Source organism: Aequorivita xiaoshiensis (assembly GCF_022008395.1).
In the GTDB taxonomy this organism is placed as follows: Bacteria; Bacteroidota; Bacteroidia; order Flavobacteriales; family Flavobacteriaceae; genus Aequorivita; species Aequorivita xiaoshiensis.
On record NZ_JAIRBB010000002.1, the window covers coordinates 403,699 to 461,369 of the forward strand.

A 57,671-nucleotide genomic window follows, 5' to 3' on the forward strand; every position below is an offset into this window, starting at 1 on the left:
CCTTAAGAACGTCCTTTAAAAATTCATAGCGGTTTAAAGTGGGAATTACCACACTCACTAAAGGTTTTTTAGATACTAATTCAGAATCAAAGGAAATCCAATCATTATAAACTATAGGTTGCTTTAAATAATTACTTCTTACTGTATTATTAGACTTTTTAAAAGCTGAAATTTCATTTATCGGATTATTTAAAGAAAACAACCGCATCAGCAGCACATAAAAAGCCCAAGCGGGATGAAAATATTTGCGAATAAATCGGTATTCATCTTCTAAAGGCAACTTTTTAAACGACGTGTAAGTTTCGGTATCTCCAATATATCCTTTATTTATGGCTTGCCAACTAAGATCGTAAGCTCTGGCTTGCTCACTCTTATAGCCAGAATCAGGGGCTAACGTTTTGAGAACTTCATTAGGCAGTTTATCGGGAATAGGGAAAACAGAGCTACCATCCTTTTTACAAAGTTGAAAATAATGCGTTGGATGCAGGTATTTTAAATTATAGAATACAGACATTACCAGTTATTATCCTTTGAATAATTCAATTGCATCAACTCTTTACTCGCTATTTTTTTAAACAATGCTTTCTGAAATATGTTCCATTTATACCATTTACCAGTAAATTTGAAATTTTTTTTATTTTCTATAGGTTCCCAATTCGGTTTTACCATTCCTTTATCACTAATCCCAAAAGAACTACCCACTACAGGCGCACTTACACATTTCTTTACAATTTCAGGGTCTGTTCTTAACTTATAGAAATTGAGCAATTCTTCAATTCCTTTTGTTGAATTATTTAGATCCTCATACCTAATTTTTTTCAATTTAGAAGTTTCAGAAATCTTGTGGTATATATTGGCAGTTTTTTTCCAATCTACAGAATGAGCGTAAAAAGATCTACCAGAATAATAGTTGAAAATCTTTTTAAACCTAATGAAATTTGTGTGCCATGTACGCCTATCATTTGAAGCTTTAATTGATGAAATAACATTATCACGACCATCTCTACTCAGAATAGCAATTTGACTATTCGGAAAAGCTAATTTCCACAATTCAACATTCTCTATATAAGGAGATTTTATAAATACAACCTTATCACGAGGTAAGTTATATTTTTTGACTAAAAAACTTATCCATAACTCACCATAATATTGCATAAAATCTGGAAAATCCTCATCCGCCAGACATACTCCAAAACTCTTAGATACCTTATCAAAAATTTGTGTTTTTATTGAGGAGTCTTTGAATAAATTCATCTCGCCTAAAGAAGTATTTAGTGGCACACAAACTACATCTGGATGCTGTTTAAGGGTTGTACCAATAAAATTTGTACCACTTCTAACACGTTGCCCTAAGAGTATTATCAATTCCATTATAAGATTATTGTGCATTTAAAAAATTTAGAAACTCTCTAAAAAAACCTCCTAAGGTCAGCTTCTCTTCCCAAAGTTTCCTATTTGAATATTGTAAATTTACGAAGTCCAATGCAGATAGATTATTATGAAAATCCAATACTTTTTGCACTACCAAGTGACGATCTTTATACTCTACCCATACTAGATGCTTCTTCCAATCTATACTATCATTAAAAGGAAGAGAACAGTCAGTATTTATAAATACAGGTATTCGCCCCATGGCTAAAGCTTCATAAAATCGCACGGAAAAATTACCAGCTCCTCTTACGCAAACTATATAATCGGAGTTTTTTAAATTATTGTAAAATTCTATCGTAGTTAAATGAGTGTCTTTATTTTTTGTTACGCCTGCTCGGTATTTTTCTCTAAAAATAAAATTTGAAACAATATTATTAGATTCTTGAAAAGTGTTTAAAACCGACGCTCTTAAAAATGAGGTGGAAAGAATTTGTTGAGGCTCAAAAAGCGTCAATCCCGTGTAGAATTTTAAGTTCCGCAAAACTGTATTAAATATCTCCTTTTTAGCGTTCACAAGTGAGTGATTTGCCTGACCACAAAAACCTATAATAGGTATTGGGTTATAAGAATTAAGAGGTACTTTTGAAGTATTGAAGTACTTTTGTAGAGGGTCATCAATAAAACTTGAAAGTGAATATTCATTATTCTTAAACTTTGATTTATATCCACTCCTACGCAGTATAATTGAATTTTTATAATAGGGTATTCTTATGCCAAAATCTGACAGATTCCAGATTATAATTTTTTTTCCAAAGCTTTCAGCTTTTTTCACCTGTGAGACTGCAAGATTAGTATTGTTCGTGTTTACATAATAATTCCACGCCATAGTCAGAATAACCAAATCCGCCTCTTCCATTTTATCAGTGAACTCAAAATCTTTTTCTGAAACCCCATAGACTTGTATTCGCTGTGCATCGGTAAAATCATCTCCTTTAATAAATGGTTTTAATAAGGGGAATAACTGTCCTCTTGAAGATTTATCATAATGAGCTTTTGGGTAATATAATTTCATTTTTCGATTCTCTATTAGGATTGTCGGCTTATTGTTTCTCACAGAGGCCGCTTAGTTTTACGCAGAAATCGCGGTATTATTCACAAAAATTTAATTATTCTTAACGGACTACGTTTAAATCTTTCTACGATAAAACTCCAAAAACTCCCTTTTTTGTTTCTGCACATTAAACTCTTCTCTCACTCGCTTCACAGCATTTTGAGTTATTTTTGATTTTTCATGATCTGCCATTAAAAGTACTTTCTTAATTCGTTCTGCCAAAAGATATGGCGAATATTTAGGTACTACCCACCCCGTTTGCCCATGCATAATATTTTCCGTCAACCCCTCTGCATTACTAACAATACAAAGCTTCCCCATGGCCTGGGCTTCTAATACAGCATTGCAAAACCCTTCTTGAATACTGTATTGAAGATAAATATTAGCCTTCTCCAATTCTGTCTTCACTTCAGCATGTGGCAATTTCCCTAAAAACTGAACGCAATCTTTAAGCCCAAGTTGATAGGCTGCAAAAGCTATACGTTCATATTCTTTTCCTTCGCCTATTATCTTGTAAGTAAAATCTGTTCCTTCATTTTTTAGGATGGCTAAAGCTTCTAGAGTTGATTGATATCCCTTAATCCAATGCAGGCGCCCTGTGGTCACTAGAACAGGCTTCTCTAATGATGAATAATTTGATGAATTAGATTGAAACAAGTCGATATCAATCGCCGGAGTTATTTTTTCAAAGGGAGTGTTTTTTGGCATTCCATGTTTTATGGCGAGATTTAGTAGATAATTAGAAATGGTATGTACTTTATCTATGTGCTTCCACAGCACATTATAACAGCCAGGATTTTTAACTGGGTAAACAACCATATCAAACCCGCGAAAACTAACTGCCATTTTAGCGCCTATCGCCTTAGCTACAGTTTCGCTCCCAAGCGCCATAGTTGTAAAGCCAAAGTGCAACCAATCTAATTTTGATTTAAGTAAGTGAGCGTTGAGATAAATCTTTTTGAAAACTTGCATCCATCCCGTTCTTTCAGCCCGTTCCAGGTTCACATAACGTAGTAACGTTGATAAATAGGGCAACAGCAGCACAAATTCTTTTATAAAAAACCACAATTGCAGGAATGGGTTTTTACTCACCCTCGGACTAATAACAACTGGACAAAGTTTAAATTCATTGTTATTATTCTGACAAAACAAATGAACTTCTACCCCATTCTCCTGAAGCCCTCGAATTTTTGATCGAAAGAAAGTTTCGGAATAAGCAGGAGGTTGGGAAAGTACAATTCCAATTCGCATAACTAAGCTCGAATTCGTGGGTATAAATTACAGTTAAAAATATCTAGCAAAGTATTTATTTCATTCAATTCTTCTACTGTAAACTTTAAATTATTTTTTTCCTTACTTATAACTGCGCTTTCTGGGTGTGTTTTTGACGAAGGACGCTGGTACTCTTTCTCTATGTTAGGTAAAGGTTCTATATTAAATTCATTACATAACTCAAGAAACAGATTTAAATCATTCCGTAAATCTTCGTGTTTTACTATCCGATGTTTATATTGATAAGGCTCCAATATTTGTAAGGGCAATACATTCTCAAGACACCATCGCACCGTAAGTATTTCTAAAGGCGTAAAAGATTTAGCATCTTCAATAAGGTCGAATTTAAAATTATTTTTTACCAATTCCACTAAATCTGATTGTTGCTTAAAGTGCTCTAAATTATATAACCATGGAAAATTAACCCGTTGTTGCGAAGCAAGAACATCGTAAGGATTCCTAATGATATGTATAAGGGGCACCTTAAAGTTTTCATTTAAGTATTTAGCCGAAAGATTAGCTCGTACAAATTTGATAATGTATTTTTTAGGAAGAAACGGCCACAAATGCATTTTGTATTTCCTATTACTTATCTGCCCTATCCAATCACTATCTACTTGGTTCTTTAATACTTTTTTTAAATAACGATTCGCTTCAGCAGAATTTGCTTCAGTCCGAAGCCATTTATCGCAAATTAACTTTCCTTTCTTAGTATTAAATTCATGCTCTGGTTCAAAAAGTATTCTATAACGAAACTGCCGAGCGATTACTTCACTCAACCAACTAGTGCCACTTCTAGCGGAACCAACTATAATAATATGTTTGTTGAACCTACTCACTATTACTTTGTATTTTTTAAATATACTTTTTCATAAGACGATATTTCATTCTGTACTGAAAAATTTGCATTTATATTTTTGATTCCTTCTATAGAAAGTCTTTTGATTTCTTCTTTATTGGTAGCTATCCTCCTAAGTTTATCCGCCAAGCTATTAGGATTATCTAAATTAAATATATACCCACCACCTTTTGATAGAATATATCTTGCCCCACCTCCAGAGTCTGAGGATAGCACTGGCAAGCCACATGCTAATGCTTCTAGAATAGACACAGGTAACCCTTCTTGATATGACGCCAATACAAACAAATCCATCGCTCTATAAACTTCAGGTATTGTCATATTTTCTATAAATCCATGAAAATGAACCCGCTTTTTTATATTGTTCAACGCTATAAAATCATTCAGTTTTTTTCTATATTCTTTATCTTCCTTACCATATAAATGCAATACTATATTATGAGGTAAATTTTTTAGTGCTTTTATTATAAATAGCTGATTCTTATTATCTCCAATATTTCCAACACACACAACATTAAAGGTAGTATGATCAATTGGTTTAAATGGTTTAAATACATTTGTATCAACCCCATGTGGAATGAAAGAAATTTTATGTCTTAAAAGGAATGAGTTAAAAAATCGAGCTTTCATTTCTGGGTTATCATAAGCAATATGGCTAGACAACCAACTTTTTAACAACCAACGCTTTGACCAAGCATTATTCTTTTTGGTATATAGATATTTAACTCCGGCTAACCTACATGCAAGCGCTTCCGTATAATTAGATTTATAGTCCCATGAATGTAAAATATCAATATTGTGTTTCTTTAAAACAGCTCTAAAATTAAGCACATCATGCCGCTTCTTACCTGACCAATTAAAAAGAATAACTTCATTTTCAAAAATATCTTCTGGAACTGACTCTGGAAATTTTTCTATACAGATGAAAGGCTCAAAAATATCTCTATCGATATTCCTAAACAAAGACAACAAGACATACTGACTTCCAGCCGTCTTAAAGTTCGGAATAGTATATAGAATCTTGGTTTTCGACATTTTGTTTATTAGCTATCTGTAATTTTCTATTGTGTATGTATGTTTCTCGCAGTAACCGCAGAGAACAACGAAGAGTTTTAAAATACTCAGCGTACTCCATGCGTTTCACCCCCCACTTCGTACTTCCAACTTCCAACTTCGTACTTCCAACTTCGCACTTCTAACCTCGCACTTCATTATCATACCAAACCGCCAATGTAAGCAACATACTCAGTGGATGCGAATATTTCACCATATCATCAGTTTTAAACTTATTATAAAATCGCGTTATCAATTCTTTTGGTAGGAAAGGATGCAGGTTTTCACCAAAGATACGTTCCTGTAGCTTTTCATCATTTTCCATTCCCAAAAATTGTAGCTCCCAATTACGTTGAATATACGGTTTTCCCAACTTGGCATTAATTACTCGTTTGGCTTTATCCATTATGCGATAAGGTAAATTATGAGGAGATTCATTTTTATGATAATCGTAGAGGTTATAGGGTCTTTGAGCTTGCCACGTAATCTTCGCCACATCAGGGCTTTGGTTCTTTAAATAGGCGATTTGTATTTTCCTATCAGCCAAGTACTCTTCTGGCACCCCACAGATAAATTCCGCCATCCTATCGTCATAATAAGGTGCTTCTATAGGATTCGTGGCTTTAAATATAGCAAAGCCTAAATTAGTCCATCGCACGGCGCGGGTACTGCTATAATAGGCTCGAGCTTTGGCGCCTACATCATCTATTTTAAGTCCGCTCCATATCTCCTTGGTGCGTTGCCTAAGATATTCCATAAACTCTCCTTCCAATTCCCATTCTTTCCATAGAGCCTCTGCCAACTCTTGCCCACCCTTTACTATAATCTTTTTTAATATCCATTCCTCTGCATCTTCCTCGGCTAGATCATTAGGTGCTACGGAATTAAATAGAACATCACCCCAATGTCCTAAAGTAAAAACACCTTCCATTTTTCTAAACTCATCTATAACCGCCATTTGTCGTGGATGGGTGAATTCGGTGCCGTAATTTAATAGTTTAGCCAATTCATCGACCTTGTTCCATAAATAACCTGGTTTGATGGTCATATCTCTATATTCATAACCGAGTTCATTTGCAATTTGTCTAGCAATTGCTCCCTCTTTATAACCGTTGTGAAACGAATAGCTATAGGAAGTCACGGGATTGTTTAGCTTGGAGTAAGCAACTGCCTGCGTCCTGCTATCCAAACCTCCTGAAAGAGGAAGTAATACATTTCTATTCCCTGCTTGTTCTTTGCATATGGCGTGAAATAGTTCTGTGAATTCTGAAACTGCTTGGTCAAACGATATGTCTCTAGGTTTGTAATACCATTCAAACCAAGGCTTGCTATCAACCCAGTATCCTTCATGGTCAATGGTGTTGATTGTTCCCGAAGGGAGTACTTTTTCATCTTTCCAATAGGTGTCTGTGCCGAGGAAATAACTGGTGGCTGCAAAAATGCAAATAGCCTTTTTATCTAATTCGTGTGGCGCACGGACTTTTACGTGTTGAGGATGAGTGGGAAGAATGGGGGTTTTTATAGTCGGCAAAATTATTCGAGATTAGAGGTGTGAGGTTAGAAATACGAGGTTAGAAATACGAGGTTAGAAGTACGAAGTTAGATGTACGAAGTTAGATGTACGAAGTTAGATATACGAAGTTAGAGTTACGAGGTTTGAGGTTTGATTTGACTTATTTGGTTTTTTGGTTTCTACGAGCGGTTTTAATAGAGGCGACAACAATTGATAAAATTTCATTCCCTTCTTTATGCAATATCTGAATTTCATTGGTAAGTGCTGGGTTAATTTCGGATAATAATTCTAAAAAGTACAACGTCTCATCCGCTTCTTCTTCCACAATCTTAAGCTTATTAATAAAATCTGCAGTAGATTTTGCTCGTTGCGACGCACGATAGTTTGCTCCCACAGAACTTGAACATCTAATTAGCTGGTTAACGTATGCATTATATTCTCTAGTCTTAGGCATTTTAGCGCAAAACCTCCAAACATTAACTGCATATCTCTGAGTCCGCTTTATAATCGTATTCTCCATTATAAGCTCATTTATTCTAAACAATCAAATTTAATGTTTAAAGCTCAAAACTTCAAACTTCCCACTTCAAACTTCGTACTTCACACTTCGTACTTCCTAATTCGTACTTCCTAATTCGTACTTCGAACTTGAAAATACAACTCCTCCATTCCCTCAACCATCCTCTCCTCATTATGTTGCCGCTCCACCTTTTCACGAGCTGCTACTCTCACCGCCCCAATTTTCTTTAAAGATAACGCTCTGAAATTCATTACCGCTACCGCCATAGCTTCAGGATTACGAGTTGGAACTACCCATCCATTTACTCCATTCGTTATCAACTCAGAAATACCACCGCAATCGGTGCTAATTACAGGCAAACCAATTGCCATAGCTTCTACCACTACATTTGGAATACCTTCTTCTAAGCTAGGCATTAGCAATAAAGAGGATGAGCGCATTACATCGAAGACTTCACTTTGAGAAGCAGACGCTGCTAAGCTTACATAACCTTTCAAACCTAAATCGGCAATTAAAAATTGTAATTCCTCATTTCCCGCACCTCCGATTATAGTATAATGAAATGAAATATTTTGATCTTTTAATCGCTTACAAGTCTGTAGCGCATAATCATAACCTTTTATCCAATGAGGCCTCCCCACGGATAGCAATTGTAACGAATTTAAAATGTAATATTTTTCAAGAAAAGGGGTGATTTCTAGCGGTAACCCTGTATACACTACTTTATCAATCTTATAAGTGTCATTCCAAATCTTATCTCCATTACGTGAAATAGCCTTTGAAACTGAATGAAAACCTGCCATTTTAGAATACCAACGTTGTAAATAGCTAAAATTTTTATCGTTAACAAAAGGACGAACATTAACATGGAAACCCAATTGACTTAATACAACTGGGGTAGTTTGAGAAGAAAGCACTTCTTCAAACCAAGGTATTACCGAAAGCCACTGCAAATGAATTACATCGGGCCCTATTTTTTGTAGAACAAATTTTAGATTCTGTTTGTGAAGTTCCTTACGACGTCCTAAAGCTATTTTTTTTAAAGTATTATAAACAAGCTTTATAGAGCCCGCTTGTAAAGCATATTGTAGTGTTGTTTTTACAAATCGAATTTTGCTTTGATTACTTCCAAGGGGTATATAATTTACTTTTTCTAACCTATTGGGAAGGGTTTCATTAAAACCTAAAATATAAACTTGATGTCTCTCCGTTAATCCTTGCGCTAAACGATTGATAAACGACCTTGTTTTAAAACTGCCATCGAAAATAATTATTTTTAAAGGTTTTATCAATTCGTTCTATTTAATGGTGTATTTGTTTAAACGTAGATTTGACGGATTCTACTAACTTTATAGGCTTTGGAGTTAATTTTATAAAAAAATATTTTCTCCCCTTTTTAAATTTCTTCACCTGCTTTTCGGTAAACATTAAATTCTCCTTAAAATAATTTTCTAGTTCCTGTCGGTTCATTCCGGAATTGTTTACAACATCTCGCAGTAATAATTTTAAATCTTCAACTTTATTGCCTGATAAAAACACATCAGGACGATCGCTGAAGTTGGTAAATTTTTTTATAAAATCCTCCGCGTCATAGGCATGATAATGTAAGACATTGCCTTTAACAACTCGTTTTGCAGAGGTGCCATCAATATGTCTATATCGATGTACATTATGAGGAATTAGATTGGCAGCTACACGTATAGCCGATTTTCCCATGGTATGTCCGTACCACCATGGAAATTTCTGTTTTGATTTCGAAAAGGGATTTTTTATTGGCAAGTAAAATACTTGTTTATTTACTTTAAAATTAGATTCCTCCGCAAAAACATTAGTATAATTCTCCTTTTGCTGAAGAACTTCTAAAGTTGTAAAATCAACTAATTCGGTATCCTTAGGAATAGTATTAAAAAACGATTTTAAATCTGATTGCTTTTTAAAATCTGTACAAATCAACTCATCGGCATCAATAGAAATAAGCCAGTCGATCCCTTCTTCTTTACATTTTTGCTGGGCATCATAAGTGTTTAAGCATTGTCGTGCCGTATGATGTTCTGCCGCCTGCGAGGTGAATTTTTTTAAGTAAGGTAAAGATACATAGGTATCTGAAGAAACAGAGTTTGAAACATTTACAAAGTCTAAATCGGCAATACTTTCTCTTCCATTATCAGTAGTGTTGTCAAAATATACGAAAACTTTATCTACCCCGATTACCTTATGATAAAGCAGATTGTTTCGCAATAAACGAACTTCATTTTTAACGGTAATGACCAAAGCTATTTTCACCAGAGTTATAGTTTTTTTATTTGGCTAGTAAATATATAAGTTATAAAATACTATTAAAATTAACTTGCAAAAAATTATAGCCCGTTCCCGTAACCCTATACACGATGCCAAACAGCAGTAACCTTAATATCATAATTTTATAATTCTTAAATGCTTTTAAAAACAAAAATTTAAAACTATAGCTTAATCCATTCTTTATATCCTTATTCTTAAACGAATTACTTAATTGTCTCAATCCCATCTTAACCAATCGATCATTAGATATTCTATTCAGTTTTAAAGATTTATCTGTTAACAGACTATACGCAATTTTTAATTTATAACGCGACTTGTTTTTTAATTCATTTAGTCTATTATTGTGAATTTTTAATTGCACTAAAATATCCTTATTCACATAAGGAATCATACCTTTATTTAAAGCTTTAATATGAAAAATATAATCATCTCCGGTTATTAATTTTTCATCGAAATGCAGGTTGTGTTCAATTAAACATTCTTTTTTCCAAAGAGGTGAATTAACGCCCCACCCAATTTTTTTTATAATAAAATCATTAATTGGATCATCACTCCATAATTCGTTATTCCAGAACTTTTTAGTTGGGCTCCCTCCTTCTTTAAAAAATTGCGATTGTGAAATAGTAAAGTCATAACTACCAGACTGAATATTTATTAAATCAACTTCTAATTTTTGAGGATGCATTAAATCATCACTATCAAAAAAATTGATGTATTCACCCTTGCTTCGTTCAACACCGTAATTTCTAGCTGCCGAAGGCCCTTTAAGCAAATGAGAAGGCTTTTTAAAGTATTGGATGCGGTTATCAGCTTTACAAAATTCATTTATAACTTCTTCTGTATTATCTGTACTCCTATCATCCACGACAATACACTCCCAGTTTTGATAGGTTTGATTTTGAATAGACATAAGAGTTTCACCGATAAGGTTGGCTCGATTATAGGTTGGGATAATAATACTGATTAATGGATTATTCATTAAATTTTTAAGTTAATATCATTCAAACTTTATTGAATCCCGAGCTATATAATGACCTTAAATACATTATTTTGATTTTTTAAAAATCTATACGTTGCATCTTTTAAAAAGGAATAATTTATAATCTTAATTCTTAATTTAACAAGTCTTGAGGTCTCTGAGTAGAGTTTATGTTTTAGACATCGTTTTATATACAATTTTATATAATTGAATAAATATTTTCTAACTTCAAAATCCTTAGAAGTATCATTAATTGGTTTTTCACTATATAAATCAACAATTTTGGAAATTGCAATTGCTTTATTTACAAGTTTAAACTTTGTTGTTTTACTTCTCTTACCGTCGGCTTCATTTCTGTACAGGTAGAGTACTATATTAATTATACCTACCTTTGGACTCGAAATTAACAGACGAGAAAAAAATTCCCATTCTTGACTAATCCTTAATTCTTCGTCAAATAAGGCCGTTTTAATTAAATATTGTTTATTGAATAAAGGTCCATTAGTTCCATAAACTAAATTTCCTTTTATATGTTCCAAAAGTGCACTATCAGTTTCAAATAGTTTCCATTTTTTCACATATGACAGGTTTTTCTTATCCGTAATTTCAGCACCTTCACATACAACAAAATCTACTTTTTTATCAAGAAGCCAATTAATTTTTAATTCAATTTTCTCCGGCATCATCAAATCATCACTATCAAACCATTGTATATACTCCCCTTTACTCATTTCAAACCCATAATTCCGTGCTGCATTGCCACCGGGCAATCGATCTTTAGGCCTATGGTGGTATTGAAAACGAGCATCCTTAGCCATATAATCAGCCATTAGCTCATCTGTACCATCCGTACTCCCATCATCCACCACAATACACTCCCAATTTTGGTAGGTTTGAGCCAATACCGAGTCTAGCGTTTCACCAATAAGATGCGCGCGGTTGTAGGTTGGAATAATAACAGAAACTAAAGGACTGGAACTTGACAATGTTTAAAACTGTTTATTATCAAAAATAAGAAAAAGGTTAAGCTAAGCAACAAAATAAAAGCCTCAAATACTAAAACATTTGTTTTATAACTTGAGGCTTAAATTTTATTCTAAATTTGAAGGTGGTTATCCCTCAAATGCATTAACTATATCCATAAAGCTATCTACTTTTAAGGCTGCACCTCCAATTAGTCCGCCATCAACATCAGTTTGAGAGAAAATTTCAACAGCATTGTTAGGTTTTACACTACCTCCATATAAAATTGAAACTTTATCGGCGATAGCTTTTGAGTACTTTTCTTCTATCGTTTTTCGAATAAACAAATGCATTTCTTGTGCCTGCTCGGGACTAGCAGTTTCTCCAGTACCAATAGCCCAAACTGGTTCATAAGCTATAATAATATGCTCCCAAGCTTCACTAGAAACATGGAAGAGACCTTCCGTAAGTTGGGTTTTTATTAAGTTAAAATGATTTTCGCTTTTTCTATCTTCAAGCTCCTCCCCAATACAGAAAATTATAGTCAATTCATTTTTTAAAGCTGTATTTACTTTTTCTGCTAGCAACTGGCTATCTTCATTAAAATAAGCACGACGTTCACTATGACCTAATATAACAGTATTTACTCCAACGCTTTTAAGCATTTTTGCCGACACCTCCCCTGTAAAAGCACCTTCATCATTCTGATGCATATTTTGAGCAGCAATCGATACAGGATGTTCGCGCATAGAAGTAAATGCGTGACTTAAATTGGTAAAAGGAGGGGCTATCATTACCACTACATCTTCTGGAAAAACTTGTTTTTTAAAATCTACTAAAAATGTTTCAGTCTGTGCTAAGTCATTATTCATTTTCCAATTCCCAGCTACTATTTTCTTTCTCATAATCGTATATGTTTGGTGTTTCGTGTTTTCTTATGGTAAAACTATTTTTAAAGTTTAATTCAAATTCCTAAATTCATCATTCTGCATTCATAATTCATAATTCATAATTAACTACTGTCTACTAATCTTTGGGTCTAGCCAACCGTAAATTATATCTACAAAAATATTGATTAATATAAACAATGTTGCAATTACTAATACTGCGCCCATTATTACAGGTAAATCTAAAGTATTTAAAGCGTTTACAATTTCTTTTCCTAACCCGTTCCAACCAAAGATGTATTCTACAAAAACAGCTCCTGCAAGCATAGAAGCAAACCAACCAGAAATAGCCGTAACTACCGGGTTTAGCGAATTTTTTAAAGCGTGGCGTTTAATGATTTGATAAAACGAAAGTCCTTTGGCTTTTGCAGTACGTATGTAATCTTGATTTAAAACTTCCAACAAGGAGTTTCGCATTAACTGACTAACAACTGCAAGTGGGCGAATACCTAAAACTACGGCAGGTAAAATCAAATTTTTCCACTGAATGTATTTACCATTCCCAAAATCATCAACTTCATATAGGCTTCCTGTCATATTTAAGTTTGTGTATTTGTGTAGTACAAATCCGAAAACCCAAGCGAATATAATCGCACTAAAAAACGAAGGAACACTCATTCCTAAGGTGCTTACCAATTGAATCATCTTATCGACAAATCCATCTTTGAACAACACTGAAATGATGCCCAAAAGCACTCCGATAAAAATTGCAATTACAATGGCTGAAACTGCAAGAATAAAGGTATTTGGTAAGGTTTCGGCTATTACCTGACTCACTTCTTTTCCGTTTTTTTGAAATGATTCGCGCAAATAAGGCGTTTTAATTACAACATTTGTATTTCCTAGATTGAACAAATGAGTAGCATTGTACTTTCCTTCTTTTAAATAAGTATAATCTTCAGGATTATTACTGTGAAAGGAAATGGGTGATAAATCGTTTAAATACCGTACATATTGAACAGAAACAGGTTGATCGTAACCGTATTTCTTTTTAACGATTGCAACTTGTTCGGCGGTTTCATTTTGACCCAACATCATTCTTGCTGGATCTCCAGGAAGTATTGTAAAAAGGAGGAATATAACAGTAACAACCCCAAATAGTGTCAATACAGCGTAACCCAATTTTTGAAGAATATACTTTACCACTAACCTTGATTTATTTGGTCCATCGTTTTAACCTCATAGATAAAGTCGTCTCCAAAAAGAATTTTTGCATACTCTTTTATCGTTTCGGTAAAACCAGCTTCTTTTCTTCGTTTATTAACAGTTTCAGGCTTATCGATAGGCCAAATAAAAGAACCTCTTGCATCGTCATAGCTCATTCCCTGCGTACCGTAAACTTGTGGTTTTCCTTCAAGCATTAAATACCTGTCTTCCATCATAGCCGCGGCGGTCTTTGGAATTTCACCTGCATCGGCTGCTTTTTTTACAAGCGGTAAATAATTTGGGATTTTATCAGGATTATGCTGAAGTACATTCCAAGCAACTAAACTTGACTCCTCTCCCACTACTGATTTACCTGGATAGCCATTTTCAATAAAGTATTTCTCTACAAAAATCATATTAATACTATCCAAAACCTTTTGCATTTCTGAAAGATCGCCGCTGTATTCGGCTTCACTCAATCCCATACTTTCACCAAGTTGCTTTCTTTCTTCAAAGGATCTAGTTTGCATTAGGCGTCTGTATTTTTGATCTAAGTTTCCTATGCTATCAAGACGTTGTTTTAGTGATAAATCCAATTTAGGTTTTGAAGTTTCTACTTCAGGTAACGCTAGCTTATGAGCATCATTCCAATGAAGTTTTTGCTTTATCGTTCCCTTATCCAACTCCAAGATTCCCGGATTACTTCTTACAATAGTCTTTAAAGTAGTTTCATCACAGAAGTAAAACTTAAAGTTAAGTTTATAGGTTTCCGTTAAGCTTTCAGTCATTTCTTGTGAAGAAGCAGATAGTCCAATTACATTATAACCGTTTTTAATAGCTCTATTTGTAATTTCTTTTACAGATATATAACCGTCCTTTTCAGTGTTGGTCAAGCTATAAGCTACAATCACAATAAGATTTTCTTCATTTAAAAACTGATCAGTATAGTCTTCGCCATTTCTTTCCATGGTAAAATCGTGAATTGGCGGTACATAACCTTCTTGAATCATTTTAGTTTCGGTATTCACTAATTCTCCATCAACCTGTGGATATTCTCCATTTGTTACGATAGTTTTTTCTTCACCATTAATATTAAATGTCCATTTGTATTCGTAAATCGGACCTGGAGCACCTTCAGGAACAGTCATACCATCCTTAATATTTGCACCAATTTTATAAGGTCTAAAGTCTATTATGGGAAGGTGTTGTAATACGTGATACGTAATGGCCATACACCCTACAAATGTTGCGAAAATGATAATGCTACGGGTGCCTTCTGCAAAAAATGGTTTGATGTATTTACGCCCTATAAAAAGAATTATAATTAGGACTAAAAGAATAATGTCTTTGTAAAACGATTCCCAAGGAGTTAAAGGAATTGCATCTCCAAAACATCCACAATCTGTCACTTTATTGAAATAAGCCGAATAAAAGGTAAGAAAAGTGAAAAACACTATCATTAGCATTAATGACCAGAGCGTAAACTTTTTTAAATACCCTAAGAGAAGTGCAACACCTACTAGCACCTCAAAAATTACAACGAAAATTGCAATAAGTAATGAATAAGGCACCAAAAACCCAAGGTCTAAAACGTCTGGGGCAAAGTAATCTTGTAGTTTAAAAGCAAACCCTATAGGGTCGTTGAGTTTCACCAAGCCGCTTATAATAAACAAGGCCCCAACCAATATTCTAGATATTCCAACTAATATTTTCATTTACTTTATTTTACTTAAATTAACTTTAGATATATATAAATTTTACTTTCTTAATTACTGGTATTATATCTTAAACCACAAAAATTTAAAATTTCAAGCACCAAATTCCAAAACTAAATTATATTAAAATTTTTGCTTAAGATTAAATTTATCTCTACTCAAACTTTTTAATTATTCTAGATAATATTTTTGTTATTTCTTCAGATTCATTAATTAACTATTTAATTTCCATAATACCTGAATTCGCTTCCTTTAATAATAATAATAATAACCAATATCTAGATTCTTTAGTTTCCTTTATAGCTATCTTTAATCTAAATACAAAATCTCTATCACCTAGTTTTTCATTTGCTTCAATATAATTAGCTCCAACAGAACCCGACGATTTAATCAATTGTTTACCATCTTCAACATTTGCGGTTGTATACTTTATAGATTGAACGAGTATACGACATTCATTTGCAAATTGAAAAGCTCTTTCTTCTAAATCATATTATGCACTCACTTTTTGGAATTTAAATTTTTAGTTTTTGGAATTTAAATTATGTAATTTTTGCTAATTTTCATTTAAATGAATAAGCGCAAAAATTGCATAATTTATCATATCCTGATAATTGGCGTCAATCCCTTCAGACACCAATGTTTTCCCGCTATTATTTTCAATTTGTTTTACGCGAAGTAGTTTTTGAAGAATCAAATCTGTTAACGAACTCACCCTCATATCCCGCCAAGCTTCTCCGTAATCGTGATTTTTATCCATCATGAGTTGTTTGGTTTGGGCTATGTGTTTGTCGTATAATTCTACCGCCTCATCAACCAAAAGATCGGGCTGCTCCACAACACCTTTTTCCAATTGAATAAGCGCCATAATTGAGTAATTTACAATTCCGATAAACTCACTCGTTTGACCTTCGGCAATTTTTTGTTCTTTATTTTCTTGTAATCCGCGAATACGTTGTGCTTTAATAAAAATTTGATCGGTTAGTGAAGGAAGTCGAAGAATTCGCCACGCACTTCCGTAGTCGTGCATTTTATTGATAAACAGCTCCCTACATTTTTCTACTTGTTCGCTGTATTGTTTTGATGTCTTTGCCATTCGTAAATTGTAAGATTTTGCGTAAATTTCGGGTAAATAAATCAATTTAGAAAATTGCAGACCCTTAATTGCCGCGGCAAGCTCATAGACCTTAGCATCCCAAAAGTAATGGGAATTATAAACGTTACTACCGATTCGTTTTATGACGGTGGAAAAACGACTACTAAAAACAATATCTTAAGTCAGGCCGAAAATATGCTTTTGGATGGCGCAACATTTTTAGACATAGGTGGTTACAGCACCCGACCTGGTGCAAATGAAGTTTCAGAAACAGAAGAAGTTAAAAGAGTTACCGAAGCAATAGCCCTTATTCTTAAGAAGTTTCCTGAAGCAATAATTTCAGTGGATACTTTCCGAAGTGCAGTAGCAAAAAAAGCCGTTGAAGCAGGAGCCGCAATAGTAAACGACGTTTCTGGTGGAACTTTAGATTCAGAAATGTACACTACTGTAGGAAAATTAAAAGTGCCTTATATTTTAATGCATATGCGGGGTACTCCTGAAACAATGAGTACACTTACCGATTATGAAAATGTAACTATTGAAGTTATAAAAGACCTTGCGTCAAAAATTGCCTTAGCCCGTGCAGAAGGTATAAACGATGTAATTTCCGACCCTGGATTTGGTTTTGCAAAAACACGAGAGCAGAATTTTGAAGTCTTAAACAACCTTGAGCTATTTCAAAACCTCGAGATTCCACTATTATCTGGAGTTTCTAGAAAATCCTTCATTTACAAAACGCTAGACACCACTCCAGAACATGCTTTAAACGGGACTACTTTTGTAAATACCGTTTCACTTATGAAAGGAGCATCTATTTTACGAGTTCACGATGTAAATGAAGCTGTAGAATGCGTAAAGCTTTGGAGTGCAGTTAATGGAGTTAAACATTACTGATAATTAGACAAAATTATCTAGATTTTCTGTAACGAAGTATTATAAATTTTCTAACTTTCAAAATGTACTTAAGACTGAAACATAAAATCAATTTTTAAAGTACTTTTACAAAAAATACAGCCCTTTGGATTTTCTGGATATTCGAATTTTAGACATCGTAGATATAGTACTAGTTGCAGTGCTATTATACTATATCTATAACCTAGTAAAAGGTACTGTTGCCATCAATATCTTGGTGGGTATAATTATAATTTATACCATTTATGTTGTAACTCAACTTTTAGAAATGGAGTTACTCAGCCAAATATTAGGAGGATTCTTAGGTGTTGGGATGTTCGCCTTGGTAGTTGTTTTCCAACCTGAAATTAGGAAGTTTCTTTTAATGCTTGGCTCTACAAATTTTAAAGCCCGTCGGAAGTTCTTCCAACGTTTTAATTTTTCTTCTGCCGATTCTGGCCCCTTTATAGATATCGATGCTATTGTAAATGCTTGTAAAAAAATGGCAACCACCAATACGGGAGCTTTAATTGTAATACAGCGTAACAACAGTTTAGATTTTGTAAAAGACACAGGAGATAAAATGAATGTAGAGGTGAATCAACCCATTATAGAAAGCATCTTCTACAAGAACAGCCCTTTACACGATGGTGCCATGATAATAGAAGAGAATAGAATTACGGCAACCCGAATAATTTTACCTGTTTCCAACGATAGAAGTATTCCTCTACGATTTGGTTTGCGGCATCGTGCAGCGGTTGGCATTACCGAAAAAACGGATGCTGTTTGTTTGGTTGTTTCGGAGGAAAACGGAAAAATTTCTTATCTAAAAGACGGTGACTTCGTACTTTACGAAAACACCGATGAATTGAAAAAACTGTTGAAAAAAGATTTAAGCTAAAAACCTAAATCTAAGTATAAATAAAAAAGCAGGCCTATAAGCCGGGTTCTGTTACTACTTCAATTTCATCAAAATAGCACCTTATCATTTATCTAGACGTGTCGTTACCGAGACGCTCAATCTGTCTACCCTCCTGCATCGGGCGGGTACCCTTATCCGAAAACGGAACGCAAGTTTACGTGACATTTCACCGCATAGAGTTTACCTGGTTTCACTACAGCATTACCTGTACATACTTTCTGTTGCACTTGTCCTAAAATTCTTACCTACGCAAGAATAGTGACGGCTGTTAGCCGCTATGCTTCCCTGTGGTGTCCGGACTTTCCTCCCTCCCAATTAAAATCGGGACGACGATAAGGCGGCCTGCTGTGCAAAAGTACTCCAATGTTAATAAATATGAGAAAATACGAGCATCTATTTTTTTAAAACCCGATACACATCTTTATATTTGCTACCAAGTCATAATTTATAGTTCAGAAATGTAATACTGAATTTTAAAAACGACTATTTTAACTATGGAACACTTCATTGTATCAGCCCGAAAATACCGCCCTGCCACTTTTAAAGATGTAGTTGGGCAACAGGCCATTACCAATACTTTGGATAACGCCATAGAAAACAACCACCTAGCGCAAGCATTACTTTTTACGGGACCAAGAGGTGTTGGAAAAACTACTTGTGCTCGTATCCTTGCCAAGAAGATTAACCAAGACGGCACTGAAAAGGAAGATGAAGATTTCGCTTTCAATATTTTTGAATTGGATGCGGCATCAAATAACTCGGTTGATGATATTCGTAATCTTATAGACCAGGTTCGAATTCCACCTCAAGTTGGAAAATACAAGGTTTATATTATAGATGAGGTTCATATGCTGTCTTCAGCAGCATTCAACGCGTTCCTAAAAACCCTTGAAGAACCGCCAAAACACGCTATATTTATACTTGCTACTACCGAAAAACACAAGATAATTCCTACCATTCTCTCTCGTTGTCAGATTTTCGATTTCAGAAGAATTGGCGTTAACGATATTAAAGGTCACTTAGCCGATGTAGCCAAGGCAGAAGGAATAGACGCAGAAGATGATGCGCTTCACATTATTGCGCAAAAAGCAGATGGCGCATTACGTGACGCACTGTCAATTTTTGATAGGGTGGTGAGTTTTGCAGGAAAAAAATTAACGCGTGAAGCTGTTACCGAAAACTTAAATGTTCTTGATTATACGTGGTATTTTCAAATCACCGATTTGTTACTGCAAAACAATATACCGCAAGTTTTAGTTACTTATAACGATATTCTCGCAAAAGGATTTGACGGTCACCATTTTGTAATGGGGCTTGCATCTCACTTTAGAGACTTGATGGTTTGTAAAAACCAAGAAACAATACAACTCCTTGAAGTTGGAGAGCAAGTAAAGAAAATGTATCTAGAGCAGTCTATAAAAACAAGCGCTCAATTTTTAATGGATGCTATAGAAATCGCTAACACCTGCGATTTAAAGTATAAAAACAGCCAGAATCAGCGACTCCTTGTTGAACTCTGCCTAATGCAACTTGCTTCCTTGACTTTTCAGGGTGAAAAAAAAAACTCTAGTAACGGGCAACGCTTCGTAATAGCTCCCTCCTATTTTAAATCGGACGAATTTACTTCAAAGAGAATAACTTCTGCTGGAAGTATTACCCCTAAGCCATTTAAGAAAATTGATGCGGACAATACAAATCAGCAGGAAGTTGCACCTTCTCGAACTGAAGAAAACCAACCTAAAGTTCAAGAGCCTACTACAAACATTACTTCTGTAAAGGCTGAAACTTCAACTAAAAAAGAGGCTGCCACTATTCAAGAAGTAGCACAGCCCGATATAGCAACTAAACGAAATGCAAGAAAAGTTTCTGCATTATCGTTAAAAAGCATTCAGAAAAAACAAGAGTTAAAACAAGAATTAGAAGCTAATCAACCTAAAGAGGAAGATCTTCCGGTGAATAATTTTACCGAAGAAGAGATGCTTACGTATTGGGATAAATATACCAAAAAGGTGGAAAAAGACGGGAAATTTAACCTGCTTTCTCACTTAACAATGGGTACCCCAAGATTGGAGGGAGCGATAATTCATCTTGAATTTCCAAATCATACCATAAAAACTGAAGTTGAACGCGCCAAATACGATTTACTTGGGTATCTGCGTGAAAAACTTCAAAATTACGAGATTGATTTAGATATCACAGTAAACGAAACCACTGAAAAGCGTTATGTTTACTCAACGCGAGAGAAATTCGAGAAAATGAAGGAAATAAATCCTGCTTTAGAACGACTTAGACAGGAATTTGATTTAGATATATAACTAGAGTAAATTCGAACAACAATTTGGTAGCTATAAAGTACAATAGTGATAGATTTTAAATGACACCACTCTTTAAGCGTGGACAAATAAAATTTTAATACCGTAAAATTATAACGATTAAAAAAATATGTTAGGCTTAAAACTTCCCACAGACCCTCGTTGGGTAAATATTGTTGAAAAGAACATAGAAGATATTCTTTCAGATCACGCTTGGTGCGAACAAAAGGCGGCATCTACGGCTGTTTCTTTAATAGTGAGTTTCCCTGAATACACCGAACTTACACAAGAGATGATTGCTTTGGTAAAGGAAGAAATCAGCCATTTTAAAATGGTTCACGATAAAATTTTGGAAAGAGGTTGGGTATTAGGTCGCGATAGAAAAGATGACTATGTTGTTCAGATATTAAAGTTTTTTCCAAAAGGAGGGAGCCGCACCACACAACTTGTTCATAGGCTACTTTATGCTGCACTTATTGAAGCTAGAAGCTGCGAACGCTTTAGATTATTAAGTGAAGAACTTGAAGACAAAGAACTAGCCGAATTTTATAGAAAATTAATGGTTAGTGAAGCAAATCACTATACAATGTTCCTTGGTTTCGCACGTCAATACGGTAACAGAAAAGAGGTTGATCAAAAATGGAATGATCTTTTAAGCTATGAAGCTGAAGTAATGAAAAACTTGGGAAAGCATCAATCCATTCACGGATAAATAATTTAGCCCCCCTTCCAAATGAAAATTGAAAGAAGAAGGAAATTAATTAAATACAGCGATGTTTTAGACCAACCTATTCGATTTAATCCCTTTGTATTTAGCAGAATGTTTATTCTTTGGGCTTTGTTAGGGCTTATTGGAGGCGTTATTTCTGGAGTGTATTGGGTGGTTTTAATGTATCTAACCGATTTTTTAGCAGTATACCAAGGATGGTTAGTAATTCCTGTTATGGCTATTTGCGGGCTTCTTGCAGGGTTAATTATCTACTTTATTGGCGACCCTGGTGAAATGGAACTTATGGTTAATAACATTCGTTTTAAAAAAGGAAAGTTAGACCCTAAGAACAATCCTTCAATGATACTATCTTCTTTGTTGTGTGTAGCCTCAGGAGGTAGTTTAGGTCCAGAAGCACCATTAGTGCAAGTAACCGGCTCCACAGGATCCTGGATGGGAAAGATTTTTAGATTAAAAGGTGAAGAGCTGCGCTCTTTAAGCATTGCGGGAATGGCTTCTGGCTTTACCGCATTATTTGGCGCTCCGCTTGGCGGTAGTCTCTTTTCCTTAGAAATACTACACCACAAACACGCCGTAGAATATTACCAAGCAATTATACCTGCCCTTGTTGCCAGTGGTTTTAGTTATATCGTTTTTGCTATTATCGTTCAGTTAGGTTGGGGACCAATGTGGAACCTCCCTGCTTATGAAATGGAAACATTCTTCGATTTTGGCTGGGCTGTTCTTTTTGCAATTATGGCAACTGTAGTGGGCTGGTTGTTTATTTTTTGTACTAAGTTTTTTAAAACTCTTTTCAAAAAATTAAAAACGCCTATTTATGTTAAAACCTTAATCGGCGGTATTCTTTTAGGAGTAATTGCATATTATATTCCGCTCACTAGATATTTTAGTCATTTTGAAATTAATGAGTTACTTGAAGAAAATGGCACGTTACAATTTCTTGGAGCAGTTCTAATTTTTAAAATTATAGCTATCTCCATTACGGTAACTTCAGGTTGGCGTGGAGGTTTTATTATTCCGCTGTTTTTCTGTGGCACAGCCCTAGGATTGTTACTTCACAATATTTTCCCATCAATAAGTCTATCGTTAACCATTGTAAGTTGTATGGCAGCTATTAACGCTTGTGTAACACGCACCCCAATGAGTACAACTATTTTACTAGCCACCTTAACAGGATTCACATATTTTATTCCAATATTGTTTGCGAGTTTAACTGGTTATTTTCTAGCGCCTCGTATTCCTTTTATCGGAGCTCAAATGGAGGAAAACGAAAAAAGAGCAATTAAGACAAAAAAATATAACACTAAAAAAAATGAATAAAAAAAATCATTGGGAAACAGTTTACGAAACTAAAACCCCAGAGCAAGTAAGTTGGACACAAGAGGTTCCTAAAACCTCATTAGATTTTATTAAATCGGTTGATTTAAAGAAAACCGCAAAAATTATAGACGTTGGTGGCGGTGATAGCAACCTTGTAGATCACCTACTTAATGTTGGTTTTGAGAATATTACCGTTTTAGACATTTCAGAAAAAGCACTCAACAAAGCGAAAAAAAGACTTGGTGATAAGGCAGAGAAAGTAACTTGGATTGTAAATGATATAACAGAGTTTGAACCGGAAACTACGTATGACCTTTGGCACGACAGAGCAGCTTTTCACTTTTTAACCAATGCTGAACATATTGAAAAGTATAAACAAACAATTAAAAACTCGGTAAATGGCTATTTAATTATTGCAACTTTTTCAGAAAATGGACCTTTAAAATGTAGCGGACTTGAGATTACTCAATACAGTGAGGAGAAATTAAGTATGGAATTTGCTGAAAATTTTGAAAAAATTAGATGTTTAAACGAAGACCATAAAACTCCCTTCGACACATTTCAGAACTTTACATTTTGTAGTTTTAAAAAACGATAACCTAAGCCAATAGTCATTTATAGATACGAGATGAAAAAAGTCCTTCTATTTACAGCTTTTGTTTTTGCAACTATGGCCGTGAGTAGTCAGAGCACCAAGAAAGTACTATTTATTGGGAATAGCTACACAGCCGCTAATAATCTGCCGCTTATGGTAAGCGAAATGGCCAATAGCACTGGGGATATTCTAATTTACGACTCCTATACTCCAGGTGGATTTCGTTTTATGGATCACGCGACTAATAGTACCACTCTTTCCAAAATAAGCTCAGATAACTGGGATTACGTTACCCTTCAAGGACAAAGTCAAGAAACTTCTTTAAGTCAGTCGCAAATGGAAATTGAAGTTTTTCCTTATGTAGAAGCATTAAGCAATGCCATAAGAACAAACAACGAGTGTTCTCAGCCGCTGTTTTATATGACCTGGGGGCGTAAAGACGGAGATGCTCAAAATTGCGCTATAAGACCTTGGGTTTGTACTTATGAAGAGATGGACGACGTAATTAAGGCTACCTATTCATACTTAGCTGAAACCAACCAATCTGAGTTAGCTCCTGCAGGCGCTGTATGGCGATATATTAGAGAAAACCACCCCAATTTTCCACTGTACTCCAGTGATGGCTCACATCCGTCCTTAGCAGGCTCGTATGCTGTTGCGTGTGCTTTTTATGCGATGATTTATAAAAAAGACCCAACTTTTATTTCTTGGAATTCTAGTTTAGATGAAAACCAAGCGAATATCATTAAAGCGGCAGCTAAGACAATTGTTTATGATGAAATCGCTAATTGGGATTTTACAGAAAAGCCCGTAGCAGATTTTACGGAAGAAATAATCGGAAGTGAAGTATCATTTTCTAATACTAGCAGTAATTTCCATTCAATCTATTGGGATTTTGGCGATGGATACAATTCCACAGAAACTAATCCGGTTCACACATACAATGAAGGTGGAGTTTACAATATTTCACAAACCATTGCTTATTGTGGTAAATCGGCTACGAAAACAAAAACCATAGAGGTTCCATTATTAAACATCGATAAGTTTCAAAAGGAACAAATATCGATTTATCCGAATCCAGCCACCGATAAACTATTTGTAAACCTCGATAATAACTATCAGAACATCGAAGTTTCAATTTTTGATATTTATGGAAAAAAATTACTCAACTTAAAACTAGAGAATAAAAATAGTTTTAAGCTAAACCTTAGCAACTTAGATAGTTCTATTTACACCTTTACTTTAAGAACTGAAAACGCTAAATTTATTAGGAAAATAATAATAAAATAGCGTAACTATTGTTTCCACCGTAAAGGTTTCTTAACGAGATTTATATTGTTTATTTGTTTTCTGCAGCAATTTTTTCGTTGTAAAGACTTTTCACAATACCGTCACTAAGTCCAATTTTAGGTACATACATACTCTTAGCTTTACTCCATTTCATGGCAGATAAATAGATTTTTGTAGCAGGAATTACTACGTCTGCACGATCTGGGTTCATATCTAATTCTGTTATACGCTCCTCGTAGGTAAGTGATTTTAATGTTTTATAATATGAAGATAGGTAATTATAACTTAGTGGCTTTCCAAGTTTTTTGCCACTCTTTTTAAAGATAGTATTTATGTTTCCACCACTACCAATCATTAAAATCTTCTTATAATATTTGGTTTCACGTTTAATCCAAGCCTCCATTTGTTTCCAAACATCCTGAACTACCAGGTTTTTTAACAAACGAACTGTTCCAATTTTAAAACTTTGCGAAGTAACTGTTTTTCCATTGGCAAAAATAGTTAACTCTGTACTCCCTCCTCCAACATCTACGTAAAGGAAAACTTTATCGTCTTCAATTAGTGTTTTTAAATCGGTAGATGCGATAATTGCAGCCTCATCATTACCATCAATAATGTCGATTACAATTCCGCTCTTCTCTTTAATCGTTTCAACTATTGCTGGGCCGTTTGATGCTTCACGCATCGCTGAAGTAGCACAAGCTCTATAACGTTTTATTCCGTGCGTTTTCATCAACAAACTAAATGCCTTCATGGCATCTAGCATTCTTTCTGCCTTCTTATCAGAAATTTTTCCATTTACAAAAACTTCCGCACCTAAACGGATAGGAACGCGAACTAAAGATGTTTTTTTAAATATAGTATCTTTTCCTTGCTGCTCGATTACAGTAACTACCAGCAAACGTATAGCATTACTACCAATATCTACTGCTCCGTATTTTTCTATGTTTAACAAATTAATTTACTTCAAGTTTGTTTAAATAATAATTGTACATTTTGAACTGAGAACGAATTGGAGGATTGTCGTTTCTTCTATAAGCATTGTCATTTTTAACGCTAAACACTCTGGCTTTAACATTATCACTCCACCCAATTTCAAAATTTTCTAAAATTTCGTTTTTAATATCAGGGTCATATATCGGACAACTCACTTCTACCCTGTTATCTAAGTTTCTTCCCATTAAATCAGCAGAAGAAATATACACCTTAGTATCTCCGGCATTTTCAAAAATAAACAATCGCGGGTGTTCTAAATATTTACCAACAATACTTATTGCTTCAATATTTTCACTCATTCCTTTCACACCTGGAATTAAGCAGCAGATACCACGAACAATCATTTTAATTTTCACTCCTGCTCTACTCGCCTCGTAAAGCTTGTCTATCATGGCATAGTCTGACAAGCTGTTGAGCTTCAATTTAATTCCGCTAGGTAAGCCTGCTTTTTTGTTTTTAATTTCAGTGTCGATTAAATTATATAAAGCCTTTCGAGTGTAATGCGGCGACACGATAAGATGTCTATATTTTTTTACCTGATAATTGACTTCAAAAAAGTCGAAAACCTTATTTATCTCTTTGCATATCTTTTGATTTGCAGTAAACAAAGTATAATCGGTATAAAGTTTTGCGGTAGATTCATTGAAGTTTCCAGTGCTCAAGATACCATAACGAACTGTTTTGTTGTTTTCTAGTCTTTCAACCAAACAAGTTTTGCAATGCACCTTTAGACCTTTTACCCCAAAAATCAACTTTATGTCTTCACTTTGAAGTAATTCGGCATATTTAATATTTGCCTCTTCATCAAATCTCGCTTGCAGCTCAATTTGTACAGTTACGTCTTTCCCATTTTTCTTAGCATTTATAAGCGAACTAGCAATATGCGAAACTTCTGCTAAGCGGTAAATTGTGATTTTAATAGATTTCACTTTTGGATCCAACGCAGCTTCACGTAAAAACTTAATTACATACATAAATGTTTGATACGGTGCGTGAAGCAAATAATCTTTTTCTGCAATTTTATCGAACAAACTACCTTGTAAGCTCAGTCCTGGAATAGGAAGTGGTTCTGTTTTCTCGTATTGTAGATCAGGCCTGCCCAATCTAGGGAAATTCATATAGTCCCGTCTGTTGTGATAACGCCCTCCAGGAATAATACTGTCGGTTTTATCAATTCCCATCTTATCTAGTAGAAACTGTAAGGACTTTTTATCAATACTTTTATCGTACACAAAGCGAACTGGATCTCCAGCACTTCTATTTTTTACACTTTTTGAAATTTTTTCAATAAAACTGCGACTTAAATCGCTATCTATATCCAACTCAGCATCACGAGTAATTTTAATCATATGAGCCGAAATTGTCTCATATTTAAAAATATTGAATATGTTGTTTAAACAATGACGAATTAAATCGTCTAGAATAATAACATATTGATTATCACCTTCCTTTGGAAGCTCAACAAAACGATTAATTGTTCTCGGAATTTCAATTAAAGCATAGTTGTGTTTAGCCTCAAAAGTATCATCTTCCTTGCTCATCACCATTGTTACAGCTAAGTATGCAGCATCATCACGAAGATTGGGGAATTCATCAACTTCACCAATCATAATAGTCATCATTGCCGGGCTCACGTATCTCACAAAGTATTCTGATATAAACTTACTTTGCGAAGGTGATATTTCGGTCTCGTTAATAATAAATATATTCTCTTTTCTAAGTTTCGTTTGAATTTTACTGAGAATCTCGAGACTTTGAGCCTGCTGATCGATTACCGTTTGAGTAATTACCTCCAAAAGCTCCTTGGCTGAATACCCTCCAAGAAAGCTCTTCCCTGTCTTACCAGCTTCTACAATACGTTTTATAGTTGCATACCGAACTTTAAAGAACTCATCTAAATTATTTGAAAATATACCTAAAAACCGAAGTCTTTCAATTAATGGTAACTTTTCATCATTTGCCTCTTGCAACACACGAGCGTTAAACTGAAGCCAGCTTAACTCCCTATTGTAATATCGATTACGATTATTTTTATTAGTATCTGTTTTTCCTGTCATTACTTAAGATCTCGTGGAAATATCGTTTTAATTGTTTTACCCCTGGCAATGTCTCTCCATTTTTCTTCATCAAACTGCAACATTACAAAACCACAAGTTGGAACATTTTCTATAAATTTATCACCTAACATATTTACTATAGATGTTAAGGCGTGATTATGCCCCACTAACATCATTGTGTCTAAATTATCATCAAACGACTTAATAATTCGCATTACACTCTGTCCGCTAAAATCGTAAAGACTATGATTGGTCTCAAAATTTGCATCATCAATATTGAAAGCGTTTTTAAAAAATTGAGCCGTTGAGAGCGTACGAGTAGCATCACTGCTAACAATTTTTTGAGGTGGCTTGACTTCTTTGGCAACTTTTTCTGAAACTAATATTCCATCGCGTTTACCACGCCCTTTTAAAGGACGCTTATGGTCATGTACATCGTGTTTCCAAGATGATTTTGCGTGTCTTACTATGTAAAGTGTTTTCATTGTGTTTTATTAATTCCAAATTTAGATGGCAATCAGAATATCACTGCGCCACCTTAATCCAATTCCCTCATTTATGGAGCTAACCTCTCAATCACCCAATCGTTACCCTCTAACCTATATCGAATTCTGTCGTGCAGCCTATTTGGTCTACCTTGCCAGAATTCTATAGAGATTGGCTTTACTAATATTCCTCCCCAATCATCTGGCTTTGGAACTTCTTCCTTTTGGTATTTCTCTTCGAGTTCTGCCAAATTCTTCTCTAGAAATTCTCGGGATTCTACTACTTCACTTTGATGTGAAACAAGTGCTCCTAGCTGACTTCCCTTTGGTCTAGAATGAAAATAATTTGTTGAATCTGCTTTTGAAGTTTTCTCAGCAGTACCTTTAATTATAATTTGACGTTCCATGTTTGGCCAAAAGAAAGACAAAGACACCTTGTTGTTATTTGCAATAGCCTTACCTTTTTCACTTTCGTAATTAGTGTAAAAATAAAAGCCGTATTCGTCGTATTTCTTTAGTAAAACTACTCTACCTTTTGGGAAACCATCGGTCCCAATAGTATTTACCGTCATTGCATTAACTTCATCTACACTACCACTGTCCTGCACCTCATAAAACCATTTACGGAATTGTTGCATCGGGTTTTCAGCTACCGAATTTCTGGATAGCTCTCCTTTTTCATAAGATTTTCGGTAGTCGTGAAGCTTTTCGGCCATTTCTCAAGTTTTAACGCAAGTTAAGAGTTTTAAATATTCTTTGAAATAGCAGATTATTAAATATGTATTAAATATTTTCCTTTAGATAAGATTCAATGATGAATTTAAACGAAATGATAAAGCCGAACTAGTATGAAAAGTAAATTAAAACTGAAAGGATTTTCCGTCCTCAGCTAATTCTACATTATCAAATATTTCTAGGGCCTCCTTGCGGAAAAGTTCAAGTTTTCCGTAGCGGCCAGAATAATGACCGAGAATTAATGTTCCAACTTCTCCTTTGCGCGCAATTACAGCAGCCTCCTTAGCGGTGCTGTGTTTGGTTTTTTCAGCCAGATGATAGTGTTCGTCCAGAAAGGTTGATTCGTGATATAGAACAGTTGCTCCTTCAATTTGAGGAACCATCTCTGGATTATATTCGGTATCACTACAAAAGGCATACGATTTTGGTGCCGGTGGATCGAAGGTAATGTCTTTGTTCGAAATCAACTTACCATCTTTATTCTTCACGTCAAAACCTTGTTTTATTTTGTTGTAATAACTTAAATCGATATTCAGGTTTCGAGCGGCATTCACATCTAACTTTCGGTCTTCAAGTTTTTCTTTAAAAAGGAATCCATTTGTATATACTCTATGTTTTAAAGGAATTGTTTCCACCGTCACCTTATCATCTTCATAAATTACTTGAGGCGTATTCTCTTCTAGTTCGTGAAAATACAAAGGGTAATTTGTATAGGCTTTCCCCAACTTAAGAAGCAATAATATAGCCTGTTTTATGCCTTTGGGGCCGTAGATATGCAATTCCGCTTCTCTTCCTAATAATAAAAACGTTGAAATTAAACCTGGTAAGCCAAAGAAGTGATCGCCGTGTAGATGTGAAATAAATATGTGACGAATACGCGAAAAATTAACCCTATATTTTCTTAATTGCATCTGGGTTCCCTCCCCACAGTCAATTAAAAACAAATGCCCCTTAATCTCCAAAATCTGCGCTGTTGGGTGCGTAGAAGCAGTTGGAGTTGCTGAATGGCATCCTAGGATAGTTAATTTCAAAATCTAATTTTTAAAAAATTATTGATTCTCGTATCAGAAGCTTTACGAGTATACTGCTCTGTTTAGACTAAAAACCGAGATCGCGCTCAATTTCTTCCATTTCAACAATATCTTCAGCTTCCTGAAGTGTTGGCACAACAACTAATTCGTAAGGGACTTCATCTATATCAATGGCAGCGTTTACAATAACAAAGGAATAGTTTGTTTTGCGATGAAGGTTCGACGTTTTTAAGAATTGTAATAATTCTGGCAAGGATAAAGAGTTATACTTCAATAAGTTCAAAACCACATTCTGACCCTGATACTTTGCAGGAACTTGACTCTCAATAAATGAGGCAAAATCTATTATATCATCCTTTTCATCTTCAAGGACAACAAAATTTGAATGATTCTCAATCTTCATTATGTTTAATTTTTGAGGCTAATAAATAAATTACTGCCATACGGATGGCTACTCCATTTTCTACTTGACCTAATATAATAGATTGTTTGCTATCTGCAACATCACTTGTGATTTCCACACCGCGATTAATTGGCCCTGGGTGCATTACTACAATTTCCTTATTTAAAGAATCAAGCATCGCTTTATTAAGTCCGAATTGTTGTGAATATTCTCGAGTTGTTGGGAAATAACTAATATCCATACGCTCGTTTTGAACGCGAAGCATATTTGCTACATCGCACCACTCCAACGCTTTACGTAAATTAGTTTCCACCCCTACATTTAATTTTTCTATATATTTAGGAATAAGTGTTTTAGGGCCACACACCTTAACCTTTGCTCCAAGCTTTTGAAGTGTAAAAATATTCGACAATGCAACTCTAGAGTGAAGAATATCACCAACAATAACCACATTTTTTCCTGCAACATCACCTAACTTTTCACGAATAGAATAGCTATCTAATAAGGCTTGGGTAGGATGTTCATGCGCTCCATCTCCTGCATTAATAATACTAGCATTGACGTGTTTCGATAAGAAAATTCCTGCTCCTGGATTTGGATGACGCATTACCACCATATCAACTTTCATAGAAAGAATATTGTTTACAGTATCGATAAGCGTTTCTCCTTTGGCAACAGAAGAGCTCGAAGATGCAAAATTTATAACATCTGCAGAAAGCCGTTTTTCAGCAAGCTCAAACGAAAGTTTCGTTCGCGTACTATTTTCGAAAAAGAGATTGGCAATGGTAATATCTCGAAGCGATGGCACTTTTTTAATAGGTCGGTTAATAACCTCTTTAAAATGATCGGCCGTCTCGAAGATGAGTTGAATATCAGCTTCGGTTATGTATTTTATTCCCAGTAAGTGATTTACACTTAGTTCCATTGTTTGGTTTTCGGTTATCTGTTATCAATTATCTATTGACAGTTGTCTTTTCTACACTAGTCACGTTCAACTCCCTACTCGCTTCCCCCTACTCTCTCTCTTAACTCTTAACTAGATATACAGCATCTTCGCCTTCATTTTCTTTCCAGCACACTTTTACTTTTTCTCCATTAATCGCATCTACTTGTCTTCCCCTATAATCGGGTTGAATTGGTAAATGGCGGCTAAAACGGCGATCTATTAGTGTTAGTAATTCTATTTCTAATGGCCTTCCAAAAGATTGCACTGCAGTTAATGCAGAACGAATACTTCTTCCAGTAAAAAGCACATCGTCTATAAATACAACGTTTTTATCTTCAACTATAAAATTAATTTTGGTTTTATTCGCTTCTAACGGTTTACCACTTCTTCGGAAATCATCTCTAAAGAAGGTGATGTCTAGATAACCAAGTTGAATATTTTTTATTTTGTATTCAGTTTCCAACAAGGTTTTAAGTCTTTCAGCTAAAAAAATTCCTCGTGGCTGTATTCCGATAAGTACTGTTTTGGAAAAATCGTCGTGCTTTTCAATCAATTGGCAAGCCAAACGGTTAAGCGCAATATTAATCTCGGTTGCGTTTAGTAACACTTTTTGGCTCATAGGAAAGTCTGAATTAGATTCAGCAAACAAAAATACAGAATTATTTATTTAAAACTAAAGAATTTATTTTCGTTTAAAACCAATAAATCGTAAACTTTTGAAACTATTCAATTTACTGCATAAAAAAACCTGTCTTATATAAGACAGGCTATTTTGTTTTAATAAGAAAACTCAAAATTATTTAGCGTATGGATTCAAGATAACATCAATCCTTTCACGAAGATCTAACAAATGAATCTTACTCATTCTATCTGTAGTTCTACCTAAAGCTCTTCTAATATCATTATCTAAAGCTATAAGCTCTGCTCTTGCTACCGAACGAATGTCACTTAAGTTAACATCAACTTTTGTTCTATTTCTACCTTTTTGCTCATTCGACATTAAATACGAAAGTCTATTGATGTAAACTCGCTGGAGATTTCTTCTGTAGGTATCTATAGGCGCAGCAGTTTTAAGCTCTTCGAAAATTCCTTTCCGCAAGTCTTCCATCATCTCTAATAATGAATAACTGTTTTTTCCATTAATAGATTCGTTTTCAATAATTCGAGCCAATCTTCCAAAGTCAAGAATATCATTTAGCGTTCTTTCTTGCATCTTTCTAATATTCTCAATACTTCCATCGAATTGGATTTTATTGAAGATATCCTCATCCAACAACCATTCTGGAGTTGCAAATAGTTGTTCTTGTAAAAATGCCAAACTTTCTTCTTGTTTATCTTTTGCAACGTGCGTATAAACTGCACCCTCCTGATCGTAGGTTTTATAGTATTCGTAAACACCACCAATATTTGCTGTTACGTGCCCCATATACCTATTAAATTGAGCAACTACTTGATTGTACATTTCTGAAAGATCATCGTAGTTTTTACCATCTTCTCTGGTGTATTCAATAAGTTTTGGCACGAGTAATTTCAGGTTTGAAATACCGTACATACTCGCTTTTACAGCATCGTCACCCAAATCTTCAGTTTGACTACTAGGATCTATCACACCTCCCGACTGTTGTTTTCCAAATCGATACATAGGGTCAGCAGCGTGTTCTAAAATCCAAGAATCGAGAGTTTCTTTTTCCTCTTCAGCAGTTAGGTGTGGCAATGGTCTATATCCCCAATTTATTGCATACTTATCATAAACACCAATATTTGGCATTAGTGCTACATCTCCATCCCCTGGCTGAGCAATATAATTGAAACGCGCATAATCCATAATTGAAGGAGCTGTTCCGTACTTTTTAGTAAAATCTATTGAACGTAGAGAATCTACAGGGTAAGCAACACTACTCCCCATATTATGTGGCAATCCTAAGGTATGACCAACTTCGTGAGAAGAAACAAAACGGATAAGTCTACCCATAATTTCATCTTTAAAAGCTACACCTCTGGCGTCTGGATTAATTGCAGCAGTTTGCACAAAAAACCAGTTTCTCAATAATGTCATAACGTTGTGATACCAATTAATATCACTTTCCAATATTTCACCACTACGCGGATCACTTACGTGAGGCCCGTTTGCGTTTGGTATAGGAGACGCCAAGTAGCGCACCACCGAATAACGCACATCTTCTGGAGACCATTCTGGATCTTCCTCAACTGTTGGCGGATCTTTTGCTATTATAGCATCTTTAAAGCCTGCAGCTTCAAAAGCCACTTGCCAATCTTCAATTCCTTGTTTGATATATTTTCTCCATTTTACTGGAGTAGCTCTGTCGATATAATAAACAATTTGTTTTTTAGGAACTACTAGTTCTCCTCTTTCAAATGCTGCTCTATCTTCATCTCTTACTTCTAAACGCCATCTGTCAAGATATTTAACGGTTTTACTTTCATGGTTTTCCAATCCATAATCAGTTTGTCCACGAGCAAACCATCCAACGCGTTCATCAAAATAACGACGTTTCATTGGCTCTTTAGGCAGTAGCACCATACTGTTATTCATTTCAACAGAAATTGAACCTACAGCTGAATTGCTAGGCGGCTCTTTTGCCGCGTATGTTTTTACGTGACGAGACTCTATGTTTAATGGATAAGATTTAATAGTTTCGATATACGAACGCTCCTTATCCATAGTGGTAATTTTATACCTATCGCGATAATGCTTTGGCATCCCTAGCGGTCTAACGTCACTTTCAAAAAGCTTATTCACCTGAACTACAGTAGATGTACTGTCTTTACCTAAAGCCTTTACGTCGAATGTAAAAAGAACAGGTTCAAAGTTTGAGTTTACAACAGCCTCATATATAGGAAGTGAATCGGCCGCAAATATTTGATGCGAAACAACGCGTAACAACACCTTGTTTGGTTTCTTTTCCCATCGAAGGACTTGGGTATTTGTTTTTCCTCCACCAAAACCAATATTAGTCGCGGTTTTAGCGATTCGGGTAACCATTAACAATTCTCTTCCAAAAAGAGAATCGGGAATTTCATAAAAAAAATCTTCTTTTACAGTATGCACTTTAAACAAACCATCGTCCGTTTTTGCATCTTTCGTTATAACCTTGTCATAAGGCTTGATTGAAGATTTGTCTTTTTCTGTTTTTGCATCGGCGCTATCTGCTTTTCCGTTTATGGCTTTTTTAGGAGCAGCACACGAAAGGATAAACAGTAACAAAAGTGGGGTAAGGGCTCTTATTTTCATATTAAAATTTAAAAAATTTGAAAATAGTCAATTTTAATATATTGGGAAATCTTTTCAGTAACAAAAGCATTAAAAGTGATAGAAACAGGCTATAACAAAAAAAGCCTTCTGTTTCCAGAAGGCTTTTTATTAGCTATAAATGCAACGATTATTTTTTACCGTCCATTTTATCTTTAAGGGCTTGAAGTGCAGAGTTTGCATCACCTAAAGTTGGTTTTGCTTCTGCTTCAGCTGCTTCTTGTTTTTTCACAGCGTCTTTTACAATCTTAGCCTCTTCTTCTTTATGAATACTCATATGTGAAGCAACCACTTTCTTAAATTCTTTGTTGAACTCAATAATTTGGAATTCAGCCTCATCACCTTTTTTCAACATTGTACCATCTTCTTTTTCAAGGTGACGGTTTGGAATGAAAGCAGTAATATCGTCATTGAAGTTGATTGTAGCTCCTTTATCTACCATTTCGTCAATAGTAGCAGTGTGCTTAGTACCAACTGCAAATTCAGCTTCATACTTATCCCAAGGGTTTTCTTCAGTTTGTTTGTGACCTAAACTTAGTTTACGTCCTTCAACATCTAACTCAAGAACAACAACATCTAGCTCATCACCAATGTTAGTGAATTCGCTTGGGTGCTTAATTTTCTTAGTCCAAGAAAGGTCGCTAATGTAGATAAGACCATCGATACCTTCTTCTAACTCAACGAATACACCGAAGTTAGTGAAGTTACGAACAATACCTTTATGGCGTGAACCTACAGGGTATTTAGTAGTAATATCAGTCCATGGATCTGGAGTCATTTGCTTAATACCAAGGCTCATTTTGCGCTCTTCTTTGTCCATTGTAAGAACAACAGCTTCAACCTCATCACCAACATTTACGAAATCTTGTGCGCTACGTAAGTGAGTAGACCAAGACATTTCGCTAACGTGGATAAGACCTTCAACACCTTCAGCTACTTCAACAAAAGCACCGTAATCTGCAATAACAACTACTTTACCTTTTACTTTATCTCCAACTTTTAACTCATCACCAAGAGCTTCCCATGGGTGAGGGTTAAGTTGCTTAAGACCTAATTGGATACGTGTTTTATCTTCATCGAAATCAAGAATTACAACGTTCAATTTTTGATCAAGTTCAACGATCTCATTTGGATGGTTGATACGAGACCAAGAAAGGTCTGTAATATGTACAAGTCCATCAACACCTCCAAGGTCAACAAATACTCCGTATGAAGTGATGTTTTTAACAACACCTTCAAGTACTTGTCCTTTTTCAAGCTGCCCGATGATTTCTTTTTTCTGCTCTTCAATATCTGCTTCGATAAGCGCTTTGTGAGAAACAACAACGTTTTTGAATTCGTGGTTAATTTTAACAACTTTGAATTCCATTGTTTTACCAACGTAAACATCGTAATCACGGATAGGCTTAACATCAATTTGAGAACCTGGTAAGAAAGCTTCGATACCGAAAACATCTACGATCATACCACCTTTTGTGCGGCATTTTACGTATCCATTTACGATTGTACCCTCGTCGTGAGCTGCATTTACGCGATCCCACGCCTTGATAGTTCTTGCTTTACGGTGGCTAAGGATAAGCTGACCTGTACTGTCCTCACGAACATCGATCAATACTTCTACTTTATCACCAACTTTTAAATCTGGATTGTAACGGAATTCGTTTAATGAAACAACACCTTCACTTTTTGCGTTGATATCGATAATTGCATCACGGTCTGTAATGTAAACTACCTTACCTTCAACAACTTCATCATCAAGTGTGTCAACAAAATTTTCAGCTACTAATTTCTCGAATTCTTCTAGTTTACCATCGTCAATAGGATCAATTCCTTCTTCGTAGTTGTGCCAGTTAAATTCTTCTAGGAATTTTTCAGGGTTACTCTCTTTTAAAGAAACTTCCCTTTGAGGCTTTGTAGATGCCTCGTTTTGTTTTGCAGTATCTTCTACTTGCACTTCTTCTTTGTTTGCTTTATCAGCCATTTGTTTGTAAAATTGATTTCTAAACTTCTAAAATTAGAATGTTTTAAAAACCAACGTTTTGTATTCTGCGCTGTTACAAGATTCTAATGCGACTATCCCACAGAAGGGTTCTTTTTGTTTTGTTTCAATTCCTCTTTATCTTGACTCGTCGCTAAGAGGGGTGCAAAAATAATGTTTTTCTTTTGAAAATCAAAAGGTTTAGTTACAGAAAGTTAGAATTTTAGACTTTTATTTAAAAGAATCAAATTCAACACCATATAAGAATGCTTAGTTAAAGCGTGAAAGACAAGAGGACAGATACATAACTTAAACAATCTAATTTTCACAATATCCTATAATATAGTGAATAGAAGAATTAAAGAAACTCCAATCAAGCCTCCACACATCTAGAAAATGTTTCTAGAACTAAAACAGCAAGCCTTGTCCGCCTTCGTCAGTTCTTAAATTCTCGTCGTCTGAAGCTGCCTTAGATTTTGTACCGCCACTATCTGAAGTCATTTTTTCTTCATCAACAACATCCATTTCCTTAGCATCTACAGGTTTTGGTGGATCGTATGGCAAAGGCTCCAAAGTATTAATTTCTAAAACCTTCTCTTTTGTTAACTGATTCCCCATTGCAGTTATTCCTTTAACGGCAATAAATTCTTCTAAATTAACCTCAAGATTTTCATCTCGCTCCTGTCCTCTTTTCTTTACAAAAACCACTTCAGCCATAGGACGGTAATCGGTAAAAATTTTCTCTAAATAAGAATCGGGATGATCTGTAATAATGGTTTCCTCTTTATCCGGGTTGTCAATTAGGAATCGTTTTACGTAGAATAATTCTTTTTCACCTTCCCAATATATAGCGCTTAACGGTTTTTTAGGATCCCACTTTTCTAGCACAATCATATCGCTATCAAAACGCAATGTTAAGTCCGGAACAACAGTCTTAACAACACCTTTTTGATTCACAATTAGCAATCGGTCTTCTTTTCTAAATTCACCTAAAAGTTCTCCACGCTCATCGACATTTAATCGCTGTACAGAATCGTCAAACCAAATTTTTCTCGGTTTTAAGGTAGAAAGCCCTTTCTCTTTCAGCTCAATTTTTTTAATTGAATATTTGGAAACAATATTTCCTTTAGAATTTCTTCCTTTTACCAATTGATCGGCAAAATCAAAGTCGAATTTTAATTTCTTTATACTACCTGTCTGACGTAAATAGATTGTCACCAATTCGGCTTCACCGTTTGGGTTTGCGGTAAAATACAACACCTTAGAACCTTTCGCTCCATTGGTCATATCATATTCTTTGTCGCGGGTAATTGACGTAACAGCAAAACGCTTAACATAACTCGAGCCACGAGCTCCGTCGCGGTAAATCATATTGTATATGGTGCGTTTATCTTTCTTTTTAAATACAGCAACGTGAATAATATTTTTACCAACAAAGGTCTTGGAATCGACTTTTGTAACCATCATTGTACCATCTTCGGTAAATACAATAATATCGTCTATATCACTACAATCGGTTACGTATTCATCGCGTTTTAAACTTGTACCCACAAAACCTTCCTTGCGATTTACATATAACTTGGTGTTGCGAATTACAACCTTAGTCGCTTCAATATCTTCAAAAGTTCTTATCTCTGTTTTACGCTCTTTACCCTCTCCATAATCCTTTTTCAATCGCTTAAAGTAATCGATTGCATATTCTATTAGGTTGTCTAGGTGATGTTTTATTTGAGCAATACTAGCTTCAAGCGCATCAATTTTTTGCTGTGCCTTATCGATGTCGAATTTAGAAATTCTTTTAATTCGAATTTCTGTTAATCGAACAATATCTTCTTCGGTAACAGCGCGTTTTAAGTGTTTTATATGAGGTTGTAATCCTTTGTCTATCGCTTTGATAACCCCTTCCCATGTTTCTTCCTCTTCAATATCACGGTAAATTCTATTTTCAATAAAAATACGCTCTAATGAAGCAAAATGCCATTGTTCTTCTAATTCAGATAACTGAATTTCCAACTCACTTTTTAGCAACTCAACCGTGCGGTCGGTACTTAAACGAAGCATTTCAGAAACTCCAACAAAAAGAGGTTTGTTGTCTTCAATTACACATCCTAAAGGCGAAATTGAAGTTTCACAGGCTGTAAACGCGTATAGCGCGTCTATAGTTTTATCTGGTGAAATCCCACTAGGTAAGTGGATTTGAATTTCAACTGCAGCAGCCGTATTATCCTCTATCTTTTTAATTTTAATTTTTCCTTTTTCATTCGCCTTTAAGATAGAGTCAATTAGCGATGATGTATTTGTTCCGTAAGGAATTTCGGTAATTATTAATGTGTTTTTATCAAGTTGGTTTATACGGGCACGACTTCTAATTTTCCCTCCGCGTAAACCATCGTTATAATTGGCTACATCCATTATTCCCCCTGTAGGGAAATCTGGATATATTTGAAACTTCTTCCCTTGTAAATGCTTTATAGAAGCATCGATTAATTCAAGGAAGTTATGTGGAAGTATTTTTGTTGAAAGACCAACTGCAATTCCTTCTCCTCCTTGATTTAGAAGTAGCGGAAACTTTACAGGTAGATTGATTGGCTCTTTTCTACGCCCATCGTAAGAAGCTTGCCACTTTGTAATTTTTGGGTTGTAAATAACATCTAAAGCAAACTTTGAGAGTCTAGCTTCAATATAACGAGAAGCAGCAGCACTATCGCCCGTTAGGATGTTACCCCAGTTTCCTTGAGTGTCTATTAGCAGGTCTTTTTGACCAATTTGCACCATGGCATCTGCAATACTCGCGTCCCCGTGTGGGTGGTACTGCATAGTATGCCCAACAATATTTGCCACCTTATTGTAACGCCCGTCATCCAAATCTTTCATAGATTGCATAATACGGCGTTGTACAGGCTTAAATCCATCTTCAATTGCAGGTACGGCACGTTCTAGGATTACGTAACTAGCGTAGTCTAAAAACCAATCGCGATACATTCCAGTTACTTTTTTTATAGTATCTCCGGAAGTATCGTCGTTTACGCCTAAATAATCTGGACCTGTAATTTCTTCTTCGTTATTGTCGAGTTCGTCACTCATTGCTATTTGCTGTATTCTTTATTTTTACTTTTTATTCCCTGCGCCCTCTGCGGTAAATATTTCACACCGCAAAGGCGCAAAGTACGCAGAGGTTTTATTTTCGAATTATATATGAATATGAATCATTATCGAACACCATTTCTTCACCATTTACATAAAAACCTTCAATAACTAAATAATCAAAACATTCTCCTCTTTCTAATCTGTATTTTATGTTTAAAATATCGGTTTCTAATCCATTCAATTTTAACTCATAATTCTTTTCAGACTCCATATCTGTATATAAAAGTCTTATATATGTAATATTATTATTTTCTTCAAATGATAAAAAAACTGTTTGAGAACCTCTAGTTAGAGTTATCTCGGAAGGTTTATAAATATTATTTTCACCAATCAATGAATTTCCTAAACTATCTAAAATGCTAATATTTATTACAGGTTCGATTATATCAATTACAGAACAATCACCTTCTTTCTTAGTACAAGAGGATAGAATTATTAAACTAAAAATTAATAATATTGTATTTTTCATAATTCTCTTTTTATAGTGAACCCGATAAATCGCTATTCTACCGCCAACTGCAACCAAACACTGATCACTTCTTTCATTCCTCTACCCTATCCAACTCCACTTTCAAATTATCGATAATAAACTCCTGTCTATCCGGTGTGTTTTTACCCATATAAAATGAAAGTAATTCTTCAATACTCATAGACTTATCTAGCATTACTGGATCTAAACGAATATCGTTTCCAATGAAATGTACAAATTCGTCTGGCGAAATCTCCCCTAAACCTTTAAATCGTGTAATTTCAGGCTTTGGCTTAAGTTTTTCTATAGCATTTACTCTTTCTTCTTCTGAATAACAGTAAATAGTTTCTTTCTTATTTCTAACACGGAAAAGTGGTGTTTGCAATATATACAAATGTCCTTCTTTAATCAACTCGGGGAAAAACTGAAGGAAAAATGTAATTAGCAATAAACGAATGTGCATCCCATCCACATCGGCATCCGTTGCTATTACAATATTGTTATATCGCAAGTCCTCCATTGAATCTTCGATATTCAACGCTGCTTGTAGTAAGTTAAACTCTTCGTTTTCATACACAATCTTCTTGGTCATACCATAAGTATTCAATGGTTTTCCTCGTAGTGAGAATACGGCTTGCGTATTTACATCGCGACTCTTTGTAATACTACCACTTGCAGAATCCCCCTCTGTAATGAACAGCGTAGACTCTAGATTTCTTTCATTCTTTATATCTCCCAAATGCACACGGCAATCGCGTAGTTTTTTATTGTGAAGACTCGCTTTTTTAGCTCTATCCTTAGCGAGTTTTCTGATACCACTAAGCTCTTTACGCTCTCTTTCTGCTTGAACTATTTTTCGCTGAATAGCATCTGCCGATTCAGGGTTTTTATGTAGAAAATTATCGAGATTAGTTTTTACGAAATCGTTGATATAGGTTCGCACAGTTGGCAAATCGCCACCCATATCGGTAGAACCGAGTTTAGTTTTTGTCTGACTTTCAAAAACAGGCTCCATAACCTTGATACTAATTGCCGAAACGATTGACTTTCGCACGTCACTAGCATCGTAATTTTTGTTGTAAAACTCACGAACGGTTTTTACAATAGCTTCACGGAAAGCAGCCAAATGCGTACCTCCTTGCGTGGTGTTTTGTCCGTTTACAAAACTGTGATATTCTTCGCTGTATTGCGTTTTACTATGTGTTATAGCTACCTCAATATCATCACCGCGTAAGTGAATAATTGGATACGCCATATCTTCTTCACTAATAGTTTCCTGAAGAAGGTCTTTTAATCCATTTTCGGAATAGAATTTTTGTCCGTTAAAATCTATTGTCAATCCAGGGTTTAGATAAACATAGTTTTTGAGCATTTTCTCAACATACTCTGTACGGAATTTAAAATTTTTGAAGATTGTTTCATCCGGAATAAAAACCACTTTGGTCCCTTTTCTTTTTGATGATTCTTCTATCTCCAAATCATTTGTAAGCTCTCCAAGTGAAAACTCTGCAGCTTTCATTTGGTTATCTCGAACAGATTCTACTTTAAAAAAAGAAGAAAGCGCATTCACGGCTTTAGTACCCACCCCATTCAATCCAACAGATTTCTTGAATGCACGGCTATCGTACTTACCTCCGGTATTCATTTTTGAAACTACATCAATCACTTTTCCTAGCGGTATTCCACGACCATAATCGCGAACTCTCACTTCTTTTTCTTTTATGCGAACCTCGATAGTTTTTCCCGCGCCCATAACAAACTCATCAATAGAGTTGTCAAGCACTTCTTTTAGAAGGATGTAAATTCCGTCATCTGGCGAAGATCCATCACCAAGCTTACCAATATACATCCCGGGACGCATACGAATGTGTTCTTTCCAATCGAGGGAGCGTATGTTATCTTCGGTATATTGTGTTTCGGCCATAAAAATTTTGTGTAGGGTTGCTAATATAAATATACGTGAGCACTTGTGAAACCAATACTTCGGAAAGTAATTAACAATAAAATGTATATTATTGTTAGTAATTAGTTTTTAGCCACTAATGCGCAAATATATTTTATACTTCTGAATAACATAACACTTATTTTAATTAAAAACAATAACATATTTTTTCCTAATCGAAAACTTTTACAGACTGCTAAACTTTTGTAAAGAATTCGGGGCTATGTTGATTGCTAGCATTTATTTTTATAACTTCATAGGCCTAATCTAATAACACAAATGGAATTTATAGATTACTACAAAATTCTTGGGCTCACAAAAAGCGCTAGTGAAGCCGATATTAAAAAAGCATATCGAAAACTCGCTCGAAAACATCATCCTGATTTAAACCCAAACGACAAGTCGGCCGAGCAAAAGTTTAAGCAAATAAACGAAGCCAATGAAGTGTTGAGCGATCCTGAAAAGCGCAAAAAATACGATCAATATGGAAAAGATTGGCAACACGCTGATTCCTATGAAAAAGCTAGACAACAACAAGGTTCACAGGGATATAGCAATCAGAGAACTTATACTAGTGGCGGACAAGGGTTTGATGAGAGTCAGTTTTCAGACTTTTTTGAATCGATGTTTGGCGGCGGTGGATTTAGTGGCGGTGGACGCAGACGAACAGCTCAATTTAAAGGTCAAGATTTGAATGCTACACTGCGATTAAATTTAACCGATATTCTTCAAGATCAAAAACAAACCATAAGTGTAGGAGATAAAAAAATTAGACTTACAATCCCTGCAGGAGTTGAAGACGGACAAACAATTAAAATTAGAGGTTATGGCGGTGAGGGAATGAATGGAGGTCCTAAAGGTGACCTATACATCACCTTCGAGATATTCAATAACACCCGATTTAAAAGACTTGAAAGCGACATTTATGCCACCGAAAACATTTCGTTGTACACTGCGCTTCTAGGCGGTGAAATAACCATAGAAACATTAAGTGGAAAAGTAAAATTGAATGTTAAGCCCGAAACTCAAAACGATACTAAAGTAAAACTCACAGGGAAAGGACTTCCTAAATACAAAAAGGACGGCCAATTTGGAGATCTATACATAACATATAAGGTAGAACTTCCTAAAAACCTATCAGCAAAAGAAAAAGAACTGTTTACCGAACTTTCAAAACTGAGATAATGGCACGAGAAAAATACATACTAGTGGAGCAATACTGCAAACACTCAAATATTGAAGACACTTTTATTAATAGACTTCACGAATACGGTTTGATTGTATTTGAAGAAAAGCAAAATGACCTTTTTATAGATGAGAACGATATTTCAGAAATCGAACGTATGTTTAGATTGCACAACGATTTGGGGATAAATTTTGAAGGACTTGACGTTATAAGACGAATGCTTAATCGAATGGATAAGATGGAAAAAGAAATGGATTTACTTCAGAAAAAACTCCGTTTATACGAATAGTTTCTTCAAGAAATAAATCCATCTATATTTTGATTCTTAAGCAGATAGATGAGATAAATTCAACTCACTGCTTAAATCATTTTCAGTTTTAAACATTAAATCGGAATTGCATAATATCGCCATCTTTAACGATATATTCCTTCCCTTCTACGCCCATCTTTCCAGCTTCTTTTACTTTGGCCTCACTACCGTATGCTACGAAGTCTTCATACTTAATAACTTCAGCTCTAATAAATCCTTTTTCAAAATCTGTATGGATTACTCCCGCAGCTTGTGGTGCTGTTGCCCCAACAGGAATAGTCCAAGCACGAACTTCTTTTACACCTGCAGTGAAATACGTCTGAAGGTTTAATAGTTTATAAGCGCTTCTAATTAGTTTTGCTGAACCTGCTTCATCAAGACCTAAATCTTCTAGGAACATTTGACGCTCTTCAAAAGAATCTAATTCGGTAATATCGGCTTCAGTACCAACTGCTAAAACTAACACTTCTGCGTTTTCATTTTTTACAGCTTCACGAACTTGTTCAACATAAGCATTTCCATTTACTGCAGAGTCTTCATCAACATTACACACATACATTACTGGTTTGTCTGTAATAAATTGAGAGCCCTTAATATATTCTTCTCTTTCGTCTTCAGTTAAATCGATAGCACGAACAGATATACCGGCTTCCAAACCTGCTTTTACTTTTAATAAAGCTGCCTCTTCTTTTTGAGCTTCTTTATTTCCAGTACGAGCTGCACGTTTTACTTTTTCAAGTTTTTTATCTACAGTCTCTAAATCTTTTAATTGAAGTTCGATATCGATAGTTTCCTTATCACGGATAGGGTTTACATTACCGTCAACGTGCACAATATTATCATTATCAAAGCAACGTAAAACGTGAAGAATAGCATCGGTTTCTCTAATGTTACTCAAAAACTGGTTTCCTAATCCTTCCCCTTTACTCGCTCCTTTTACCAGTCCTGCAATATCAACTATTTCAACAGTTGCTGGAAGCACACGTTCTGGTTTTACCAATTCTTCAAGTTTCAATAACCGTTTATCCGGTACATTTACTACTCCAATATTTGGTTCAATTGTACAGAATGGAAAATTCGCACTTTGCGCCTTGGCATTAGACAAACAATTAAATAGAGTGGATTTTCCAACATTTGGCAATCCTACGATACCTGCTTTCATTTATTATATTTTTTTAGGGTAAATCAAGAAAAATTCAATTTTGATTTACGAAGGTGCAAATATACATCTTCAAAGCAGACTTTCAATAATTGATTTCAAATGGTTTTTAAAAAAAGTTTATGTTTTATTTCACTAAACTTATAGCCTATATCAGCAACTATTCATTTAATTTTACTCAATAACCTTTAATACCAATACTATGAAAAACGCAGTAATGAGTCTTGCTTTAGCCATTCTAACACTTGCTGGAGTTCAAGCTCAAGAAAACAAGACAGTAAAACAGGAGTCAACAATTAAACGTGTAGTTACTAAAAAAGGAAGTGAAGTTGAAGTAAAAGAAGTTAAAGAAACGGATACTGAAAGCGGCGCCGTAATTGTGAGTGACGACAATCAAACTAATCAGGAGTTTAGAATTGAAAGTAAAAAAAATCGCGACAATAAATTACTTACAGATGAATTGAGTACCGACGAGAAAAATGAATTGCTAATCCTTGAGAATAAAAGAAAACAAGAGGAAAAGCTAGAAGCTTCTATTAGACAACAGAAAGAGTTAGCTGCACAAAAGAGAAAAGAATTGGAACAAATTCAATTACAAAAAGAAAAGGAATTAGCCGAAAGAAGAGCTAAACTTGAAGCAAGACCAAAAAGAATGTCTAAGCTAAAAAAAAGTAATTAGGCAGCACCTTATAAAACAACTTATATAATTTCCAATTTATGGTACTCATGGTAAGGATAGTTTAAAATAGTATTCCCAAAAGTCGGTTTTCGTCAAGATTGTGAAATGATTATCAATGTTTTAGGTTTTTTTAACATTTTATGATTGTACTTTTGAATAAATCAATACAAATAACAAACAACCATTATGAAAAAAGTATTAACAATTATAGCGTTAGCAGCATTTACTACAGTTTTTGCTCAAGACAATAAGAACAAAAAACAGGAAACTATTACTACTAAAACCGCAGTTAAAAGCGAAAAAGGTGTAGATGTTTCAACTAAAGCTGTAACTAAAACTCAAAAGCAGGCAATTTCATTATCTGAAAAAGATGCCAATAGAACGAATCAAGAAATGGTAGTTCAACCTGCAACAATTAACACTGAAGTTAATTACGGTTATGAAGGAAATAGATTTAAATTCATAAATCAGCGAGATAAGGATGGTTACAGAATGATGACTGTTAAAGACAATGCAACTCACGAAGAGTATGCTATTATCAAGCCTACTTCAAAGAATGGATACTACATCATGTCTCAAAACGGGAAATCATCTTTCGGATATTTTAATGATGATGGTGATTTTGTTGTAGAGAAATACGATACCGATAAAGATGCGGTAGTTTCTGTAATCTATCGATTAAATGAAACTGGTGGTATAAAGCCAATGAAGAGTAATTCAGTAAATATCCAACAACAGGATAAATAGAAAATAACTCCTCAATTCTTAAAGATGCCCTTTAAAACATAATTTAAAGGGCATTTTTCTTTATATAGATTATCTCAATTCTAATTTATCTGGAAGAACACAATTTTAAATAAACAAAAAAAGCAACCTATTGGGTTGCTTTTTCATTTAGAATCAAGAAATTTTACTCTTTATGCATAAACGCTTGTTTTGCCAATAGTTCCTCTTCACTTTCTACGTGATCGTCGTCAGGAATACAGCAATCTACAGGACAAACAGCAGCACATTGCGGCTCATCGTGGAAACCTTTACATTCGGTACATTTATCTGGAACTATGTAATATATCTCGTCGCTAACTGGTTCTTGGGTTTCATTTGCATTAACCTGTTTACCGTTTGGCAGTACTACATCACCATCTAGATCAGTACCATCGGCATAACGCCAATCGTCTGCTCCTTCGTAAATAGCTGTATTAGGGCATTCTGGTTCGCACGCACCGCAGTTTATACATTCATCTGTTATTATAATTGCCATGGTATTTACTTTTTTTAACTTTGTGCAAATTTAACGCCTATTAAGGGCAACTCCAAACTAAGTATGCAATTAAAAGATAGAATTAACGCTTTTACAGCTTTAGGTAAGTTTCTTAGAGAAATAAACATTGAATCTACACAAGAGCGTCCAGAAATAAACAACCTTAATATTGAAAGTATTCTAAAAAGAGCTGAAGCCGAAAACGGTTGGTTTACTCAGGAAAATATACACTTTGCACTTAATAGTTGGGGCAATGCTCTTTCCGAAGAAAACTTACAACAATGGATTTCTAATTATAAAATAGAATCGGTGGAACCAAAAACCGTTGCTATTATTATGGCTGGAAATGTTCCACTTGTAGGGTTTCACGATTTCCTTTCAGTATTAATTACAGGAAATAAAGCATTAGCTAAACTTTCATCAAACGACAAAACGCTTCTGCCTTTCATTGGGCAAATTTTAATTTCAATCGAACCTAGATTTAAAAATTATATTGAATTTACTGACGAACGATTAACGACATTTGATGCTGTAATCGCAACAGGAAGCAATAACACCGCTAGGTATTTTGATTACTACTTCGGAAAGTATCCTAATATTATTCGTAAAAACAGAAATTCAGTTGCTGTATTAACTGGAGAAGAAACAGAAGAAGATCTAAAGAACCTCGCTGATGATGTATTTAGATATTTCGGACTTGGTTGCCGGAATGTTTCAAAAATATACATTCCAGAAGACTATGATTTCGAGCCATTTTTTAAAGGAATGTATAGCTGGAAAGAAATAATCCATAATCACAAATACATAAATAATTACGACTACAACAAAGCTGTTTATTTAATGGACAGCTTTCCACTGCTGGACAATGAGTTTATGTTATTAAAAGAAGATTCAGGCTTCTCCTCTCCTATCTCAGTACTTTTCTTTGAAAAATACACTTCAAAGTACGCTGTGAAAAAAATACTAGAAACTGAAGCAGATAATATTCAATGCGTGGTTACTAAAGCAGGATTACCAAACGAAATTCCATTTGGAAAGGCTCAAAATCCTGAATTATGGGATTATGCAGATGGTGTGGATACAATCGATTTTTTATTGAAATTATCTGAATAAATTTCAAGTAGATACAACATTTTTAGGGTTGTATTTTGCACTTTTGCATTATAAGCTTTTAGTAAATGTAGTTTAGGCAAAACACATTCAATAGATTTATTTTGAATGTTTTACAACCCTATATTTACTATCTCAAATTTACTAATTAAATGAAGAAACATAACTTTAGTGCAGGTCCGTGTATTTTACCACAACCCGTTTTTCAAAAAGCTTCTGAAGCTGTCTTAAATTTTAATGATTTAGGTCTTTCAATATTAGAAATATCGCATAGGAGTAAAGATTTTGTGGAAGTTATGGAAACCGCCCGAAATCTAGCCTTAGAACACCTCGGACTACAAGAAAAGGGATATAAAGCCTTATTTCTACACGGTGGTGCAAGTCTTCAGTTTCTAATGACGGCATACAATCTCTTAGAAAACAAAGCTGCTTACTTAAATACAGGAACTTGGAGTGATAAAGCTATAAAAGAGGCAAAGGTTTTAGGAGAAGTAGTTGAAGTAGCTAGTTCAAAAAATGAGAATTTCAATTTTATCCCGAAAAACTACAGCATACCTTCAGATGTAGATTATTTTCACTGTACAAGTAACAACACCATCTTTGGTACACAATTGCAAAGTTTCCCCGAAACTAATGCGCCTTTAGTATGCGATATGAGTAGTGATATCTTTTCTCGTCAGTTAGATTTTTCAAAATTTAGTTTAATCTATGCGGGAGCCCAAAAAAATATGGGGCCTTCAGGAACTACTTTGGTTATTATAAAGGAAGACATTCTAGGTAAAGTTTCTCGAGCTATACCATCAATGCTTAACTACAAAATGCATATTGAAAAAGACAGTATGTTTAACACCCCTGCTGTTTTTCCAGTTTATGTATCAATGTTAACGCTACAGTGGTTAAAAGATTTAGGAGGCATTTCGGCAATTGAGAAAGTGAATAATCAAAAAGCTAAAATCCTTTATCAAGAAATAGATCGAAATCCATTATTTGATGGGTTTGTGGTCAACAAGGAAGATCGCTCTAAAATGAATGCCACTTTTAATATTAAGAAACCAGAATTAAAAGACTCCTTTGATAGCCTAATTCAAGAAGCTGGAATAAGCGGTATTAACGGACATCGAAGTGTTGGGGGGTATCGAGCATCCATGTACAACGCCATGCCATTAGAAAGCGTAGAGCTATTGGTCGAGGTAATGAAGGATTTTGAAAAGCACGCCTAATTCTAGAGTGAACAGAGGAATTAACGATTATAAACCCAGTAATATATTTAAATGAAAATATTAGCGAACGACGGAATATCACAAAGCGGAATAAAAATTTTAGAAGCAGAAGGTTTTGAAGTCTTAAAAGTACACGTAGCTCAAGAACAGCTCCAAAACTACATTAATGAACATAAAATTGACGTGCTTTTAGTTCGAAGTGCAACTAAGGTTAGAAAGAATTTAATAGACAATTGCCCGTCTCTAAAAATTATAGGTCGCGGTGGTGTGGGCATGGATAATATTGATGTTGATTATGCTCTTAAAAACAGTCTAGCTGTAATAAACACTCCAGAAGCATCATCTGGCTCTGTTGCCGAACTTGTTTTTGCCCATCTATTTGGAGGAGTAAGGTATCTACACGACTCTAATAGAAACATGCCTTTAGACGGCGACAGCAGGTTTAAAGAAATGAAAAAGAATTATGCAGGAGGGAGAGAACTGCGCAACAAAACCCTTGGTATTATTGGTTTTGGAAGGATTGGTCGTCAGGTTGCAAAAATAGCTTTAGGGTGTGGGATGAAAGTTATTGCAAGCGATTATGAAGTTGGAGAAGCCGATATAACTTTAGAATTTTACGACGGTCAAGAAGTAACCCTAAAAATTAAAACCGCTCCAATTGATAAATTATTAAAAAACAGTGATTTCATCAGCTTACACGTACCTTCTCAATCAGAATATTTAATCGGGAAGAATGAAATAGCAAAAATGAAAGATGGTGTAGGAATTATAAATGCTTCACGTGGAGGGATACTTGATGAAAACGCCCTTTTAGACGCTTTAGAAGATGATAAAGTATCCTTCGCAGCTTTAGATGTTTTTGAAAACGAACCTACTCCTTCAATTAAAGTTCTTATGAACGAAAAAATTTCACTTACCCCACATATTGGTGCGGCTACAAATGAAGCGCAAGATAGAATTGGAATAGAGCTCGCAAATCGAATTATTTCGATATTGAAGAAATAAGTTAAACATCACTTAAAAATCAATGAAGTAAGCTCTGTTTTTATAATACCAGTCTATTTTTACTTAACTTTACTTGAATTAATCATTTGTAAATAACCAAATTTTAAAAAAAGATCATGTCAGGAATTTTAGATTTATTGAATAGTGACCTCGGAAAACAAATTGTAGGAGGCATTAGTAAAGAAACACACCAACCAGAAGATAAAACAGCATCGGTAGTTGCAATGGCAATGCCAATACTAATGGGTGCTATGAAACGCAATGCAAATACCGAAGGCGGTGCAGCAAGTTTAATGAATGCTTTAAACAACAAGCACGACGGAAGTATTCTAGATAATTTAGGAAGTCTATTTAGCGGTGGTGTAAATGAAGAAGTAAAAAAAGATGGCGACGGAATTTTAGGCCATGTATTAGGAGGGTCTAAAGACACTGCCGTACACGCTTTATCACAAAAATCAGGTTTAGATTCCAGTTCTGTGATGCAAATTTTACAGGTTGCAGCACCTATTTTATTAGGTTATTTAGGAAAGCAAAAGCAGCAACAAAATGTAAATTCAAATTCTGGAATTGGAGACTTACTAGGTGGCCTAATGGGCGGCGGAAGTGGACAATCTCAACAACAATCTATGATAGAATCGTTACTCGATGGAAATAACGACGGAAGTGTTATTGATGATATTGCAGGAATGGTTCTTGGTGGTGGAAGTCAGAAAAAAGGGGGCTTAGGCAATATTTTAGGTGGTTTCTTCGGAAAATAAATTAGATTTTATAACTATTAAAAATACCGTGCTTTCTAATAAGTTACGGTATTTTTTTTAAATCATAGTTAAATCCCTTTAGCTTTGTTTTACAATGATTAACTTTGCAAAAATCATAATTCTATGAAAAACCTATTACTCATATTTGCTTTTTCGCTCGCAATTTTAAGTTGTGGAACTGGAAACAAAGCAATTGACAACTCTTCTACGGATACTACTGAGAGTGATACAATACGTATTGCTAACGATAGTTTGGAATACGAAATAATGATTATTGAGCCTGGTTTCGACTCTTGGCTTATTTCACAACCAAAACCAGGGCATTACGGACAATCTTTTTTAGAATCAAAAAACAGACTTTTTGTTTCAGAATATAACAGTCGCGTTTTACAACCTCAAAATTATTCTAGAAATCTATACACTGAACAAATAAATTACGATACAGCAGTAGATTATGGGTATGAAGTAAACTATTTACTGTATAACTACTTCGTTTATTTTCAGCAGAAATACAATCAGAAATTTATAGGAGGAAGAAATTGAAAAAGCTTAAAGAACGTTGGAATGTTGAATCCAACACCCAACTATATATAATTTTTTTAGTTTTTGCCATTACCGGAAGTTCTGCCGCAAAACTAGCTGCACCTGTCACTGAGTTTTTTGGAATTTCAAAGGAAATGGGTTGGTATGTATATTGGCCGTTTAGAATATTAATTATATTCCCTATCTACCAAGTGCTTTTAGTGTTCTTTGGTTGGATTTTTGGTCAGTTTAATTTCTTTTGGACATTTGAAAAGAAAATGCTTCGCAACTTAGGTCTCGGATTTTTAATTAAGGAATGAGTTTTTTTAAGAATCAAATAACGCAATTTCTTACAGCAACAATCTTCTCGATTGCTTTGATGCTTCCTGCTGCAATTCAATTTGCGCACAGTTTCGAAGGTCATAAGCACGAAGTATGTACAGATGTATCGTCACATATTCACGAAAAGCAACTAGACTGTTCGATATTTGATTTTCACTTTTCAATCTTTAATTTTAATCCTCAAGAATTACCTGAGGTTGTAACTATTCACAGTTTCCAAAACACGGAAACTTTATATATTCTTCCTAAAATTGAAGGCGAGTACGCTGCGTACTACCTAAGAGGTCCTCCTCTACACTCTTAATTACCTAGTTACACACTTTTATTAAATCAATTTTAAATTCAAGGAAGGCTATTATCTGCTCTTGACAAATATTTATGCTTTTTAGAGTATAGATAGCTGGAGCAGTTAATAAACCTTATCCCCAACTATTTTTAAGAAATGAAAAATATTTTATTTTTTGTTGCTGCTCTTATGCTATACACAGCAGCAAACTCACAAAACTCCTTAACTGGAACAATTATATCAAAAAACTCAAACGAACCTTTATTAGCCACTGTGTATATCCCACAACTCGAAAAAGGGACTACCTCGGATTTTGATGGCAATTATATCGTAAATAATATACCTGACGGAAACTATAACGTAGTTTATTCGGCATTGGGGTATGCTACTGTCTCGAAGAAAATACTATTTACAAAAGGTAAAACCATTACGAAAGCTATTCAGCTAGAAGAAAGTGCTGTTGAAATGGAAGAGGTAATCATCTCTACACCTTTCCACAAATTACAAAGTGAAAATGTGATGAAAGTAGAACGTGTATCTACCGAATCATTAAATGCTTCAGGCGCTGTAACTCTTGCAGAAGGCATAAAAAACATAGCGGGAGTTGATGTAATTTCTACTGGTGTAGGAATTGGAAAACCCGTTATTCGCGGTTTGAGCTCCAATCGAGTTCTTACTTATACACAAGGCGTTCGCTTAGAAAACCAACAATTCGGGGATGAGCACGGACTCGGAATTAATGAAGCAGGAATTGAGAGTGTTGAAGTAATTAAAGGCCCTGCCTCACTTTTATACGGAAGCGATGCCTTAGGGGGTGTTCTATACCTAAATCCTGAAAGATTTGCACGATCTGGAGAAACACACGGAGATTTAAACAGTACTTATTTCTCAAATACCTTAGGAACTTCTACAAACTTAGGAGTAAAAACTTCTGGTGAAAAACTAAGCTTTTTAGCTCGTGGCTCGTACTCTTCATTTAGCGATTATAAAACAGGCACAGATTATCGCGTTACAAACTCTCGTTTTAACGAAAAGGATTTCAAAACTGGATTACAGTATTTAGGGAGTAAATTTAAATCTACTGTTAGATATAACTACAACCGTTCCAACATCGGAATCCCTGAAGAAATCGGAGAGCAAACACAATCAAAAGATTTAGAATTGCCTTTTCAAGAAGTAGATAACCATATTGTAAGTTTAGACAATACTATTTTCTTCAACAACTCTAGTTTAGATGTAAAAGCAGGATACTTGTTTAACGACCGTAGAGAGTTTGAAGATGATCAATCGACTGCGGCATTAAGATTAAAGTTAAGTACATTTAATTACGATGTAAAATACCACCTTCCAGAATTAGGCAACTTTGAAACTATTGTTGGTTTACAAGGGATGTTTCAAAACAACAAAAATGAGGGTGAAGAAATTTTAATTCCAGATGCAAAAACTACTGATATCGGTGTTTTCGCTACAACTCACTTTCACTTAGACCAAATTGACATACAAGCTGGAATTCGATTTGATTCAAGAAAAATTGACAGTGACGCTGCGCGAAATCCTTTAGAAGAAGATTTCATTCCTGCTTTAGATAAAAATTTCAATAGTTTCGCTGCGGCACTTGGGGCGAAGATAAATTTATTCGAAAAAATTTCAGCTCGGTTAAACCTTGCTAGTGGATTCCGCGCGCCAAACTTAGCCGAATTAACGTCAAACGGTGTACATGAAGGGACAAATAGATTTGAAAGAGGAAATCACAATTTAAACAGTGAACAAAACTTTCAAACAGACCTTGCCATAGAATATAGAAATGAGCACATCGAAATTTTTGCAAATGGATTCTACAATGCTGTAAACGATTATATCTTTATTTCTCCTACTGATGAAGTTATTGATGACACTCCTGTTTACGACTACTTACAAGATAACGCTTCGTTATATGGTGGAGAATTCGGATTTCACTTGCACCCACATCCATTAGATTGGCTTCACTTTGAGAGCAGCTTTGAGACCGTAACAGGGAAATTAAAGAATGATAATTACCTACCACTCATTCCGGCAAATTCACTTCGAAATACCTTTAGAGTAGAATTTCAAGATGGAAAATCTAGAAAATCAAGTTCGGTGTTTATAACTCTAAAAAATACTTTAGACCAGAAAAACACAGGAGATTTTGAAACAAGAACTGGTGGATATTCACTATTAAGTGCTGGTATTGAGAGTAGTTTTAAACTCAATAATGTCATGCTAAAATTGGCTGTAAACGGTACAAATTTAACCGACAAAGAGTACATTTCGCACCTATCTAGATTTAAGCCAGACGGAATTTTAGATATAGGAAGAAGTGTGAATATAAAACTGAAAGTAGAAATATAGAATTTAAAAAGATGTAGTTAGAGCGCAATAGCTATGAAATGTATAATTTCAACTGCGCTCTAACTACATTAATTATTCATCAACTCTAATTTCGATAGTTTGTGGTGCTGGTTGCTTTTTCCATACAAAAGTATACAACCACATAAGTGTAAATGTTGGAACTATATCGGTAAATGGTAGAATTTCTTCCAAGAACACAACAACAGAAGCTAATTTACCTTCATTACCTTTATACATTTTAGACATTTGCTTGGCAGCCAACGGTGCCCAGATCATATCCAAAAATGGACCTACCACAGGAATAGCCATGGTTGACATCCCTATTAAATCATAAAGTATTCCTTGGCGGAGAAGTTTATATTTTTCGTCTTTCATTATAAGTAATTTTTGTTTCTATATCTAAAACAAAAAACATTCCAAAATATTACTCAAACGCCAAAATACTTCTTTATAAGCTAGTTAACCTTTTAATTACTTTATGAAAGATCGTGACTTATCAGTTTTAGGAATTCGTTTCGAGTTTCAATAGCTTCAAATTGGCCTCTAAAACCAGAAGTAGTAGTTACACTATTCTGCTTTTGTACTCCTCTCATCATCATACACATGTGTGAAGCTTCAATAACCACAGCAACTCCTTTAGGTTTTAAGGTGTTGTTGATACATTCTAAGATATCATGAGTTAACCTCTCCTGAACTTGAAGTCTTCGTGCAAAAACATCTACCACTCTTGGAATTTTACTCAAACCGACAATATGTCCATCAGGAATGTAAGCTATATGTGCTTTCCCGAAAAAAGGCAGAATATGATGTTCACATAAAGAATAAAGTTCAATATCCTTTATTATTACCATATCGTGATATGATTCTGCAAACATTGCACTTTTTAAAATTTCAGCAGGATCTTGATGGTTACCCGACGTTAAAAACTGAATTGCTTTAGCAGCGCGTTCAGGGGTTTTTACAATTCCTTCACGGTTAACATCTTCTCCTATTGAAGTTAAAATTTTACTGTAATCCTCAATCAAATCGTCGGTTACAGGTTGATCATATTCTTCAAAATATCTATAGGTGGCCATTTATTATATGTTTAATTATTGAAAATCAAAAATAAACACATATGTCCGAATAAAAACAATATTCCCAATGAGATTGTATTATAGCTTCATAAATAGTACTTTCACATTTTAAAATTTTGCGATGATTAAAGCTCAAAACATTCATAAATACTACGACAATTTACACGTTTTAAAAGGAGTTAATCTTCATATTAAAAAAAGTGAAATTGTATCAATTGTAGGTGCTTCAGGTGCAGGCAAAACTACATTACTACAGATTTTAGGTACTTTAGATGCTTTTGATAAATCACAAAGTAAATTAGATATAAACGGTGTGGATATAGGTTCACTTTCTGGGAAAAAATTAGCTAAGTTTCGCAATGAAAATTTAGGGTTTATCTTTCAATTTCATCAGTTACTTCCTGAGTTTACCGCTATAGAAAATGTATGTATTCCTGCCTTTATAAAAAACACACCCAAAGCTGAGGCAATAAAAAGAGCTAAAGAATTACTTTCTTTCTTAGGGCTTTCGCACCGTGAAGATCACAAGCCGAATGAACTTTCTGGTGGAGAACAACAACGTGTAGCGGTAGCAAGAGCTTTAATAAATAATCCTGCTATAATTTTAGCGGATGAACCTAGTGGAAATTTAGATACCGAAAGCGCAGAAAACCTTCACAACTTATTCTTTAAATTAAGAGATGAATTTGGACAGACATTTGTAATTGTTACTCATAACGAAGAGCTTGCTAATATGGCCGATAGAAAATTGGTAATGCAAGACGGAGTAATACTTACTTAAAATTATACGCAATAAAGTATATCAATGAATAAGGCGCAGCTTAAAGAATTTCTCGACGAAAAAGTTATTCTCTACAATAACCCAGATTTTATTGAAAGTGACCCCATACAAATTCCGCATTTATTTACGTTAAAAGAAGATATTGAAATTGCAGGGTTTTTAGTTGCTACTATAGCTTGGGGAAACAGAAAGAGCATCATTAATAACGGGCATCGTTTAATGGATATTATGGGCAATTCGCCTTACGACTTCATAATGAATCTAAATGAAGACGATTCAGAAAAGCTTGACGGATTTGTACATCGCACTTTTAATAGCGACGATTTGTTCTACTTTTTAAAATCACTTCAAAACATTTATAACAACCACGGCGGATTGGAGCGTGTTTTTGCAAAATATTCGGAAGAAGATTCTGTGCAAACTGCTATACATCAGTTCAAGAAAGTGTTTTTTGAACTTCCACATCTTCCGCGTACGCAAAAGCACGTAAGCGACCCTTTAAAAAATTCTGCCGCCAAACGAATAAATATGTTCTTACGTTGGATGGTAAGAAAAGACAATGCCGGTGTAGATTTTGGAATTTGGAACTCCATTTCCCCTTCTCAGCTTTCTTGTCCGTTAGACGTGCATAGCGGCAATGTTGCCAGAAAATTAAAACTCTTAAAGCGCAAACAAAATGACGCTAAAGCTTTGGCTGAATTGGATACTTCCTTAAGAAAATTAGATCCAAATGATCCTGTTAAATACGATTTCGCTTTATTTGGCTTAGGGGTTTTTGAACAATTTTGATATCCATTTAACCCTTCGCTAAGCCTTGTCTTTTATTGATATATTAATATGAAAAATTGTATATTTACGTTTAATTAAAAAATGTCATTTATTTGATATTTCTAACAAAGTACACAACGTCTTGATAGAACCTCGAATTCCTATTGATGAAGAACAACGTCTTGAAGCAGTGCGGTCTTATGATTTATTAGACACGTTACCTGAAAGAGACTTCGACAACCTTACATTAGTTACTGCTACTGTTTGTGATGTGCCTATTTCCTTGGTTACTTTGGTAGAATCCGACAGAAACTTTTTGAAATCGCATTACGGGATTCCCTTTAATGAAAGCCCAAGAAGCACCTCTTTTTGTGGCCACGCCATATTAGATGAATCTTGTATTTTTATAGTTGAAGACGCAAGAAAAGACCCTCGATTTGTAGATAATCCGCTAGTTACCGAAATGAATGCTATT

General features: G+C 34.8%; 55 protein-coding genes, 1 other RNA gene and 1 pseudogene (2 of these 57 only partly in view). 22 read left to right on the forward strand and 35 right to left on the reverse strand.

Annotation, left to right across the window (positions count from 1 at the left end; genetic code table 11):
- From K8344_RS05045 to K8344_RS05125, 17 genes and pseudogenes are all read right to left on the reverse strand, one after another.
- On the reverse strand, window positions 1-514 hold the beginning of the coding sequence (locus tag K8344_RS05045) for a glycosyltransferase family 2 protein (protein ID WP_237607272.1). The gene continues 827 nt to the left of window position 1, outside the view; the window shows 514 of its 1,341 coding nt (coding positions 1-514); the start codon lies at window positions 512-514; its stop codon lies off the left edge, out of view.
- Window positions 514-1,389 (reverse strand): sulfotransferase, encoded by an 876-nt coding sequence (locus tag K8344_RS05050; protein ID WP_237607274.1) that lies wholly within the window; start codon window positions 1,387-1,389, stop codon window positions 514-516. Before K8344_RS05050 ends, K8344_RS05045 begins: the two co-directional genes overlap by 1 nt.
- Window positions 1,379-2,443: an exostosin domain-containing protein gene (locus tag K8344_RS05055; RefSeq protein ID WP_237607276.1), complete on the reverse strand. Its 1,065-nt coding sequence runs from the start codon at window positions 2,441-2,443 to the stop codon at window positions 1,379-1,381. Before K8344_RS05055 ends, K8344_RS05050 begins: the two co-directional genes overlap by 11 nt.
- Before the next feature lie 114 nt (window positions 2,444-2,557).
- The gene (locus K8344_RS05060; RefSeq protein WP_237607278.1) at window positions 2,558-3,733 is read right to left on the reverse strand and encodes a glycosyltransferase family 4 protein; all 1,176 of its coding nucleotides are present in this window, start codon (window positions 3,731-3,733) and stop codon (window positions 2,558-2,560) included.
- Window positions 3,734-3,735: 2 nt separating this feature from the next.
- Window positions 3,736-4,593: a sulfotransferase domain-containing protein gene (locus K8344_RS05065; protein ID WP_237607287.1), complete on the reverse strand. Its 858-nt coding sequence runs from the start codon at window positions 4,591-4,593 to the stop codon at window positions 3,736-3,738.
- A gap of 2 nt (window positions 4,594-4,595) precedes the next feature.
- Window positions 4,596-5,648 (reverse strand): glycosyltransferase family 4 protein, encoded by a 1,053-nt coding sequence (locus K8344_RS05070; RefSeq protein ID WP_237607289.1) that lies wholly within the window; start codon window positions 5,646-5,648, stop codon window positions 4,596-4,598.
- A gap of 160 nt (window positions 5,649-5,808) precedes the next feature.
- Entirely contained in the window at window positions 5,809-7,197 is a 1,389-nt protein-coding gene (locus tag K8344_RS05075) for an asparagine synthase-related protein (RefSeq protein ID WP_237607291.1), read from the reverse strand.
- Window positions 7,198-7,339: 142 nt separating this feature from the next.
- Window positions 7,340-7,699, reverse strand: a complete 360-nt coding sequence (locus K8344_RS05080) for a four helix bundle protein (protein WP_237607293.1) — start codon at window positions 7,697-7,699, stop codon at window positions 7,340-7,342.
- Window positions 7,700-7,809: 110 nt separating this feature from the next.
- On the reverse strand, window positions 7,810-8,991 hold the full coding sequence (locus tag K8344_RS05085; protein WP_237607294.1) for a glycosyltransferase family 4 protein: 1,182 nt from the start codon (window positions 8,989-8,991) through the stop codon (window positions 7,810-7,812).
- Between the two features lie 10 nt (window positions 8,992-9,001).
- Complete coding sequence (locus tag K8344_RS05090) at window positions 9,002-9,982, reverse strand: glycosyltransferase family 2 protein (RefSeq protein ID WP_237607296.1); 981 nt, start codon at window positions 9,980-9,982, stop codon at window positions 9,002-9,004.
- 40 nt (window positions 9,983-10,022) lie between these two features.
- Window positions 10,023-10,976 carry a glycosyltransferase family 2 protein gene (locus K8344_RS05095; RefSeq protein ID WP_237607305.1) on the reverse strand — a complete coding sequence of 318 codons (954 nt, stop codon included), beginning with the start codon at window positions 10,974-10,976 and terminating at the stop codon, window positions 10,023-10,025.
- A 44-nt stretch (window positions 10,977-11,020) separates the two neighbouring features.
- The gene (locus tag K8344_RS05100; RefSeq protein ID WP_237607307.1) at window positions 11,021-11,962 is read right to left on the reverse strand and encodes a glycosyltransferase family 2 protein; all 942 of its coding nucleotides are present in this window, start codon (window positions 11,960-11,962) and stop codon (window positions 11,021-11,023) included.
- 126 nt (window positions 11,963-12,088) lie between these two features.
- Entirely contained in the window at window positions 12,089-12,844 is a 756-nt protein-coding gene (gene tpiA / locus K8344_RS05105) for a triose-phosphate isomerase (RefSeq protein ID WP_237607309.1), read from the reverse strand.
- A gap of 111 nt (window positions 12,845-12,955) precedes the next feature.
- A complete protein-coding gene (locus K8344_RS05110) occupies window positions 12,956-14,032 on the reverse strand; it encodes an ABC transporter permease (RefSeq protein WP_237607311.1) in 1,077 nt (358 codons plus the stop codon).
- The gene (locus K8344_RS05115) at window positions 14,032-15,747 is read right to left on the reverse strand and encodes a BT_3928 family protein (RefSeq protein WP_237607312.1); all 1,716 of its coding nucleotides are present in this window, start codon (window positions 15,745-15,747) and stop codon (window positions 14,032-14,034) included. Before K8344_RS05115 ends, K8344_RS05110 begins: the two co-directional genes overlap by 1 nt.
- A gap of 217 nt (window positions 15,748-15,964) precedes the next feature.
- Window positions 15,965-16,219: pseudogene (locus K8344_RS05120) on the reverse strand (four helix bundle protein); the annotation flags it as partial.
- 84 nt (window positions 16,220-16,303) lie between these two features.
- Window positions 16,304-16,843 carry a DUF1599 domain-containing protein gene (locus K8344_RS05125; protein ID WP_237607321.1) on the reverse strand — a complete coding sequence of 180 codons (540 nt, stop codon included), beginning with the start codon at window positions 16,841-16,843 and terminating at the stop codon, window positions 16,304-16,306.
- A gap of 108 nt (window positions 16,844-16,951) precedes the next feature.
- On the opposite strand from K8344_RS05125, the gene folP reads away from it, so the two are divergent.
- Entirely contained in the window at window positions 16,952-17,737 is a 786-nt protein-coding gene (gene folP / locus K8344_RS05130) for a dihydropteroate synthase (protein ID WP_237607323.1), read from the forward strand.
- Between the two features lie 124 nt (window positions 17,738-17,861).
- Window positions 17,862-18,635, forward strand: a complete 774-nt coding sequence (cdaA, locus tag K8344_RS05135; protein WP_237607333.1) for a diadenylate cyclase CdaA — start codon at window positions 17,862-17,864, stop codon at window positions 18,633-18,635.
- A gap of 21 nt (window positions 18,636-18,656) precedes the next feature.
- Here the strand turns inward: cdaA and rnpB are convergent.
- Window positions 18,657-19,005, reverse strand: an RNA gene (gene rnpB, locus K8344_RS05140) — RNase P RNA component class A.
- A gap of 145 nt (window positions 19,006-19,150) precedes the next feature.
- Here rnpB and K8344_RS05145 point away from each other — a divergent pair.
- From K8344_RS05145 to K8344_RS05165, 5 genes are all read left to right on the forward strand, one after another.
- Complete coding sequence (locus K8344_RS05145) at window positions 19,151-20,971, forward strand: DNA polymerase III subunit gamma/tau (protein WP_237607335.1); 1,821 nt, start codon at window positions 19,151-19,153, stop codon at window positions 20,969-20,971.
- Between the two features lie 127 nt (window positions 20,972-21,098).
- The gene (locus K8344_RS05150) at window positions 21,099-21,680 is read left to right on the forward strand and encodes a MiaE family protein (RefSeq protein WP_237607337.1); all 582 of its coding nucleotides are present in this window, start codon (window positions 21,099-21,101) and stop codon (window positions 21,678-21,680) included.
- Window positions 21,681-21,701: 21 nt separating this feature from the next.
- A complete protein-coding gene (locus K8344_RS05155) occupies window positions 21,702-23,018 on the forward strand; it encodes a chloride channel protein (protein ID WP_237607338.1) in 1,317 nt (438 codons plus the stop codon).
- Window positions 23,011-23,616 (forward strand): class I SAM-dependent methyltransferase, encoded by a 606-nt coding sequence (locus K8344_RS05160; protein ID WP_237607340.1) that lies wholly within the window; start codon window positions 23,011-23,013, stop codon window positions 23,614-23,616. Before K8344_RS05155 ends, K8344_RS05160 begins: the two co-directional genes overlap by 8 nt.
- A 30-nt stretch (window positions 23,617-23,646) precedes the next feature.
- Window positions 23,647-24,903 (forward strand): T9SS type A sorting domain-containing protein, encoded by a 1,257-nt coding sequence (locus K8344_RS05165; protein WP_237607349.1) that lies wholly within the window; start codon window positions 23,647-23,649, stop codon window positions 24,901-24,903.
- 49 nt (window positions 24,904-24,952) lie between these two features.
- Here the strand turns inward: K8344_RS05165 and K8344_RS05170 are convergent, their stop codons facing one another.
- The 13 genes from K8344_RS05170 to K8344_RS05230 form a co-directional block, all read right to left on the reverse strand.
- Window positions 24,953-25,858, reverse strand: coding sequence for a Ppx/GppA phosphatase family protein (locus K8344_RS05170; protein WP_237607358.1), 906 nt, complete (start codon window positions 25,856-25,858; stop codon window positions 24,953-24,955).
- A 1-nt stretch (window position 25,859) separates the two neighbouring features.
- Complete coding sequence (gene ppk1, locus K8344_RS05175) at window positions 25,860-27,956, reverse strand: polyphosphate kinase 1 (protein WP_237607367.1); 2,097 nt, start codon at window positions 27,954-27,956, stop codon at window positions 25,860-25,862.
- The gene (locus K8344_RS05180) at window positions 27,956-28,441 is read right to left on the reverse strand and encodes a SixA phosphatase family protein (protein WP_237607375.1); all 486 of its coding nucleotides are present in this window, start codon (window positions 28,439-28,441) and stop codon (window positions 27,956-27,958) included. The genes ppk1 and K8344_RS05180 overlap by 1 nt, the downstream gene beginning before the upstream one ends.
- A gap of 71 nt (window positions 28,442-28,512) precedes the next feature.
- The gene (gene pdxH / locus K8344_RS05185) at window positions 28,513-29,157 is read right to left on the reverse strand and encodes a pyridoxamine 5'-phosphate oxidase (protein ID WP_237607383.1); all 645 of its coding nucleotides are present in this window, start codon (window positions 29,155-29,157) and stop codon (window positions 28,513-28,515) included.
- Between the two features lie 144 nt (window positions 29,158-29,301).
- On the reverse strand, window positions 29,302-30,207 hold the full coding sequence (locus K8344_RS05190; RefSeq protein WP_237607385.1) for a ribonuclease Z: 906 nt from the start codon (window positions 30,205-30,207) through the stop codon (window positions 29,302-29,304).
- Between the two features lie 67 nt (window positions 30,208-30,274).
- Window positions 30,275-30,610: a ribonuclease Z gene (locus tag K8344_RS05195; protein ID WP_237607387.1), complete on the reverse strand. Its 336-nt coding sequence runs from the start codon at window positions 30,608-30,610 to the stop codon at window positions 30,275-30,277.
- The gene (locus K8344_RS05200) at window positions 30,600-31,535 is read right to left on the reverse strand and encodes an aspartate carbamoyltransferase catalytic subunit (RefSeq protein ID WP_237607397.1); all 936 of its coding nucleotides are present in this window, start codon (window positions 31,533-31,535) and stop codon (window positions 30,600-30,602) included. The genes K8344_RS05195 and K8344_RS05200 overlap by 11 nt, the downstream gene beginning before the upstream one ends.
- A gap of 100 nt (window positions 31,536-31,635) precedes the next feature.
- Entirely contained in the window at window positions 31,636-32,175 is a 540-nt protein-coding gene (gene pyrR / locus K8344_RS05205; RefSeq protein WP_237607406.1) for a bifunctional pyr operon transcriptional regulator/uracil phosphoribosyltransferase PyrR, read from the reverse strand.
- A gap of 177 nt (window positions 32,176-32,352) precedes the next feature.
- On the reverse strand, window positions 32,353-34,809 hold the full coding sequence (locus K8344_RS05210; RefSeq protein WP_237607408.1) for a zinc-dependent metalloprotease: 2,457 nt from the start codon (window positions 34,807-34,809) through the stop codon (window positions 32,353-32,355).
- A 148-nt stretch (window positions 34,810-34,957) separates the two neighbouring features.
- Window positions 34,958-36,808 (reverse strand): 30S ribosomal protein S1, encoded by a 1,851-nt coding sequence (gene rpsA / locus K8344_RS05215; protein ID WP_237607418.1) that lies wholly within the window; start codon window positions 36,806-36,808, stop codon window positions 34,958-34,960.
- Between the two features lie 405 nt (window positions 36,809-37,213).
- On the reverse strand, window positions 37,214-39,889 hold the full coding sequence (locus tag K8344_RS05220) for a DNA gyrase/topoisomerase IV subunit A (RefSeq protein WP_237607419.1): 2,676 nt from the start codon (window positions 39,887-39,889) through the stop codon (window positions 37,214-37,216).
- Between the two features lie 94 nt (window positions 39,890-39,983).
- Window positions 39,984-40,421 carry a hypothetical protein gene (locus K8344_RS05225; protein WP_237607429.1) on the reverse strand — a complete coding sequence of 146 codons (438 nt, stop codon included), beginning with the start codon at window positions 40,419-40,421 and terminating at the stop codon, window positions 39,984-39,986.
- A gap of 73 nt (window positions 40,422-40,494) precedes the next feature.
- Window positions 40,495-42,345, reverse strand: a complete 1,851-nt coding sequence (locus tag K8344_RS05230; RefSeq protein WP_139854830.1) for a DNA topoisomerase IV subunit B — start codon at window positions 42,343-42,345, stop codon at window positions 40,495-40,497.
- A gap of 297 nt (window positions 42,346-42,642) precedes the next feature.
- Between K8344_RS05230 and K8344_RS05235 the strand changes: the two genes are divergently transcribed.
- Entirely contained in the window at window positions 42,643-43,548 is a 906-nt protein-coding gene (locus tag K8344_RS05235; protein ID WP_139854831.1) for a DnaJ C-terminal domain-containing protein, read from the forward strand.
- Window positions 43,548-43,838, forward strand: coding sequence for a chaperone modulator CbpM (locus K8344_RS05240; protein ID WP_139854832.1), 291 nt, complete (start codon window positions 43,548-43,550; stop codon window positions 43,836-43,838). Before K8344_RS05235 ends, K8344_RS05240 begins: the two co-directional genes overlap by 1 nt.
- An 88-nt stretch (window positions 43,839-43,926) precedes the next feature.
- Here K8344_RS05240 and ychF read toward each other — a convergent pair whose 3' ends face one another.
- Window positions 43,927-45,021 (reverse strand): redox-regulated ATPase YchF, encoded by a 1,095-nt coding sequence (ychF, locus tag K8344_RS05245; RefSeq protein ID WP_237607437.1) that lies wholly within the window; start codon window positions 45,019-45,021, stop codon window positions 43,927-43,929.
- 199 nt (window positions 45,022-45,220) lie between these two features.
- Between ychF and K8344_RS05250 the strand changes: the two genes are divergently transcribed.
- Window positions 45,221-45,697 (forward strand): hypothetical protein, encoded by a 477-nt coding sequence (locus tag K8344_RS05250; protein WP_139854834.1) that lies wholly within the window; start codon window positions 45,221-45,223, stop codon window positions 45,695-45,697.
- 186 nt (window positions 45,698-45,883) lie between these two features.
- Entirely contained in the window at window positions 45,884-46,444 is a 561-nt protein-coding gene (locus K8344_RS05255) for a hypothetical protein (protein WP_139854835.1), read from the forward strand.
- A gap of 163 nt (window positions 46,445-46,607) precedes the next feature.
- Here K8344_RS05255 and K8344_RS05260 read toward each other — a convergent pair whose 3' ends face one another.
- Window positions 46,608-46,958 carry a 4Fe-4S dicluster domain-containing protein gene (locus K8344_RS05260; RefSeq protein ID WP_139854836.1) on the reverse strand — a complete coding sequence of 117 codons (351 nt, stop codon included), beginning with the start codon at window positions 46,956-46,958 and terminating at the stop codon, window positions 46,608-46,610.
- Between the two features lie 63 nt (window positions 46,959-47,021).
- Here K8344_RS05260 and K8344_RS05265 point away from each other — a divergent pair, with 63 nt between their 5' ends.
- From K8344_RS05265 to K8344_RS05300, 8 genes are all read left to right on the forward strand, one after another.
- Window positions 47,022-48,071: an acyl-CoA reductase gene (locus K8344_RS05265; protein ID WP_139854837.1), complete on the forward strand. Its 1,050-nt coding sequence runs from the start codon at window positions 47,022-47,024 to the stop codon at window positions 48,069-48,071.
- Window positions 48,072-48,220: 149 nt separating this feature from the next.
- On the forward strand, window positions 48,221-49,288 hold the full coding sequence (gene serC / locus K8344_RS05270) for a 3-phosphoserine/phosphohydroxythreonine transaminase (protein ID WP_237607439.1): 1,068 nt from the start codon (window positions 48,221-48,223) through the stop codon (window positions 49,286-49,288).
- 51 nt (window positions 49,289-49,339) lie between these two features.
- On the forward strand, window positions 49,340-50,293 hold the full coding sequence (locus K8344_RS05275) for a D-2-hydroxyacid dehydrogenase (protein WP_237607440.1): 954 nt from the start codon (window positions 49,340-49,342) through the stop codon (window positions 50,291-50,293).
- 116 nt (window positions 50,294-50,409) lie between these two features.
- Window positions 50,410-51,051 carry a DUF937 domain-containing protein gene (locus K8344_RS05280; RefSeq protein WP_139854840.1) on the forward strand — a complete coding sequence of 214 codons (642 nt, stop codon included), beginning with the start codon at window positions 50,410-50,412 and terminating at the stop codon, window positions 51,049-51,051.
- A gap of 123 nt (window positions 51,052-51,174) precedes the next feature.
- Window positions 51,175-51,594 carry a DUF6146 family protein gene (locus tag K8344_RS05285; protein ID WP_139854841.1) on the forward strand — a complete coding sequence of 140 codons (420 nt, stop codon included), beginning with the start codon at window positions 51,175-51,177 and terminating at the stop codon, window positions 51,592-51,594.
- Window positions 51,591-51,893, forward strand: a complete 303-nt coding sequence (locus K8344_RS05290) for a DUF6787 family protein (protein ID WP_165148221.1) — start codon at window positions 51,591-51,593, stop codon at window positions 51,891-51,893. The genes K8344_RS05285 and K8344_RS05290 overlap by 4 nt, the downstream gene beginning before the upstream one ends.
- On the forward strand, window positions 51,890-52,219 hold the full coding sequence (locus K8344_RS05295) for a hypothetical protein (protein WP_139854843.1): 330 nt from the start codon (window positions 51,890-51,892) through the stop codon (window positions 52,217-52,219). The genes K8344_RS05290 and K8344_RS05295 overlap by 4 nt, the downstream gene beginning before the upstream one ends.
- Window positions 52,220-52,357: 138 nt before the next feature.
- Window positions 52,358-54,571, forward strand: coding sequence for a TonB-dependent receptor (locus K8344_RS05300; protein ID WP_237607449.1), 2,214 nt, complete (start codon window positions 52,358-52,360; stop codon window positions 54,569-54,571).
- 72 nt (window positions 54,572-54,643) lie between these two features.
- Here the strand turns inward: K8344_RS05300 and K8344_RS05305 are convergent, their stop codons facing one another.
- Both K8344_RS05305 and folE read right to left on the reverse strand, forming a co-directional pair.
- Complete coding sequence (locus K8344_RS05305; RefSeq protein WP_139854845.1) at window positions 54,644-54,946, reverse strand: hypothetical protein; 303 nt, start codon at window positions 54,944-54,946, stop codon at window positions 54,644-54,646.
- Between the two features lie 101 nt (window positions 54,947-55,047).
- Window positions 55,048-55,647 (reverse strand): GTP cyclohydrolase I FolE, encoded by a 600-nt coding sequence (gene folE, locus K8344_RS05310; protein WP_165148229.1) that lies wholly within the window; start codon window positions 55,645-55,647, stop codon window positions 55,048-55,050.
- Window positions 55,648-55,768: 121 nt separating this feature from the next.
- Here folE and K8344_RS05315 point away from each other — a divergent pair, with 121 nt between their 5' ends.
- From K8344_RS05315 to K8344_RS05325, 3 genes are all read left to right on the forward strand, one after another.
- Window positions 55,769-56,428 (forward strand): ABC transporter ATP-binding protein, encoded by a 660-nt coding sequence (locus K8344_RS05315; RefSeq protein ID WP_139854847.1) that lies wholly within the window; start codon window positions 55,769-55,771, stop codon window positions 56,426-56,428.
- A 24-nt stretch (window positions 56,429-56,452) separates the two neighbouring features.
- Window positions 56,453-57,217: a TIGR02757 family protein gene (locus K8344_RS05320; RefSeq protein WP_237607458.1), complete on the forward strand. Its 765-nt coding sequence runs from the start codon at window positions 56,453-56,455 to the stop codon at window positions 57,215-57,217.
- A gap of 121 nt (window positions 57,218-57,338) precedes the next feature.
- Window positions 57,339-57,671 carry the start of a sensor histidine kinase gene (locus tag K8344_RS05325; RefSeq protein WP_237607459.1) on the forward strand. The gene runs 903 nt beyond the window's last position, so 333 of the gene's 1,236 nt are visible here — the first part of the coding sequence; its start codon is at window positions 57,339-57,341; the stop codon falls past the right edge of the window.

Coding starts and splice junctions, on each gene's coding strand:
- K8344_RS05050 (WP_237607274.1), bottom strand. CDS start 1,389: ATGCACAATAATCTTATAATGGAATTGATAATACTCTTAGGGCAACGT.
- K8344_RS05055 (WP_237607276.1), bottom strand. CDS start 2,443: ATGAAATTATATTACCCAAAAGCTCATTATGATAAATCTTCAAGAGGA.
- K8344_RS05060 (WP_237607278.1), bottom strand. CDS start 3,733: ATGCGAATTGGAATTGTACTTTCCCAACCTCCTGCTTATTCCGAAACT.
- K8344_RS05070 (WP_237607289.1), bottom strand. CDS start 5,648: ATGTCGAAAACCAAGATTCTATATACTATTCCGAACTTTAAGACGGCT.
- K8344_RS05080 (WP_237607293.1), bottom strand. CDS start 7,699: ATGGAGAATACGATTATAAAGCGGACTCAGAGATATGCAGTTAATGTT.
- K8344_RS05095 (WP_237607305.1), bottom strand. CDS start 10,976: ATGAATAATCCATTAATCAGTATTATTATCCCAACCTATAATCGAGCC.
- tpiA (WP_237607309.1), bottom strand. CDS start 12,844: ATGAGAAAGAAAATAGTAGCTGGGAATTGGAAAATGAATAATGACTTA.
- K8344_RS05115 (WP_237607312.1), bottom strand. CDS start 15,747: ATGAAAATATTAGTTGGAATATCTAGAATATTGGTTGGGGCCTTGTTT.
- K8344_RS05125 (WP_237607321.1), bottom strand. CDS start 16,843: ATGGCAAAGACATCAAAACAATACAGCGAACAAGTAGAAAAATGTAGG.
- folP (WP_237607323.1), top strand. CDS start 16,952: ATGGGAATTATAAACGTTACTACCGATTCGTTTTATGACGGTGGAAAA.
- K8344_RS05145 (WP_237607335.1), top strand. CDS start 19,151: ATGGAACACTTCATTGTATCAGCCCGAAAATACCGCCCTGCCACTTTT.
- K8344_RS05150 (WP_237607337.1), top strand. CDS start 21,099: ATGTTAGGCTTAAAACTTCCCACAGACCCTCGTTGGGTAAATATTGTT.
- K8344_RS05155 (WP_237607338.1), top strand. CDS start 21,702: ATGAAAATTGAAAGAAGAAGGAAATTAATTAAATACAGCGATGTTTTA.
- K8344_RS05160 (WP_237607340.1), top strand. CDS start 23,011: ATGAATAAAAAAAATCATTGGGAAACAGTTTACGAAACTAAAACCCCA.
- K8344_RS05165 (WP_237607349.1), top strand. CDS start 23,647: ATGAAAAAAGTCCTTCTATTTACAGCTTTTGTTTTTGCAACTATGGCC.
- ppk1 (WP_237607367.1), bottom strand. CDS start 27,956: ATGACAGGAAAAACAGATACTAATAAAAATAATCGTAATCGATATTAC.
- K8344_RS05180 (WP_237607375.1), bottom strand. CDS start 28,441: ATGAAAACACTTTACATAGTAAGACACGCAAAATCATCTTGGAAACAC.
- pdxH (WP_237607383.1), bottom strand. CDS start 29,157: ATGGCCGAAAAGCTTCACGACTACCGAAAATCTTATGAAAAAGGAGAG.
- K8344_RS05195 (WP_237607387.1), bottom strand. CDS start 30,610: ATGAAGATTGAGAATCATTCAAATTTTGTTGTCCTTGAAGATGAAAAG.
- K8344_RS05200 (WP_237607397.1), bottom strand. CDS start 31,535: ATGGAACTAAGTGTAAATCACTTACTGGGAATAAAATACATAACCGAA.
- pyrR (WP_237607406.1), bottom strand. CDS start 32,175: ATGAGCCAAAAAGTGTTACTAAACGCAACCGAGATTAATATTGCGCTT.
- K8344_RS05210 (WP_237607408.1), bottom strand. CDS start 34,809: ATGAAAATAAGAGCCCTTACCCCACTTTTGTTACTGTTTATCCTTTCG.
- rpsA (WP_237607418.1), bottom strand. CDS start 36,808: ATGGCTGATAAAGCAAACAAAGAAGAAGTGCAAGTAGAAGATACTGCA.
- K8344_RS05220 (WP_237607419.1), bottom strand. CDS start 39,889: ATGAGTGACGAACTCGACAATAACGAAGAAGAAATTACAGGTCCAGAT.
- K8344_RS05225 (WP_237607429.1), bottom strand. CDS start 40,421: ATGAAAAATACAATATTATTAATTTTTAGTTTAATAATTCTATCCTCT.
- K8344_RS05230 (WP_139854830.1), bottom strand. CDS start 42,345: ATGGCCGAAACACAATATACCGAAGATAACATACGCTCCCTCGATTGG.
- K8344_RS05235 (WP_139854831.1), top strand. CDS start 42,643: ATGGAATTTATAGATTACTACAAAATTCTTGGGCTCACAAAAAGCGCT.
- K8344_RS05240 (WP_139854832.1), top strand. CDS start 43,548: ATGGCACGAGAAAAATACATACTAGTGGAGCAATACTGCAAACACTCA.
- ychF (WP_237607437.1), bottom strand. CDS start 45,021: ATGAAAGCAGGTATCGTAGGATTGCCAAATGTTGGAAAATCCACTCTA.
- K8344_RS05250 (WP_139854834.1), top strand. CDS start 45,221: ATGAAAAACGCAGTAATGAGTCTTGCTTTAGCCATTCTAACACTTGCT.
- K8344_RS05255 (WP_139854835.1), top strand. CDS start 45,884: ATGAAAAAAGTATTAACAATTATAGCGTTAGCAGCATTTACTACAGTT.
- K8344_RS05260 (WP_139854836.1), bottom strand. CDS start 46,958: ATGGCAATTATAATAACAGATGAATGTATAAACTGCGGTGCGTGCGAA.
- K8344_RS05265 (WP_139854837.1), top strand. CDS start 47,022: ATGCAATTAAAAGATAGAATTAACGCTTTTACAGCTTTAGGTAAGTTT.
- serC (WP_237607439.1), top strand. CDS start 48,221: ATGAAGAAACATAACTTTAGTGCAGGTCCGTGTATTTTACCACAACCC.
- K8344_RS05275 (WP_237607440.1), top strand. CDS start 49,340: ATGAAAATATTAGCGAACGACGGAATATCACAAAGCGGAATAAAAATT.
- K8344_RS05280 (WP_139854840.1), top strand. CDS start 50,410: ATGTCAGGAATTTTAGATTTATTGAATAGTGACCTCGGAAAACAAATT.
- K8344_RS05285 (WP_139854841.1), top strand. CDS start 51,175: ATGAAAAACCTATTACTCATATTTGCTTTTTCGCTCGCAATTTTAAGT.
- K8344_RS05295 (WP_139854843.1), top strand. CDS start 51,890: ATGAGTTTTTTTAAGAATCAAATAACGCAATTTCTTACAGCAACAATC.
- K8344_RS05300 (WP_237607449.1), top strand. CDS start 52,358: ATGAAAAATATTTTATTTTTTGTTGCTGCTCTTATGCTATACACAGCA.
- K8344_RS05305 (WP_139854845.1), bottom strand. CDS start 54,946: ATGAAAGACGAAAAATATAAACTTCTCCGCCAAGGAATACTTTATGAT.
- folE (WP_165148229.1), bottom strand. CDS start 55,647: ATGGCCACCTATAGATATTTTGAAGAATATGATCAACCTGTAACCGAC.
- K8344_RS05315 (WP_139854847.1), top strand. CDS start 55,769: ATGATTAAAGCTCAAAACATTCATAAATACTACGACAATTTACACGTT.
- K8344_RS05320 (WP_237607458.1), top strand. CDS start 56,453: ATGAATAAGGCGCAGCTTAAAGAATTTCTCGACGAAAAAGTTATTCTC.